Here is a 55,131-nt window from a genome sequence, read left to right as displayed (position 1 = left end):
TCGCCGCGGGCGATCGGCCCGGTCAGAGCCTGCTGAGCGCCGAGGCTCGTCCAGTTCTCGACGGTGCGACCGACGAGCGGGGCGAGAATATCGCGAGCCTCGCCCTCGGGGATGCCGGCGGCCGAAGCGAGCTGCTCGGCCGCATCGAGCACCGTGAGGACGAAGTTCGACGCGAACGACGCGGCCGCGTGATAGCGCGCGCGGTGCTCGTCGTCGACCGCGAACGGACGTGCCCCGAGCGCCCGGGCGAGGGCGTCGGCGACGTCGAACGCCTCGTCGGTGCGGCCGGCGATCGCGGCTCCGATGCCCTGGAACACGTCAGGCGTCTCCGAACCGGTGAAGGTCTGCAGCGGGTGGAGGCTGAAGTCGACGTCGGTCAGCGGGGTCGCACCGGAGACGTGTCCGACGAGGCGCGCGTGCGGTCGGGCGACGAAGGCCACGGCCGGGATCGCCGCGTCGGGGACGCAGAGGAGCGCGATGTCGGCCGTCGGCATCGGCTGCTCGCGTCGAACCGGGCCGAGAACAGCGAACCCCGCGGCACGCAGGGCCCTGGCGAGCACGCGTCCGAGTCGCCCCGCGCCCACGAGAGCGATGGTCGTCTCTGGCGCGAGCGAAGAGGATGTCTGCATGTCGATTCCGGGCCGATCATGGGCGAGCGATGGGGGCGGTGCGGATGCCAGAAGTATCCGCCCCGTGCCGCTTCCGCTCCAAATCTGGGAGCAATCAGGCAAGGCAGAGATCTAGGTAGCTTGGCATAAAGGTATGTTCAGCGCACACGGGGCGCGCATTTCGATCCCCAGCGATTCCGGCGGCCGTGGCCCGGCAACTCCGTGCGCCGACCTCGAACGAGCTGATCGATGGGTGCGCGCCTCACGACGCACACCCACCGATCCCCGTCTCTCAGTCGCGACGCCACACGGCCACGATCGCCGCTCCGAGCAGCGCGAGGCCGGCGGCTCCGATGAAGAGCCATGAGAAGCCGCCGGTCAGCGCTTCAGCGGCCGGGGCGCCGCCTGCGGTGAGGGCCGCCGTGCGCAGTCCTGCGACGGTGCCGAGCACGGCGAGACCGACCGCTCCGCCGATCTGCTGACTCGTGTTGATGAGGCCGCCAGCGAGGCCGGCCTCTGCGCCTTCGACGCCGTCGACCGCGAGCTGGGTGGTCGCCACCACGGCACCTCCGAGTCCGATGCCGATCAGCAGCGTGGGGCCGAGGAGGTGCACGGCGAACACGGCGTCGGAGGGCGCGGCGGCGAGCCAGAGGAGTCCTCCCGTCAGCACCAGCAGCGCACCGATCAGCACGGGCCGGGTGCCGAGTCGGGCGATGAGCGCAGGGGCTCCGCCGGCGACGAGCACGAGCACGCCGGCGAGGGGCAGCTGCGTGAGGCCCGCCGTGAGCGCGTCGTATCCGAGCACCGCCTGCATGTACACCGACAGGGCGAAGAAGAGCGCGACCATGGCGGCGCCGCCGAGCAGCATCACGGTGTTTCCCAGGGCGAGGTTGCGGTTGCGGAACACCGACAGCGGCACGAGGGGCTCGGCGCTGCGACGTTCGATCGCGATGAACGCGACGCCGAGCAGCAGGGCGGCGGCGAGCAGCACGAGGGGCAGCGGGTGCACGAAGCCGACCTGCTCGACCGCGCTGAGAGCGCCGACGAGAGCGACGAGCGCGCCGGTGACGGTCACGGCTCCCGCGGCATCCAGACGACCGGGCGTGCGGATGCCGTCACGCGTGACGAGCAGAGGGATCGCGATGAGCACGAGGGCGCCGACGGGCACGTTCACGAAGAACACCGCCTGCCAGCCGAGGGTGGCGGTGAGGACCCCGCCGAGCAGCACCCCGGCGGCGGATCCGATGCCGGCGACCGCACCCCAGACGCCGAGGGCCTTGGTCCGTTCGGAGTCGTCAGGGAACAGATGGGTCAGCAGCGCGAGGGCGGCGGGGGCGAGGAGCGCCGCCGACACACCCTGCAGAGCGCGGGCTCCGAGCAGCATCTCGCTCGAGACCGACAGCCCGGCGAGGGCGGAGGCCGCGACGAACCCGGCCGTCCCGATGAGGAACACCCGGCGGTGACCGTAACGGTCGGCCAGGCGTCCACCGAGCAGGAGCAGCCCGCCGAACGCGAGCACGTACGCGGTGATGACCCAGGCCAGGGCGGCGGTGTCCATGCCGAGCTGCCGGCCGAGGACGGGGAGGGCGATGTTCACGATCGAGGCATCCAGCACGACCAGGAACTGTGCGAGTGCCAGGACGCTCAGGGCGAGCCAGCGGTGCGTGCTGCGCGGTGCGGTGACCGGGAGAGAGGTGAGGGTGGTCATGAGCTGCTCCATTCGTGGTGTTCGTTGTGGTGGTGGATGAGTGATTACTCACTCACTCTTCAGGACAGAAGGAAGGGCGATGATCCCGCCGCGAGATCAGTCGGGGTGCGTGATGCCCTTGGTCAGCAGAGCGACCCAGTCCCCCGGGCGCCCGTCGAGCTGCGTCGTGACGATCAGGTGGCACAGCTGCCCGTAGGCGATGAAGCGCTGCACGTCGTCGTCGCTCGCGCGCGAACGGGTCTTCGCGAACGTCGTGACACGTTCGAGCCCCGTCCGCAGCGCCTCGCCGACAGCCGGGATCTCGGCGACCGACTGCGCGTGCACCTGCAGCATGAGCAGCTTCCGGTCGGAGATGAGCTGCGCGTACGCGTCGCCCATCGCGTCGAGGGTGCCTTCGGGCGAGGTGTCGCCCGCGGCATCCGCGCCTTCTTCGAGGGCAGCGAGGATCGCGTCGAAGCAGGCCTCGAGCGCGACGACGAACAGCGCCTCCTTGCCCGCGTACAGCTTGAAGACGTAGGCCGGGGAGATCTTGGCTTCGCGGGCGACGTCGGCGACGGTCGTGCCGTGATACCCGCCGCGTGCGAACGCGGCCACGGCCGCCGAGGCGACGAGCGGCCTGCGGGCGTCTGCCGTGGAGAGGATGGAGCTGCGGGTCGAGGACATATGAGTGACTGTACACTCACTCTTCGCGATCGACAAGAGCACGCGGCCATCGCGGGCGTTCAGCCGCGCAGCACCGAGTCGAGCAGTCCAGGGAAGAGCTCATCGAGGTCGTCGCGCCGCAGCGTCAGCATCCGACGCCGTCCATTGGGCTCGTTGCGGATGACGCCGGCTTCGCGCAGCACCTTCATGAAGTGCGACTTGGTCGACTTCGGCAGGTTGGGGTCGGTGGCGTGACAGGAGGCCATGTCGAGCGGACCGTCGGCGAGCTGGCGCGTGATCGCGAGGCGCTCGGGGTCGCTCAGCGCGAAGAGCACGTCCGTGAGCTGGATCTCGGAGCGCTCCGGGTGCGGAAGATCGCCAGGCATGGTTCGATAATAGTTGAACAATGGCCGGATGGCGAGTACGCTCCGATAGTTCGATGATTCTCGAACCTTATGAGGAGGCGCCATGACCACCACCGAGCCGATCGTCCGTCCGGCCCTTCGCCCCACGCCGGCGGCTGAGGGTGGGCAGCGCATCGAAACTCGACCACGCCTGGGCTTCGGACTCGCGGTCGCGGCGCAGATCCTGATGGCGGTCGGGGCGAGCGCGCCGTCGCCGTTCTATCCGGTGCTCGCGCACGAGATCGGCTTCGACGCGATCGTCATCAGCGCGGTGTTCGCGGTCTACGCCGGGTCGCTGCTGCTGACGCTCCTCACCACCGGGTCGCTGTCCGATCACATCGGGCGTCGTCCGGTCGTGGTCGCCGGGTTCGTATTGCTCGCGGGGAGCATGCTCCTGTTCTGGCATGCGGATGCCGTGGCGGTACTGTTCCTCGCACGTATCCTGCAGGGCGTCGCGAGCGGCCTGCTCCTCTCCGCGCTCTCGGCGACGGCACTCGACTTCGCGCCGGGCGGCCGCGCGGGAGTCGCGGCCCTGTGGAACGCCCTCAGCCCGGGAATCGGCCTCGCCCTCGGTGCCCTCGTCTCGGGCGTGATGCTCGACCTCAGCGGCGAAGCCCTGCTCGACGTGTTCGCGCCTCTGAGCGCGGTGTACCTCCTGATCGCGGTGCTGTTCTTCCTCGTGCCGGAGACGGCACCGCGGAGGCCCGGGGTGTGGGCGTCGCTGAGCTTCCGGCTGACGATCCCCTCCGCGATCCGGTCCGACTTCTGGCGCGGGGCTCCGGCCGTGATCGCGGGGTGGGCCACCGGTGGGCTGTTCCTGTCTCTTGGGGCCACGATCGTGCGGGGCGAACTCGGCGGCGAGGCTCACTTCTGGCAGGGGCTCGGCGTCGTGCTGCTCGCCGGCGTCGGAGCCGTGACCGCGTTCACGCTGCGGAACATCGCCGCGCGGTCGATGGTGCTGTTCGGGACGTCGGCACTCGCGGTCGGCACCCTGCTGTCGCTGATCGCGTTGGGGGTCGGATCCCTGCCGTTCTACCTCGTCGCGGCGGCCGTCACCGGCATGGGCTTCGGGACGGCCTTCTCGGGAGTCGTGGCGTCCCTCGCGCCGAGGATCCCCCGACCGAGCGCGCCGACACCTTCGCCGCGATCTACCTCGTCTCGTACCTGGCGTTCGGGGTACCCGCCGTCGTCGCCGGAGCACTGGTCGGGGTGGTCGGACTCGAGGCCGTGTGCGTCGGGTATGGGGTCGTGGTGATCGCGCTCGCGGGTGTCGCTTTCGGCCTGCGGATGCGCGCCGGGCGATAGGCGGCCGGGGGCCGGGGCCTCACGAGCAGAAGTCGTCCGCGAACCGCTGGAACTCCTCGGGACTCACAACGGGGTCATCCGATGAATCGTAGATATCGGACGCGAACATCCCGATCGGCGTGAGCACCTCGCCGGGTCTCACCGCTGCCAGTTCGCTGGCTGCGAAGTGGCCGGATACGGCGTTCTCGCCGTTCTCGCCGAACGCCGTCACGCTGAAGAGCACGTCCTTCCCGAGTGTCTGTTCGCGGAACGGCATCGCCACGTCGCCCGCCCCGATGATTGGCTCCGACAGGGCGAACTCCTTCGCCTTGACGTTCCGCCACCCTTCGGAATCGCCGTCCTGATTCGGAGGGAAGGAGTTGATGGCGCGAAGCTCGAGGCTATCCACCGACCCGTGGCAGAGGCGCACGAGAACCTCGAGTGAACCGTCCCGCTGTCTGAGCAAGCCCAGGGTTCCGGTCACGGCAGGCGTGCACGCCGTCATCGCCAGCATCGGCGCCAAGACCAGGATCGCGACGCCGCGCCAACGTTTCATGACGGAACGCTAACCCGAGGCGCGCATCCGGGGTGTGAACGTATCGGAATCGTGATGGCGGGGCGTCGCCACCCGGCATCCGCTCTACGCGGGAACGTCCGCCTCGTCGCCGAGGCGCCGTGATCGCGGGGTCTGCGAGGGATCCGGGTTCCATGCGATCACGGTACGAACCGCGGCCGGTGGCGGATCGGCGACAGGCGCGAGTCGCCGTGCGGCATTCCGGTGTGCTCGTCCGCGGTGAGGGTCGTAGTCAGTAGGGCTGCACCCGTGGGTCAGGACACGGTCATGGGGGTGACATCGACGTCGATCACCCCGAACGGGAACGGGCTGAAGACCGACCAGGACTCGGAGTTGAACTGCTCGAGCGGGATCATCATCATCCACGCGTGCGAGACGACGATCGCGACGAGCGCGAACAGGCCGACCGCTCGCAGAGCCCATTCCAGGGTGCGCAGCGCCGCACGTTCGTCGGTCGCCTTCATCACGCGACCGATCGCGAGCAGGACGATCAGAGCGATGCCGATGTAGACCAGCGGGCTGGGGCCGAGGGTGAGCTGAACGCACATCGGAGCCTCGTCCACCGAACGGCCCGATGCGTCGATGAACCCGCCGTCGGCATCGACACCGCCTGGGCAGATTCCTTTGCTGCCGTTCATGAAGGCGGGGTAGAGGAACGCGATGATCAGGGACCAGATCAGAACGCGGCGGATTCCCCTGATCACCACGACGCCGGCCAACCCGGGGGCGGCCGAGGTCTCCGACGGGGTCTGCGCGAGCGACATGGCGGTCTCCTTCGAGGTCGGTCGCTTTCATCCTGTCGCACGGTGCGTCCGAGAGGAAGGATGCAGACGTGCCGGCGGCGCTGTATATCGGCCGTACCCTGGAACGTCTGCCTCTTCCTCCGAGGCGCCTTCCCCTGGAGCATCCATGTCTGCAACGACGGTCGACGATCGTTCCCGCTACCGGGCCAACCCCTCGGTGCTCACTGCGCTGAAGAACCCGCGGATGCTGACCCGCGAGGTCCTGGCCGGCCTCGTCGTGGGGCTGGCGCTGATCCCGGAGGCGATCGCGTTCTCGGTGATCGCGGGCGTCGACCCGAAGGTGGGGTTGTTCTCGTCGTTCATCATGGCGGTGTCGATCGCGTTCCTCGGTGGACGTCCGGCGATGGTGACCGCGGCGACCGGAGCCGTGGCGCTCGTGATCGCACCGGTCGCGCCGACGTATGGGCTGGACTATCTGATCGCGACCATCATCCTCGCCGGCATCTTCCAGGTGATCCTCGGGGTGATCGGAGTCGCGAAGCTCATGCGGTTCATCCCCCGCAGCGTCATGGTCGGGTTCGTGAACGCGCTGGCGATCTTCGTGTTCAGCTCGCAGTTCCCGCAGCTGATCGACGTGCCGTGGTTGGTGTATCCGCTGGTGGCGCTCGGCATCGTCGTGATGCTCGTGATGCCGAAGATCACCAAGATCGTGCCGGCGCCTCTCGTGTCGGTGATCATCGTGACCGGGGTCGTGCTCGCCTTCGGGATCACCGTGCCGACCGTCGGCGATCAGGGCGAGCTGCCGCGGAGTCTGCCGGAGCTGTTCATCCCGAACGTTCCGCTCACGTGGGAGACGTTCACGATCATCGCGCCGTTCGCGCTCGGGGTCGCGCTCGTCGGGCTGATGGAGTCGCTGCTCACCGCGAAGCTCGTCGACGAGATCACCGACACTCACTCGAACAAGAGCCGCGAGTCGTGGGGGCAGGGCGTCGCGAACGTGCTGTCGGGCATGTTCGGCGGCATGGGCGGCTGCGCCGTGATCGGTCAGACCATGATCAACGTGAAGGCCTCGGGTGCGCGGACCCGCATCTCGACCTTCTGCGCCGGGATCTTCCTGTTCCTGCTGGTGGTCGTGTTCGGCGACTTCGTCGGGACGATCCCGATGGCCGCGCTGGTGGCCGTGATGATCATGGTCGCGATCGGAGCGTTCGACTGGCACAGCATCCGTCCGTCGACGTTGAAGCGGATGCCGAAGAGCGAGACGTTCGTGATGGTGGCGACGGTGGCGTTGGTGCTGGTGACGCACAACCTGGCGGTCGGGGTCGTGGGTGGGGTGCTGGTCGCGTCGGTGCTGTTCGTGCGACGGGTGGCGCACTTCGTGACGGTTCGTCGGGTTGTGGCTGAGGCGGGCGACGTTGTGACGTACGTCGTGGAGGGGGAGTTGTTCTTCGCGTCGAGCAACGATCTGACGACGTTGTTCTCTTATACGGGGGATCCGTCTCGGGTCGTTGTGGATCTGTCGGGGTCGCATGTGTGGGATGCGTCGACCGTTGCGGCGTTGGATGCGATTGAGACGAAGTATGCGACGTTGGGGAAGACGGTGGAGATCGTCGGGATGAATGAGAGCAGTTCCCGGATCCGCGGGCGGTTGACGGGTGGGTTCGAGTAGAGGTGCAATGACGGACACACCCCGGGCTGGTGACCACATGGTTGTTTCGTGCCATCAGTGTCGTTCGCCTCGCTGGTACCTTCGCATCATGCCGTCGCCGCAGACTCTCGCCGCCCTTCGCGCCTTCGTAGCCGAACGGGACTGGGACCAGTTCCACTCGCCGGAGAACCTCGCGAAGAGCATCTCAATCGAGGCCGGCGAGCTTCTCGAGTGCTTCCAGTGGTCCCCGAAGTTCGACCAAGAACAGGTCGAAGCGGAGCTCGCGGATGTCGTCACGTACTGCATCCATCTCGCGAACAAGATCGGCGTCGACCTCGACGAGATCGTCATGAAGAAGTTGGAGTCGACGAAGGCGAAGTATCCCGTCGAACTGGCCAAGGGCCGTATGACGAAGTACACGAAGCTCTCCGAGGCGCCGGAGTGACCGACTTCAGCATCCAGCGCCTTCCTTTCCGCCGTGACGCTGTTGATACCTGGGCGCATGACGACAGCCGGCACACCAACTGGCCAGTCGTCTATGTGCTCGAAGGAGACGCCCAACGCAGTTCGCCCGGGCTCTACGTCGGTGAAACCGTGAGCGCGGCCACCCGTATGCGTCAGCACCTCGCCGGTTCGAAGAAGAACGAGTCCCTTGAATCGATCCGCGTCGTCGTGGATCACACGTTCAACAAGTCAGTCTGTCTCGACCTTGAATCGCATCTCATTCGCTGGTTCTCGGGCGACGGTCGATACCGCATCCTCAATGGCAACGACGGCCTGACAGATGCGCAGTACTACGACCGCGACCTCTATCGTGAGTCGTTCCGTAACGTGTTCGAGGCGATGCGAGCAGAGGGACTCTTCTCGCGGAGCATCCCGCAAATCGAGAATTCTGACCTGTTCAAGCTCTCGCCCTTCAAAGCTCTGACCGACGACCAGGGCGTCGCGATCATGGACATCCTGGAGGGGTTGCTCGAAGATCTTCAGGACCCTGGCGCTCGATCAACGCTCGTGGTCCAGGGCAACCCGGGAACAGGGAAGACGATCATCGCGATCTTCCTGATGAAGTTGCTGGCCGACATCCGCGACTACGACGGCGTCGAGCCTGACTCGATGTTCTCGGAGTTCTTTGTCCCCGAGAATCGCAAGCTGCTCAAGACCCTTCGTATGGCGCTAGTCATCCCGCAGCAGTCTCTGCGGATGTCGGTGAGGAAGGTCTTCAAGAAGACGCCCAAGCTCGATGCTGCGATGGTGATGTCGCCATTCCAGCTCGGCGAATCCGACGAGGCTTACGACCTCGTTCTCGTCGACGAGACCCACCGCCTCGGGCAGAGAGCCAATCAGGCGTCGGGGGTGCAGAACAAGAAGTTCCGCGAGATCAACGAGGCTCTGTTCGGAAGCGACGACCCTCGTTACACCCAGCTCGACTGGATCAAGGCTCGCAGCAAACATCAGCTCCTGCTCGTCGATGGGGAGCAGAGCGTACGGCCGCATGACCTTTCTCCGGCGGCGCTCCATGCAGAGGTCAGTGAGGCGAAGGATGCGCATCGATTTTTCCGGCTGACGACCCAGATGCGCGTACAGGCGGGCGCAGACTACGTCGAATTCGTCCGCGCCCTTCTGCGGGATGAAGAGCCATCCCTCCCCAGCCTCGGTGAATATGAACTTCGCCTCTTCGACGACCTCCGAGAGATGCGCGATGCCATCCGGCAGAAGGATGCTGAGGTCGGCCTTTCCCGCCTCGTCGCAGGGTACGCGTGGGAATGGGCGTCGAAGAAAAACCCAGACGCATTCGACATCGAGATTGACGGTGAGCGCATGCGGTGGAACGGCACAGATAAAGACTGGATCAACTCGAAAGGGTCGCTCGAAGAGGTCGGCTCGATCCACACCGTTCAGGGGTATGACCTGAACTACGCAGGCGTCATCATCGGGCCCGACCTCCACCTCGACCCGACATCCGGTCGGATCGTCGCTGATCGCGAGAGCTATCGGGACAAGAAGGGCAAGGAGAACACCGGGCACCTGAAGGATGCGTTCGGAGACGATGACCTATTGACGTTCATCCGAAACATCTATGGGGTGCTGCTAACACGCGGGATGCGTGGAACGTACGTCTACGTGTGTGATCCGGCCCTGAGAGAGCGTCTGGCCGCGGCGCTCATGCGCTAGCTCCGCCCCCACCAAACCTCTCCCCCGAGCTCACCTGCTGCGCCACCCGTCGCAGCGCCAACAGCAGCGGCTCCACCAGCACCGACCCCAGCACCACGTACCGCACCGCCGCTTCCGCAGACTCCCCGGCACCCCCGCGATCTCCGCATCCGCGATCCGCCGCGCGCTCGCGAGGTACTCCGCCATCGCCGCATCCGGCACGGTGAAGCCGACACGCTCCAGCCCCTCCAGCGCGCGAGCCACCGCGTGCAGCACGGCCTCGTCGCACATCCCCGGCTTCCACCCGAGTCCGGCCACAAGAGCCTCGGCGTCGGTCAAGTCCAACGAGTCGTCCACCGGCGGAGTGATCGCCGCATGCGCCTCACCCAGCAACTCATGCGCATTCTCCGGCGGATCATCCAAAGCGCCCAGCACGCGCCGCGTCTCGGCGATGCTCACTCCCGCATCGAGCAGCGCCCGGATCACCCGCAGCCGCTCCACGTGCTTCTCGCCGTACGCGGCCTGAGTCGCAGACGACCGCTCGCCCTCGGGAAGCAGCCCCTCGCGCAGGTAGTACTTGATCGTCGTCACGGTCACGCCGGTCTGGGCTGACAGTTCGGAAATTCTCATGGCCACCTCTTGACTTCGATAGTAGCGCTATCCATTATGGATAGTGAAACTATCTAACCAAGGAGTCCTCATGTCGAAAGTCATCACGGGCCGCATGACCCACCGCCACGAGGGCGAGCTCGTCGTGTTCCACATCGGGATGCAGATCAACCGCTGGTGGCGCCCCGACCTGTGGATGCCGGCCTTCTTCGCCATGCCCGGGATGCTGCGCGAACTCAGCACCGATCCCGACTCGGGCATGCTCGGCTACCACCTGCTCTTCGGATCGGGCGGACCCTACGTGGTGCAGTACTGGTCATCCGTCGACAAGCTCTACGCATACGCGTCCAGCCCGGACCAGCAGCACCGCCCCGCGTGGACCGCCTTCAACCGCGCGGCCCGCAAAGCTCCGGGCGCTGTGGGGGTGTGGCACGAGACGTTCCGCGTCGACACCGCCGAGAGCGTGTACGTCTCGACGAAGCCGATGGGCCTGCCGAAGGCCACGGAGCTCGTCGAGGTCGGGAAACGTCAGGACCGGGCGCAGGCGCGGTTCGCGGCGGGGCGGACGGAGGCGAGGGACGAGGCGACGACGACCTGAGCAGTCGCGACGCCCGGATCACCGACGATCGAGGAAGACTCGTTTGCGTCGTCAAATATATTGATAACGTCCTCATACGTGTGTTTCCATGGTGATGGTCGACGATGAGGTCGATCGCGGAGCAGCAGACGAGAGCACAGACCAGAGGCGGGCTGCCCAGGGCTTCGCCATCGGGACGTGACATGAATGCAGCAGGGCGGGCGGCAGTGGCCGCGATCGTACTCAGCGCGATCGCGGCCACTGCCACGTCCTGCACGCCCGACTTCGACAAGAGCACATCCCCGGACTTCGCTCTCACGTCCGCCGAGGTCGTCTTCGCCGCCGGTCACCCCTACCCCGTCAACTTCATCTTCGTCGCGCCGGAGAGCGATGCCATCTGGACCGACTTGACCGGTGTCGAACTACCGGGCGATGCGTCGGTCGGCCCCGGCGAGTTCGATGTCATCCGAGGTGCGGTGGTGGACGGATACCAGCTGGGGAACATCACCTTCGAGATCACCATCCCCGCGGATGGCATCGCTTTCGAGTCGATCGGGCTGGTCTACGCGCACTCGACGGAGCCGGAGTACGTGGACGTCGGGTCATGGACCCTCACCGAGGCACGACCCGAAGAGTTCGCCACGGCAGACGCCAGGGCTGAAGTCACCGCCATGTCGGAGTGCACCCGCGCCGAGCTCCCGGTCCCGCACCCACTGGCCTCGGTCGGCAAGTTCAGAACGGGATCCTCCGCTGTGTCCGCGGAGGATGTGGCTCTCGCGCCAGACCGCGGGGCGATCGACATTGCCCTGTCCTGCACCGACGACGCGGACTTCTACGTCATCAGTCCGACGCTCGACTACACCGACACCGAGGGCACGGAGAAGAGCACTCGCCTCGCTCCCATCGCCATCGGCTACCAAGACATCGACGACGCCGACTTCCGCCGCATACGACAGCGGTGAGGAGGCTGAGCGCTTCGGCCGCGAGGGGCAGACACACTGACTCCGACAGAGTAACATTTTACTTCCGACACACTGATCAAGGAGCAGGGATGCATAGCGACGACGAGCACGTGACTACCGGGAAGCCCCGTGGCACCGCACGTGAGCGCGCATGCATTGCGGCGATGGTCCTCCTCGGAGGCATGCTTCCGGTCGTCGCGAAGCTGCCCCTGTTCCAAGACGCTGTGTGGGTGTTCTGGCTCGCGGCCCTCGCGCTCATGCTCGGCGCGCTCGCACTGGTCGTGCGCGTCACCTGGCGCGAGCGACGCTCCAGCGGACACTAGCCGCGAATCCTCGACTTGCTGCGTCGGGGTGGTCCGCGGTCGGGAGGAGTCCGCGATACGGAGGAGAGAATCGGGAGAAGTGACCTCCGAACGGCGGAACTCCTCCGAAACGAGGAGCGCGTCGCGCGGGGAGCACCGCAGTCGGGAGGAGATCCGCGATACGGAGGAGGGATTCGGGAAGAGAGACCTCCGAACGGCGGAACTCCTCCGAAATGGGCAGGGCTGCCGCGCGAGGGTTCCCACGAGGAGGGGTGCCCAGAGGAGAGGGTCCCGTGCGGACCAGGCCCGCCCGAGGCTTACCCCGCGATGCCCCGGAGCAACCGCACCACGGTGTCTTCCACGCGGTCGGCACTCAGCGGCTGCCCGATCAGCGCGGAGTACGACGCGATCGCGATGAACTCGTCCGCGACGGCGGCAGCATCCACGTCGGCCCGCACATCGCCCGCATCCCGTCCGCGTGACACGCGCTCCGCGACCCACTCCCGGATCGGCGCCGCCAGCCTCTCGTTCAACACCAACCCCAACTCCGGATCAGCCGCCGTCACCTCGATCAGCGCGCGCGCCAGCGACACCCCCTCGGGTCGAGCCAGCCCCGCGGACACGGCCGTGAACCACGCCCGCAGGTCCGCCCCGAGATCCGACGTCATCGGCACCCTCGCGTCGGCGCCCGGCACCGAGCCCTCGAGCAGCGCCTCGCCGAGGATCGCGGCCTTCGACGGCCACCACCGGTAGATGGTCTGCTTCGACACCTCGGCCGCCTCGGCGAGACCCTCGATCGTCACGGACTCGTACCCGTCTGCGGCGAGCGCACGCCGCATCGCCTCCAGCACGGACTGGCGGGCTTTCTCACTGCGAGGACGAGGCACCATTCCACCGTACAGAGGCGTACACTGGAACATAAGTAGACGCACCGTTGCGAAACCCGAGCAAGGAGAAAGAGCATGGCCCTCACCGCACACTCCACCATCGGCGACTGGATGAACGACCCGACCGGCGGCCCGCTCATCCGTGGACTCTTCGAGCAGACGGGCGCCGACCCCGAGCTTCTCACCCCCGTACTCGGCCTGCCCCTGCAGCAGCTCGTCGCCATGAGCCAGGGCCAGCTGCCCCAGTCGGTCGTCGACGACCTCGTGCGCGCCGCGAACAACGGCGAGATCCCCGAGGACGACGCCTCCGAGGGTTGGGCCGAGAAGCCCACCTCCGGCCGCTTCGCCGGCAAGACCGTGATCGTCACGGGCGCCGCTTCCGGCATCGGCAAGGCCACCGCCTCGCGCATCGCCCGCGAAGGCGGACGTGTGATCGCGAGCGACATCGCCGCCGAGAAGCTCGATGCCCTCAAGGCGGAGCTGCCGGATGCCGACATCGTCACGGTCGCGGGCGACCTCACCAAGCAGGACGCGATCGACGCGGTCCTCGCCGCTGCGGGCGACCGCATCGACGGCCTCGCGAACGTCGCCGGCATCAACGACGACTTCTCCCCGCTGGCGAGACCCCGGACGCCGTCTGGGACCGCGTCATCGCGATCAACCTGACCGCTCCGTTCAAGCTCATGCGCGCGGTCATCCCTGTCATGGAGAAGGCCGGTCGGGGTGCGATCCTCAACGTGTCGAGCGAAGCGGGCCTCCGCGGCAACGCCTCGGGCAACGCCTACACGGCCAGCAAGCACGGCATCATCGGCGTCACGAAGTCGGCCGCCTTCATGTACGGACCGAAGGGCATCCGCGTGAACTCCGTCGCCCCGGGCGGCGTGGCCACCGGCATCCCGATGCCCCCGAACATGTCGGAGTACGGCTCCGGCCGCCTCGCCCCGTTCCAGCAGGCGATCCCGACCGTCGCCACAGCCGAGCACCTGGCCGCGTCGATCACGTTCCTGCTGTCGGACGACGCCGTGAACATCAACGGCGCCATCCTCGCCTCGGACGGCGGATGGTCGGTGCAGTAAGCGCCTCATCCCGCGAGACCGACGCCCCCGCCGACCCGAACGGTGGGGGCGTTTCGCGTTTCCACCCTGTTCCGTGCCGGGATCCCGGCACGCGCAGCGTCACGCGCTTCGGGGGCGTCAGCGCTTCGTCGTGAGGACGACCGTTGTGAGGGCTGCCGCCGTCAGACCCAGCGCACCGACTCCGAGCAGCACCAGGCCCGCGGGCCAGACGGCCAGCAGGACGACGTCGTACATGTCATCGCCTGCCGGCATCGATTGGTGGATCGTCCCCGTATTCGTGAGGGCGATCCCCGCGATCAGCGCGATGAACGGAAGCCCCCAGGCGAGCATCCACGACAGACGCCGGATGGTCGTGCGCTGAGTCTCATCGTGCGTCGCCGCGTCCGCAGCATCCTGAGTCGCGTCCATGCCTGCACCCTATCGGGGAGATCGCAGCGCGCCCGGATTCTCTCCGCTCCCGGCCGGATGCAGACGCGGCCAGAGGGCCCGCATCCGCCCGACCGCTGCACGCACCAGCGCCGCGTTGCCGGGGCTGTCGAGCCGTCCGGCAACAGGAGCGTGTCTTCGAGTCCGATGCGCGAGTCCCGCCCGAGCTCCACCGCGAGGTCGAACGCCGGCCACGCGGATCCTTCCTCACCGTGCAGCAGGATCGGAAGGTCGGGCTCCTCGAGCGCGACGTGCGCGATCATCGCCTCGGCATGGTCGCGCACCACCTCCGCGGGTTCATCGGGGAGCTCGATCAGCACACGCAGACACCCGCTGCGCAGCGGTGAGCGCTTCCACACCTCGAGCCCCGCCGCGTCCCACAACCCGGCCTCGACCGCGACCCCGCGACCCACGAGCAGCGCGGCCACCTCTTCGGCGCCCGCCTCGTGCCAGTTGACGGACGCGTGGTCTGGCAGCTCCGTCCAGGCCTCGATCGACGCGAGCCGCCGCCCGACATCGGGTTCCGCCCATGCACCGGTCGTCACGCCGACGGGAACACCGGGCGTCGCGGCCCGCACCGCCCGCACCCAACGGGCGACATCTTCCGCGTCGAGGCTGTCGCGACCGGCGGCGTCCTTCGGGTGCACATGCACCTCTCCCGCTCCGGCCGCGACGGCGCGCGCCGCATCCCCCGCGACCACGGTCTCGTCGGCGCTCAGCCACGGATGCTCCGCGACATCGCGTGCACCGTTGATACATGCCTGCAGCAGCATCATCCGATCAGTTCGCGCGGGTGGAGGCCGTAGACGCTCGCCATCTTGGACGGCCCCTCTTCGGCGCGCACGGTATGGGCGACCTGACGCGCGACCGCCGCACTGCGACCGACTTTCACAGCCTCGGCCTCGTCTTCGAAGCTGCTGCCCAACGTCTGCGATTCACCCTCGATGCGGTTGAACCAGATGCCGTTGCGGTGGAACGTCTCGATGTCGCCGGTGGCCATGGGAATCCTCTCTGTCGGGATCCTTTCTACGCCGGACCACCGACGCGAGGGGAGCCCCTTGACACCCTCGCCGCCGACGTCCGAGATGCAGCTCAGCGGTGGCGGGAGTGCTCTCGCACGGCGGCTCCCATCGCAGCGAAGGCCTCTTCCAGGATCGGGCGAGGCGTCGCGAACACCACCCGCACGAACTTCTCGGCACCCCTCCCCAGCAGCCGCCCCTCCGTGAGCACGACCCCGGCATGGTCCCGGAAGAACGCGGCGGGCGGGTCGGGGATTCCCAGGGCGGCGGTGTCGATCCACCCGATGTACGTCGCCTCCGGCACGCGGTACACGGCACCGGGCAGGTGCTCGTCGACCAGAGTCGCGAGATCGTGTCGAGACCCGTCGAGATACTCGATCACGTCCGACAACCACGGCCTAGCGTGGCGATACGCCGCGGTCGATGCGACGACGCCGAGGGTGGCCGCGCCGTGCTGCACCGCGAACCCGAACCGCTTGTACAGCTTCTGATCCGCCTCGTTCGAGGTGATCAACTGCGCGGTCTTGAGGCCGGGGATGTTCCACGCCTTCGAGGCACTCGTCCCGGTCACGGTGTGCGCCGCCGTGGCCTCCGACACCGAGGCGTAGGGGACGAACGGCGCTCCGCCGTAACGCAGCGGGGCATGGATCTCGTCCGCGAACACCCGCCCGCCATGCCGCTCCACGACCTCGGCGATCGCCTCCAGTTCCGCGCGCCCGGCGATCGTCCCTGTGGGGTTGTGCGGGTTGCAGAGCACGAGCGTCCGGGCGCCGGCGGCGAAGGCCTCGTCGATCCGCTGCAGGTCGTGCTGCCATCGTCCGTCGACTTCGAAACCAGGGACCTCGATCACCGGATGCCCGACCGTCGGCAGATATGTCAGAAACGGCATATATGCCGGAGTCGGCACGATCACGGGTGAGCCGGCCGGCGCATACTCCTGCACCGCCACCCCGAGAGCCGCCATGACATCCGACACCGGATGCACGCGCTCGGGGTCGACGGCCCAGCCGTACTCATCGCGCATCCACTCCGCCGTCGCCACACCCAGATCCGCCGCCTGCGGAGGAGAGAGGTACCCGAGGTTCTCGTCGTCGATCGCGCGGTGCAGCGCGTCCGCGATCTCCGGAGCGACGCCGAAGTCCATCTCCGCAACCCACGCCCCGATGCGCCCAGGATGCAGACTCCACTTGCGGCTCTGCGGGCGGTCGAGGAAGAGGCGCGTGCGGGCATCGAAGGGATGCGTGGAGTGGTCCACGGTCATGATCGGGGTCCCGTCAGCTCAGCCGACGGCGCCGGTACAGGTCGGGCGCGGGGCGCGGATCTCGGACACGGGGAACTCCATTCGCAGCGGGTCCGACCAATCTACGGATGCCTCCTCGCCCTCGCATTCCACGTTTCCATCCATGACGGTCAGGCGCTCCCGCGCGACGTCGGTCACGCGTTCAGGATCCGTATAATGTTACGTGTCATCCTCGATGGGCGTCCGCGGCTCTCTGCACGGTCGTGGCGCTGGGGGCCTGAACTGGAGGAGATGAGATGACTGAGGAAGAGCGCGGCGCGTCGGACGCGGTTCTGATCCTGGAGGCCGTGGCGCGACTCCTGCGCGCATCGCCGAACCACGAGATGAGTGCGGACTGGGTCGCCATGCACGCCGAGCACCTCGAGCACGCGGCGCGGATCACCGCCGAGGAAGCAGGCGTCCCTCCCGAGAACCTGCGGGTCCCCCGCCTCTTCGCGTCGGCGGAATGGGAGCGCGCGCTCGCGCCGATCCTCTTCGCCCCGCGCGAGCTCGAGACCGTGTATCAGAACCTCGGGTACCCTCCGGGGACCGCGACCGCGCCCTCCGAAGGGGCCCGCCGGTCCCGACTGGTGCACGCCCGCCGATCGGGGCGCTCCTGACTCGTCGGCGTCAGGGCATGGCCCCGGCTCCTTTTCGAAGGCACCCGCTGGTAACGTTCCCTTGACCGTCGGCACCACATCTCGGAGGGCAGTGATGAGTGAACGAGCGCGCCGCCCGACCGTCAAGGAGGTCGCGAGCCGAGCCGGTGTGAGCCCCATGACGGTCTCGCGCACGCTCTCGGGTGGCGTGAACGTCAAGCCCGACGTGCAGCAGCGCGTCATGGAAGCGGTCGCCGAGCTCGGCTATCACCGCAACGAGAACGCCCGCAGCATCCGCCCCGGTCAGTCGAGCGGACTGATCGGCGTCGCGATCACGAACATCGCCAACCCGTACTACAGCACCTTCGCGCTCGGCGTCGAGGAGGAGGCCGCCCTCACCGGCCGCCGCATCCTGCTCGGCAACACGTCGGAGGATGCCGCGCGCGAGGCCGACCTCGTCGGGGACTTCCTCGGCCGCCGCGTCGACGGCCTCATCGTCGTCCCCGCCGGCACGAGCTCCGCACATCTCGCGCACTCGCAGGCGCAAGGCGTGCCCGTGGTCCTCGCCTCGCGCCGCATCGACGGACTCGCCGCCGACAGCGTCGTGCTCGCCGACGACGACGGCGCCTACCGCGGCACGACCGCCCTCCTCGACCACGGCCACACCCGCATCGGCTATCTCGGCAACGCGCTGTCGATCTTCACGGGAGAGCGCCGTTACGCCGGGTTCGTGCGCGCCCTGCACGACCGAGGCCTCGCCCCGGACGCCGGTCTCGTCGCCACGAACCAGCAGACCGTCGACCAGGCCCGTACGGCCACGCGCGCTCTCCTCGACGCCGCGCATCCGCCCACGGCGATCTTCTGCGCGAACAACCGCAACGCGATCGGCGCCCTCAAGGAGATCAGCGCCCAGCTCGGCTCCGGCTCGCGACCGGCGAGCACCTTCCCCGAGATCGTGAGCTTCGACGACTTCGAGCTGGCGGAGCTCTCCCCGTGCCGATCAGCGTGATCGACCACGACCCGCGGGAACTCGGCCGCACCGCCGCACGACTCCTCCTCGACCGCCTCGACCGCGGCGAGCGCGACGCCGCACCGCGTGCCGTGGAGCTCCCGGTCTCTCTCCGCGGGGTGCGCTGACTCGGCATCCACATCTCGGCCGGACGATTCTCCGAGTCACGGACACTACCGGACGAAGTCGTGGGGGAACGTCGGGGGATCGTCCACTGTTCGGCGGATCGTCACGGGCTCCCGGTCGGACGATTCCCGGAGACCCGAACGACTCCGGGACCCAGGAGGACGATTCACCGAGACACGGACACTTTCCGGACGAAGTCGTGGGGGAACGTCGGGGGATCGTCCACTGTTCGGCGGATCGTCATGCCGACCGCGGGCGAGAAGCCGTGCGCTCGGCAGTCTCCTGACATCCGGGCCTGACATCCGGGCCTGACATCCGGGCAGGTGTTGACACCCTCACCTCTCATTGATAACGTTACCAACCATCGACGAGGACGTCGGATGAGTCGACGAGGAGGCCGGATGGAGCTGTGCATCGATTTCGGGGGCACCGAGATCAAGCTCGCCCTGATCGACGGCAGCCGCGTCATCGCCTCGGGCCACATCGCCGTGCAGGGCAGCCCCGCCGACCTCACCGCCGCGGCTCTCGAGGCGCGACGACTCCTCACCGAAGCCGATCGGTCCGCCGACGCCGTGGGCATCGCGGTGCCCGGGGTCGTCGAGCCCCGCACCGGACGGATGCTCCACGCCAACGCGAAGTACGACTTCCTCCGAGACCTCGACCTGAAAGCCTGGTCCCTGACCGCGGTCGGCGTCGCAGCGACGGTCGAGAACGACGCCCGTGCCGCCCTGATCGGCGAGGTGTCATCCGGCAGTGCCGCCGGCGAGCGCGACGCGGTGCTCGTCACCCTCGGCACCGGCATCGGCACCGCGGCCCTGATCGACGGCACACCCCTGCGCGGGCGCACCGGCCACGCAGGGATCCTCGGCGGCCACCTCACGGTCGACCTCGATGGACCCGAGTGCCCATGCGGCAATGTCGGATGCGGAGAGGCCATCGCGAGCACGTGGGCTCTCCCCCCGGGCGTCACCATGACCGAGGTCTTCACCACCGACGCCCACCCCGACATCAACGAGCGGTACCTGCACGTGTGGGGCGCCGTCGTCACCTCACTCGTGCACTCCTACGACCCCGCGGTCGTCATCCTCTCGGGCGGCATCCTGCGTGCGGGCGACGCCGTCCGTGCACCCATCGAGGAGTACGTCCGCGCCCACCTGTGGCCTTCGCTCACGCCACCGCTCTTCGTCGTGCCCCCGAACCAGAACTCTCCGTCGCCCGCGGACTCAGCGTCCTCGCCCGCACCGCGACCACCCCCACCGCCACACCGCAGGAGGAACAGTGACCACCCCGATCAGCGACATGCACGAAGGGCACACCACCCGAGGTCGCTACGACACCCAGCCGACCGTGGCCCTGCCGGAGGGGGAGCGCATCCTCCGCGGCGCCGAGGGCTGGACCGCGGCCGCCGAGCTCGCCGAGGCCTGCGCCCGCGTGACCGGCACCACGCCCGTGCTGCTGGTCGACGCCTATCCCGGCGTCGACGTGCCCGCTCACCGCCCAGGTGCGCGCGGCCCTGCCGGACTGGACGCTCCTCGACGTGGAGACCGCCGCCCTGCCGGTGGCCGAGGTCGAGCAGCTGATCGCCCCGAACCTCACCGACGACCGCGTGTTCGGCGTCATGAGCCACTTCGCGCTGACCGACTTCTACGATGCCGTGAAGCTCGACGCCGTCGCCGACAGCATCGCCGGAAGCCCGACCGTGGTGATCGGCTGGGGTGCGGCGCTCCTCTCTCCGCGGCTCCCCGGCCCTGCGGCCACGGTGCTCGTAGACATGGCCCGCTGGGAGATCCAGCTGCGTCAGCGGAAGGGAGCCACGAACTGGCGCGCCGACAACCCCGGCGAAGACAATCTGCGCAAGTACAAGCGCGGCTTCTTCGTCGAGTGGCGCACCGCCGACCGGCACAAGCGCTCCCTGTTCGACACGGTCGACTTCGTGCTCGACGGCAACGCGATCGCCCCGGCGGAACAGCACCCCGACGCGCCGGATGCCGGCATGATCACGGGCGCCGCATTCCGTCAGGCCCTGCAGGACGCCGCGCACCGGCCCTTCCGCGTCGTGCCGTTCTTCGACCCCGGCGTGTGGGGCGGACAGTGGATGAAGAACCTGATCGGTCTCGACCCCTCGAAGGACAACTACGCGTGGTGCTTCGACTGCGTGCCGGAGGAGAACTCTCTCCTGCTGGAGGGCGAAGGCGGCGTGATCGAGATCCCCGCGCTCGACCTCGTCTTCAGCCGTCCTGTCGACCTGCTCGGCGCGAAGACCTTCTCGCGGTTCGGGGCCGAGTTCCCCATCCGCTTCGACTTCCTCGACACCATGGACGGCGGCAACCTGAGCCTTCAGGTGCACCCCCTGACCGACTACATCCAGAACACCTTCGGCATGCACTACACGCAGGACGAGAGCTACTACATGCTCGACGCCGGCGACGACGCCGTGGTGTACCTCGGCACCAAGGAGGGCATCGACCGCGCGGAGATGCTGCAGGACCTGGCGACGGCCCAGGACGGCGAGTATCCGTTCCCCGCCGAGAAGTACATCAACTCCTTCCCGGCCCGCAAGCACGACCACTTCGCGATCCCCGCCGGCACCGTGCACTGCTCCGGCGCGAACTCGATGGTGCTGGAGATCTCGGCGACGCCGTTCATCTTCACATTCAAGCTCTGGGACTGGGGCCGCGTCGGCCTCGACGGCATCCCCCGCCCCGTGCACCTCGATCACGGGACGCGCAACATCCAGTGGGACCGCGACACCGCCTGGGTCGGCGACCAGCTGCTCGACCAGGTCGAGACGATCCGCGCGGACGGCGATGTGATCGAGGAGAGCACGGGCCTGCACGAACTCGAGTTCATCGAGGTGCGCCGGCACTGGTTCGCTCAGGGCGCCGACCACGACACGGAGGGCACCGTCAACGTGCTCAACCTGGTCGAGGGGGATGAGGTGCGAGTGGTCAGCCCGACCGGCGCCTTCGCACCCTTCGTGATCCACTACGCCGAGACGTTCATCGTCCCTGCCGCCGTCGGCGCGTATCGGATCGAACGCACCGAGAACTCGCAGAGCGCCCGCTTCGCGACCGTCAAGGCGTACGTGCGCGGCTCGCGCACGAGCGACAACTGAACACACGCAGGACCCGAATCACAGCAATGACGCACCATCGCGAGGATCCCGACCGGGAATCCCTTGCACCGCACTCATCACCTTGGTAGCGTGAAACCAGATTTCTGGTAACGATACCAAACGAACAAGGGAGTTCTGAATGATTACGCGACGCACGATCGCCGCCGCCGCGGCCGGTCTCCTCCTCGGCACCCTGGCTCTGGCCGGGTGCGCCGGCGACTCCGACTCAGGAGACTCCGGAGAGGTGACCGGCACGCTCGACTTCTACACCGACAAGGCGGCGTGGAAGCCCGACTTCGAGTCGCTCAACGAGGTCAGCGGCGACGCCGTCGACATCACGCTCAAGACCACCGGCTACTCGGACGCGAACCAGTACGACGCCTTCATCAAGCAGTCGTTCCGCACCGACAAGTCGCCCGGCCTGTTCACCTGGCACACCGGCGACTCGCTCAAGCAGCTGGTCGACGAGGGCCTGGTCGCCGAGACCACCGACATCTGGAGCAAGGCCGTCGACGAGGGCTGGGTCAGCGAAGACCTGCGCGACAGCTACACCTTCGACGGCAAGCAGTACTGCGTGCCGATGAACATCGCCTACTGGATCATGTTCTACAACAAGGCCGCCTTCGCCGACAACGGCGTCGAAGTGCCCACCACCTGGGACGAGCTGAACACCGCCGCCGAGACGCTGAAGGATGCCGGGGTCACCCCGTACTACCAGACCAGCGTGCTCTTCACGTTCCAGTGGTTCCAGCACCTGGTCGCCTCGACCGACCCCGACCTGTACGAGGGACTCACCACGGGCGAGGTCAAGTACACCGACCCCGAGATCGTCGACGTCATGAACGTCTGGCTCGAGGAGCAGGAGAACGGCTGGTTCAGCGACGCGGGCAGCACCACCGATCCCGCGGTCGGCCTCAAGCAGGGCGACTACGCCATGATCAACTTCGGCACCTTCTTCGCCGGCAACCTCGAGGGTGCGGGCATGACCTCCGACGACTACGGGATGTTCGCGATCCCGGCGGTGAACGACAGCCTCGACACCACCCCGGTGGCCGTCGAGTCCGGCCCGATCTGCACGGCCGAGAACTCGAAGCAGCGTGACCTCGGGCTCGCCTACGCCGAGTGGTGGATGTCCCCTGACGCGCAGACCGCCTGGAACGACGCGCATGGCGACGTGGCGTTCAACCCGAAGGCCGAGGTCTCCGACCCCGCGCTGGCCGAACTCGGCGAGCAGATCGCCGGCGACGACTACTCGCTGTACGACCGGTTCTTCGAGGCCATGCCGACCGAGATCGTGACCACAGCGATCGAGCAGTTCGGCGCCTTCAACGCCAACCCCGGCGACCCGATGCCGTTCCTGGAGAAGATCCAGGCCACGGCTGACAAGTACTGGGCAGAGCAGGAGTAAGCGGGCGGATGGCGCACCAGAAGACGCCGTACCAGTGGTCCGCCCGGGGCTTCATCGCCCCGGGCGTGATCCTGGTCGCGGTCCTGCTCTACCTCCCCCTGCTGTGGACGGTGTTCCTCAGCTTCACGAAGTACAACGGCCTCGGCAGCCCCGACTGGATCGGACTCGACAACTACGTCGAGATGTTCACCGACGGCGACTTCGTGGGCTCCGCGATGAACACCGTGCTCTGGGTGATCGGCACCCTGATCATCCCGGTCGGCATCGGCCTGGCGATCGCTCTGCTGACCTGGAACCTCGGCGGTGGCATCTGGCTGCGCCTCCCCTTCCTCATCCCCTACGCTCTCTCCGGCATCGGCGTCGGCGTGGTGTGGTCGTTCATCCTCTCCTCCGGCGGTGCACTCGACCAGGCCCTCGCGGCCTTCGGCATCACCGACCCGCCGCGGTGGCTGCTGGATGCCCCGCTCAACACGATCGTCATGATCATCGCCTCGTCGTGGCAGGGCGTCGGCGTGAACGCCCTGCTGTTCACGATCGGCCTGCAGGCCATCCCGAAGGAGCCGCTCGAGGCCGCGCGTATCGACGGCGCCGGCGGCGTGCGCCTGTTCACCAGCATCCTGTGGCCGATGCTCCGCCCGCTCACCGCCGTGGTCGTCGGACTCTCGATCGTCGCGAGCCTGAAGACCTTCGACATCGTCTGGGGCATGACCAAGGGCGGACCCGGCACGGTGTCGGAGACCCTGGCGCTGACCATGTACAAGGAGACGTTCGTGAACAGCGACTACGGACTCGGCTCGGCGATCGCGGTGTTCCTCACCGTCATCACCCTGGTCGCGTCGGTGCTGTACCTGCGTCAGCAGCTCTCCCCGAAGAAGGAGATGTGATGTCGAAGATCATCCGCACCGCCGTCCTCGTCATCCTCGGGATCGTGTGGCTGCTGCCCGCGTACCTGCTCGTCGTCAACGCGATGAAGGACCCGATGACCTTCACCTCGAAGGAGTCCTGGATCCCGACCGACTTCCACCTGTTCGAGAACTTCGCCGACGCGTTCGAGCTCTCCGGCCTCGGCGACAGCATCCTCAGCACCCTCATCTACTCGATCGTGTCGCCCACCATCGCGGTGCTCGTGGGGGCTGCCGCCGGATTCGCGATCGTGGCGCTGCGGCTCAAGCGCGGTTTCCTGTGGTTCGTGGTGATCTTCGGCGGCACGGTGTTCCCGCTGCAGATGGTCCTGCTGCCGCTGTTCGACGCGTACTCGCGCATCGGACTGTTCGACACCCGCGTGGGCATGGTCATCATCTACACCGTCATCTCGATCCCGTTCTCGGCGTTCGTGATGCGCAACTTCTTCACGGGCGTCGCGCACAACGTGTTCGAGGCCGCGGTGCTCGACGGCGCCACCACCTGGCGCATCTTCGTGCGCCTGTACCTGCCGATGGCATCGAGCGCCCTGGTCGCGATCTTCATCCTCCAGGCCACGTTCGTGTGGAACGACCTGCTGCTCGGCCTCACGCTCAGCCAGTCCGACGACATCCGCCCGATCATCACCACCCTGTCCGGCATGCAGAGCACCTACGGCGGCGCGCAGATGTCGGTCGTGCTCGCGGCGGCCGTGCTCGTGTCGCTGCCCACCGTGATCCTGTTCCTGTGCACCCAGCGGTTCTTCGCCAAGGGCCTCGCACTCGGGCAGTACTGACCCGCATCCACCGCCGCCACTCCGCCGCGAAAGGCATCATGCATCCGCTCATCCCCACCGTCGAGGATCTGTCCGCCGATGCGGTCACCCACCACTACGACGACATGATCGCGCCGTCGGGCCTGACGAACATGCTCGGCACCGTGCGGGTCGACCACGACCTCGCGGCCCTCAGCGCCGTGCAGTTCCCACCCGTGTCGCAAGGACTCACCCAGACCGGGGTGCTCTTCATCGACGGCCGGCTGTTCGCGTCGTACGCAGCGCCCGTCACCCACGAGTGGCGGCCGGACCGGGTGGTGCGACGGGCGACCGTGGGAGAGCTCGAGATCGAGACCACGACCGTGTGCGTGCCGGGGAAGACCGCCGTGACGATCGACATCGCGGTGCGGAACACCGGTGCGCGGGAGAGGGAGGTGCGGATCGGCCTGTCGGCCGCGGCCCGCGTCACCCGCTCGGCGGACGCCTGGCTCGACGCGGAGTCGCCGTCGGAGCGCGACACCGTGACGGTCGACGGCGAGCGCCTCGTGTTCGCCTCGGCGGACGAGGCGGCCTGGAGTGTGCAGGGACTCGTCGGAGGCGAAGCGGCCCTGAGCGGAGTCGCCGAACTGCCCGACGCGTTCGACACCGGCATCGGGGGCAACGGTCGCGGCGGAGAGCTCTCGACCACCCTCACCGTGCCGGCCGGCGGGACAGCGCACACCGCGTACGTGCAGGCGGTCGGCATCTCCCGACGCGACGCCTCGCGCACCTACGACCAGGTCACGGCGGAGGTTCCCGCTGCGGTCCGCGCGGCGGAGGAGTTCTGGAACCGCCAGCTGCGCGCCGCGTTCGACCCCGACGACGGCGAGTTCTCGGGCGCGCTGCCGGTGCTCGAGACGGCATCCGCCCCGCTGCGACGCCTCTACTGGTGGGCCGTGCTGGGCGTGATCTGGTTCCGCCGCGACTTCGCCGGCAACGTGCTCGGGCGGTCGTACGACACTCTGATGCCGAACTACTGGGGCACGACCACGTTCATCTGGGACTACAGCCTCAGCTCCCTCAGCCATGCGCTCCTCGACCCCGCCGAGATGCGGAATCAGGTGCGGCACTGGATCTCACTCGACATCCACTCGCACTTCGGCACCTCCTCGCTCACCGGCGGACCCGTCGGGCGCTGGTACTCGGTGAACGACTACGCCATGACGCGACTCGTGCACGACTACGTGCGCTTCACCGGAGACGTCGCCTTCCTCGACGAGATCGTCGGCGATCACACCGTCGCCGCCGCCGTGCGGGAGTGGGCGATGGCGTGGAAGGACTTACGCCGAGACTCGCCCCTCGCCGACTACGGCGAGATCGACAACCTCCTCGAATGCGTGAGCTCGTACACCCATGAGGTCGCCGGTCTCAACGCCGCGAACGTGTGGAGCATGCGCACGGCCGCCGCTCTGGTCGAGCTCCAGGGCGACGAGACGGCATCCGCCGCGCTGCGCGCCGAAGCCGACGCGCTGCTCCCGGCCGTGATCGAGCGCTACCTTCCGGGCACCGGGGTCTTCGCCGCCGGTCAGCCCGACGGCACACGACTGCCGGTGCGGCACTGCTACGACTTCAGCGTGGTCGGCACCACGATCGCGGACGATCTGGCGCCGGGCATCCGCGACGAGATGGTCGGCTTCTTCCAGCGCGAGCTGCAGACCGAGAACTGGATGCGCGCCCTCTCACCGTGGGATCCGGATGCCAGCTACAGCGTGCGCCCCGACCACCAGTGGAACGGCGCCTACCCCGCGTGGCCCGCCGACGCCGGACGTGCGCTCGCCGCCCTCGGCGCTCCCGGCGTGCTGACCGACTGGATCGAAGGGCTGTCGCGCACGGCGAACCAGGGCCCGATGGGGCAGGCGCACTTCGTGGAGGAGGCCGTGTCGGGGATCGGCGGCGGCGCGCGGAAGGCCCCGCCGCAGCTGCCCTACATCATCGACTGGTCGTGCTCGTCGTCCGGCGCCTGGGTCGAGCTCGTGATCGAGGCGCTCTTCGGAGTCTCCGTCGCCGCCGACGGCGCGGTGCGCGCGGCCGGCTGCGTCGCGGCACTCGATCCGCACGCCGTGCTGCGAGGCCTTCGCGTCGGCACCCGCACCTACGACATCGACGCGTCGGGCGGGATCACCGCGACCCCGGCCGATGACGCACCCCAGACGGCGAAGGACCGCACGACCACGCAACACCCCAACGAACACGAAGGAGTGATCGACATGAGAAGACGCATGATCGCGGCCGGTCTGGCCGCCGCATCCCTCTGCGCAGGCGCACTGTTCGCCGCACCGGCGAGCGCGGCGGTTCCCGCCGGAGGAGGGCACGGCGGCGGACACGGTCACGGCCAGTGCTCGCTGGTCGACAAGACGCTCACGGCGACCTCGACCGTGGATCAGGACCTGACCGCGCAGTTCACCACCTACGGGAACACCGGGGGCGAATGGACCGGCGGCGACAGCACCTACTCCCTGCCGCTCGGCAAGGGGAAGACGGGCTGGTTCTTCTCGGACACTTTCCTCGGCACGGTGAACCCCGACGGCTCGCGTCCGACCGACTCCCCGTTCGTGAACAACTCCGTCGTGGTGCAGGACCGTCGCGGCACCCTGACCACCATCACCGGCGGCACCCCCGAGAACCCTGCCGGCATCATCCCCCCGGAGCCGGACGGCAAGTGGTACTGGATCGGCGACCCCACACCCGGGCGTCACGGCACCGTGCAGGTCCCGCTGCTGCAGTTCGCCCGCACCGGCACCGGGCAGTGGGACTTCGCCTGGACCGCGAACCGGCTCGCGACGCTCGACGGCGAGACGCTGCAGCTCGAGGGCATCGTCGACCTCCCCTCGGCGACCGGGATCAACTGGGGATCCTGGACGCTCGAGGAGCGCGGCATCACGTACATCTACGGCATCGCCGACCCGGGTGGCGTCCGGTCGGCCTACGTCGCCAGGGCGCAGGGCGCAGACGGCCTCAAGGGCGCCTGGACGTACTGGAACGGCACGGGGTGGTCGGCCGCCGAGACCGACGCCGTGCCCGTCGTGCCTTATGTCGCGAACGAGTTCAGCGTCGCGCCCTTCCGTGACGGCTACCTGTTGGTGACGCAGGACACGTCGGAGCTGTTCAGCACCCGGATCGTCGCCCGCACCTCCTGCTCGCCGACGGGACCGTTCACCGACCCGGTCGAGTTGTACCGCACACCCGAGACCGGGGCACTGGGCAGCTACGGAGACCCCGATGTGTTCACGTACAACGCGCACGAGCACCCGAACCTGCGTCAGGGCAACCGCCTCATCGTGTCATACAACGTCAACACCTTCGACAACGTGGGCGACGTGTACGACGACGCCTCGATCTACCGTCCGCGGTTCATCGACGTGCAGCTGAAGGTCACCGGATGACGGACGACCGTGCGGCGCTCCGGGGGCTCCTCGCCTCCGGTGCGCCGCTCACCTGGGTGTTCACGGGCGACTCGATCACGCACGGCCTCATCCACACCCGCGGCGCGCGCAACTACGTCGACCACCTCCACGAGCTGATCCGGGGCGATGCCGGACGCGTACAGGATGCCGTGATCAACACCGCGATCACGGGCTGGCGTGCCGACCTGATCCTGGGCGACTTCGACCGCCGCGTCGCGCACTGGCGGCCCGACGTGGTGACGCTCATGATCGGCACGAACGACTGCACCACCGAGTGGCTCGACCCCGTGATCGAGGTGTCGGCGTTCGCGGAGTCGATCGCGGAACTCGTCCGGCGGGTGCGGGCGGTCGGCGCCATTCCCGTGCTGCAGACCCCGCCGACCGTCGATCTGCTGCATGCCCCTGATCGTGCACGGATCGGCGAGTTCGCACAGACGATTCGGGACGTGGCCGCGCACGAGGGTGTGCTGCTCGTGGACCAGCACGCCGCGTTCGCTGAGTTCTCCGCGGGGACCGGTCCCGGCAACGAGGGCACTCCGTGGGGGCTGCTCGACGACGCGTTCCACCCGAGCGCCGCGGGGCATGCCCTGCTCGCGCTCGGGCTCGCCGAGATGCTCGGCTTCGACACCCCCGGCTCCCCCGTGCTCACGGACCTTGCGGCCCGCGTGGCCCTGGCCCGGCATCCGCAGTGGCCGCCCGCCTGAGTCCGTCGAGGTGCGGATCCCGGGGTCAGGGCTGCACGTCGAGGACCCAGGTCACGCCGAAGCGGTCGGTGAGCATCCCGAAGCCGGCAGACCACGCCGAAGCCGCCAGGGGCTCGATCACCGTCGCCCCTCGGCGAGGCCGTCCCAGTAGCCTCGGAGTTCATCGAGGGAGTCCGACCGCAGCGACTGGAAGAACGTGCGGTCGGTGACCGTCGCGCCGTTCTGACGCACGGTCGTCCCCGAGGTCGCCGCGGGGTCGGGGTCGTCCTGCCCCGGGATGTCATAGGCCATCAGGCGCATGCCGCCCGGAGCCTCCAGCTGCCCGAACACCAACTTGTCGAAGCCGGGCGTACCCTCCGGCAGGCCGAACTGCCCGTAGGTGGCGGCGGTGACCGTGCCGCCGAACACCGACCGGTAGAAGTCGAGGGCGTCGCGAGCCGTGCCGCGGAAGTTGAGGTGCGTGGTCGTGGTGAGGGTCATGATCGTCTCCTTGTGCTGCGGTCCGCCGTTCGGGCCGTCGTGAGACAACGATCTCGACAGTAGAGGTCGGTTTCTGTCCTCTCCCTCGGGCACACTGAGGAACATGACCGGAAGCTCGTCACGGATGCTCGTGCTGCTGTCGCTGTTGCAGACGCCGCGGGACTGGCCGGGACGCGTCCTGGCCGAGCGGCTCGAGGTCACCCCGCGCACCGTGCGCCGCGACATCGATCGGCTGCGCGAGCTGGGGTATCGGATCGGCGCGACCAAGGGGCCGGACGGCGGATACCGCCTCGCCGCCGGGTCGGAGCTGCCTCCGCTGCTGTTCGACGACGACCAGGCCGTCGCGATCGCCGTCGCGTTGCAGACCGTCTCATCGAGCGGAGTCGACATCGAGGAGGGCGCGGCGCGGGCACTCGCCACCGTGCGCCAGGTGATGCCCTCGCGGCTGCGGCATCGCGTCGACGGCATCCGCTTCACCGGCGCGTCCGCGGATATCCGCGTCGATCCCTCGACCCTCGAGGCGGCGAGCGCCGCCGTCCGCGACCGGCAGGTGCTGCGCTTCGACTACGGGGACGATCACGATCGTCCCACGCGGCGCACCGAGCCGCACGCGGTCGTCGCCCGCGAGGGGCGCTGGTACCTCCTCGCGTGGGATCTCGAGTCGGACGAGTGGCGCACGTTCCGGCTCGATCGGATGCATCCGCGCATCCCGACCGGGCCCTCGTTCCCCCGCGTCCGCTGCCGGCGGCGGATGCCGCGACGTATCTGGCGGCGCGGGCGAAGGGCTCGACCACCGAGGATCGCTGGCCCTGCGTCGGCACAGTCTTGCTCGCCCTTCCCGCCCGCGAGGTCGCACCGTGGGTCGAGGACGGGACGCTCGAAGAACTCCCCGACGGCTCGTGCCGCGTGACGGTCGGCTCCTGGTCGTGGATCGGTGTGCTCGCGGCGATCGCCCGGTTCGATGCGCCGTTCACGGTCACGGGGCCGGAGGAGCTGCGCGAGGCCGCCGGAGTGTTGGCGACGCGGTTTGCGGCCGCGGGCGCGGCGGACTCTTCCTCCTGATCCAGGATTCCTTGCGACCTTTCCCCCTTCTCTGTGACTGCGCCGCCACGGGGCAAACGTATGGCCGGCTTTGAGGTTCACTGGTGCGATGACAAACTTTGCCATCGGCATTAGCGTGGAGGCATGGCCACGATGAACATCTCGCTTCCTGACGCACTGAAGGACTTCGTCGAAACGCAGGTGGCCGAACGCGGCTACAGCAACAGCAGCGAGTTCATGCGCGAGCTGATCCGCCACGAGCAGGCTCGCGAGCAGCTGCGGTCGTTGGTCATCGACGGGATGACATCTGGACCAGGTTCCGACGTAGACGAGGCGTACTTCGATCGACTCCGAGACCGCGTCCACGCAGACGCCGCCGACGCGTGACCGCAGGGCGGGTCGTCACCACCAGGCGGGCCGATGAGGACATCGACGAAGCGGTCGCCCGCTACCTCGATGAAGCAGGGCCACCGGTCGCGATCGCGTTCATCGACGACCTCCAGCACGCGATGAGCCAGCTCGCTGCGTATCCGGCGTTGGGATCGGCCCGCTTCGAGCTGGTGACGGAGATTCCCGACATCCGCGCCTTCCCTCTTCGAGGCCATCCATACCTCGTCATCTACACCGATGATCCGGACACCGTGCGAGTCCACCGCGTGCTCCACACGAGGAGAGACATCGCTGCAGCCCTTGCGGCCAGACCCAGCGCTCGCGGGAGAGGCGCACCGACCGCGCCGGTAGACTGAAGCTGCCCCGCCGGCCCCTTCCTTTGGAGTGCGCGTGACCACCGCCCCTGCACCTTCCCCCCAGCACGTCCCCGACTCCGTCGAGAACGCGATCGCGACGCCCGAGAAGGAGCAGCCCTACGGCGCCCTCGGACTCAAGCCCGACGAGTACGAGCGCATCAAGGAGATCCTGGGTCGCCGCCCCACCTCGGGCGAGCTGGCCATGTACTCCGTCATGTGGTCGGAGCACTGCTCCTACAAGTCGTCGAAGAACTACCTGCGCCGCTTCGGCCAGAAGGTCTCCGACGAGATGAAGGAACGCCTCATGGTGGGCATGGGGCAGAACGCGGGCGTCGTCGACATCGGCGAGGGCTGGGCCGTCACCTTCAAGGCCGAATCGCACAACCACCCCTCGTTCATCGAGCCCTTCCAGGGCGCGGCCACCGGTGTCGGAGGGATCGTCCGCGACATCATCTCGATGGGCGCTCGTCCCGTCGCGGTCATGGACGCCCTCCGCTTCGGCGCGGTCGACCACCCCGACACCGCCCGCGTCGTGCACGGCGTGACCAGCGGCATCAGCTTCTACGGCAACTGCCTCGGCCTGCCGAACATCGGCGGCGAGACCGTCTTCGACGCGGTGTACCAGGCCAATCCCCTCGTGAACGCGCTCGCCGCCGGCGTGCTCCGTCACGAAGACATCAAGCTCGCGAACGCGACCGGCGTCGGCAACAAGGTCGTGCTCTTCGGCGCCCGCACCGGTGGCGACGGCATCGGCGGCGCCAGCATCCTCGCCTCGGACTCGTTCGATTCCACGGGCCCGACCAAGCGCCCGGCCGTGCAGGTAGGCGACCCGTTCGCCGAGAAGGTGCTCATCGAGTGCTGCCTCGAGCTGTACCGCGACGAGCTCGTCGAGGCGATCCAGGATCTGGGCGCCGCCGGCATCTCGTGCGCGACGAGTGAGCTCGCGGCCAACGGCAACAGCGGCATGAAGGTCTCGCTCGACAACGTGCTGCTGCGCGACCCGTCGCTCACGGCCGAGGAGATCCTCATGTCGGAGTCGCAGGAGCGCATGATGGCGATCGTCGCCCCCGAGAAGCTCGACGCGTTCATGGCCGTCGTCGACAAGTGGGAGGTCGAGACCTCGGTGCTCGGCGAGGTCACCGGCGACGGCCGACTCATCATCGATTGGCAGGGGCAGCGGATCGTCGATGTCGACCCCTCGACGGTCGCGGTCGACGGACCCGTCTACGACCGCCCCGTCGCGTACCCGACGTGGATCGATGCACTGCAGGCGGATGCCGCCGAGAACCTCCCCCGCTCCTCCGACCCTGAGGTGCTGCGCGAGCAGTTCCTGTCTCTCGTCGCCTCACCGAACCTGGCCGACACGAGCTGGATCACCAACCAGTACGACTATTACGTGCTCGGCAACACCGCCCTGAGCTTCCCCGACGACGCCGGCATGATCCGCGTCGACGAGGAGTCCGGCCTCGGCTTCTCCATCGCCACCGACGCCAACGGCCGCTACTGCCAGCTCGACCCGTACGCAGGAGCACAGCTGGCCCTCGCCGAGGCGTACCGCAACGTCGCCGTCACGGGTGCGACCCCGACGGCGATCACCGACTGCCTCAACTTCGGCTCTCCCGAGAACCCCGAGGTCATGTGGCAGTTCGGCCGGACGGTCGACGGCCTGGCTGACGGATGCTACGAACTGGGCACCCCGGTGACGGGTGGCAACGTCTCGTTCTACAACCAGACCGGCGACGTGCCGATCCACCCGACCCCGCTCGTCGGCGTGCTCGGCATCATCGACGACGTCTCGCGGCGCATCCCCTCGATGGCAGGACGAGGGCCAGAACATCTACCTGCTCGGCACCACCGCGACCGAGCTGTCGGGTTCCGCGTGGGCCGACGTGGTGCACCAGCACCTCGGCGGACGCCCGCCGAAGGTCGACCTCGCCGGGGAGAAGCGCCTCGCCGGCCTGCTCGCGGCGGCCCGCGACGAATGGCTCATCTCCTCGGCGCACGACCTGTCGGAGGGCGGCCTGGCCCAGACGCTCGCCGAGGGCGTCATGCGCTTCGGCGTCGGCGCCCGCGTCTGGTTGAACGAGATCATCGAGCGCGACGGTGTGGATGCCGCATCTGCCCTGTTCTCCGAGTCGACCGGCCGCGTGCTCGTGACCGTGCCGCGCGAGGACGACGTCAAGTTCCGCGGCCTCTGCGAGGGACGCGGCTACCCGGTGATGCGCATCGGCGTGACCGACACCGAGGGCGCGAAGCTCGAGGTTCAGGGCGTCTTCACCGTGTCGATCGCCGAACTGCGTGAGCGCTCGCAGGCCACCCTCCCCGTACTTCGGCCCGACCGTCACCGAGCCGGTGGCCTGATGAGCGGCGACGGCCTCAGCGAGGACTACGGCGATCTCGGCGAGAAGCGCAACCGGCGCATCCGCATCATCGCGTGGACCGTCATCGTCGCGCTCATCCTCGGCGGCGGCGGCGCGACCGTGCTGACCCTGCTCCTCGGCTGAGCCCCCGCACGCGGGAGCGCGAGCCGCGAGGGGTCGCGATTCGCCGCATCCGTACCTCCGCACGCGGCGTGTCCTGACCCCTCGCGCGAGGAACGAGTGCGAGGGCGAGCGGGGTCAGCGCGCGAAGAGATACCGCATCAGCGTGATGATCCCCTCAGGACCGCTCGTCTCACGCCCCAGGGACTCCACGATGATCGCCCCGAGGATGGCCCGGCCGATCTGTGCGACCGGTGCGTCGTCGGGCAGCTGACCGTCGCGGATCCCTCCGCGCAACCGCTCCGAGAGATGCTGCTCCACGCCGAGACTCGCCCCGAGGTGTGCACCGACCGCGGCGTCTTCGGCCGCGGCCGCGACGAGCGACTGCAGCAGTGCCTGCCCCTGCGCCGTCGCGAGGATCGCGAACACCGACTGCACCCACGTCTCGACGTCGGCGAACAGGTCTCCCGTATCCGGCACGACGAAGTCGACCGGGATGAGGCGTCCGTCCACCAGACAGTCGGCGATGAGGGCTCCGCGCGACGACCACCATCGGTAGATCGTCTGCTTGCCGACGCCGGCTTCCTTCGCGATGCCCTCGATCGTGAGCCGGTCGTACCCCTGCGCGTGGAAGAGACGGGATGTCGCATCGAGGATCGCCTCGCGGGCCGCCGTGCTGCGCACAGGCCCGCTCCGATGCTCGTTCACCATGCGTTCAGGATAGCCACAGATCCCTAGACGAGACGTACCGTATGCTCTTTGAGTCTGAAGGAGACCACTGTGGCATCACTGCTGTACCGTCTGGGTTCATTCGCCGCGCGCAAGGCGTGGACGGTGATCGTGTCGTGGGTGCTCATCCTCGGCCTCGGTGTCGGCGCCTTCCTCACCCTCGGCGGCACGCTGAGCAACAGCTTCGACATCCCCGGCACCGCCTCGGGCGAAGTGACCGACGCACTTGCCGACAAGCTGCCGGACACGGCCGGCGGCACGGGCACGGTCGTGTACCGCACGGAAGACGGCGAACCCTTCACGGATGCGCAGAAGGAGGAGATCTCCGCCCTCGCGGCGAGCGCGGAGGATCTCGACGGCGTCGCCGGTGTGATCGATCCGTTCGATGCGCAGCAGCAGCAGGCGGATCAGGCGCAGCAGCTCGCCGACGGTCAGACCCAGATCGCCGAGGGCCGTACCCAGGTGGATGCCGCACAGGCGCAGATCGATGCCGGCAGGGCACAGCTCGAGTCAGGGCTCACCCAGCTCACGGCCGCCCGCACCCAGGCCGAGCAGGCCGGCGCGGGCCCCGAGCAGCTCGCCGAGCTCGACGCGCAGCTGGCGGCGTTGAACGCCCAGTCGGCCGACCTCGAGGCGCAGAACGCGAAGCTCGACCAGTCCCGCATCACCCTCGACGACAACGCCGACCAGGTGGCGCTGGGCTCGACGCTGCTCGAGCTCGCCGACGGCATCGGCGTGGTCTCGGAAGACGGATCCACCGCGATCGTCAACATCTCGTTCACCGACCCGCGCCTCGAGCTCTCGGAAGAGGTCAAGCAGGGCGCGATCGAGCACTTCGAATCCGCTCCGATCGACGGCGTCGAGGTCGACTTCGGCACCGACATCGCTCAGGGCGTTCCCGAGATCTTCGGCGTCGGCGAAGCGGTGGGACTCGCTTTCGCCGCGATCGTCCTCATCGTGATGCTCGGCTCCCTCATCGCCGCCGCTCTCCCGATCGTGACCGCGATCGTCGGGGTCGGCGTCGGCGTCACGGCGTCCCTCGCCTTCTCGGGCGTCGTCGACATGGCCTCGGTGACCCCGGTGCTGGGCGTCATGCTCGGCCTCGCGGTGGGTATCGACTACTCGCTGTTCATCGTGAACCGGCATCGCAAGCAACTGCTCGCCGGGGTCCCTGTGCGCGAATCGATCGGCCTCGCCACCGGCACCTCCGGCACGGCCGTGGTGTTCGCCGGCACGACCGTGATCGTGGCGCTGCTCGCCCTCAACGTGACCGGTGTGCCGTTCCTCGGACTCATGGGCACGGTCGGCGCGGTGTGCGTCGCGGTGGCCGTGCTCGTCGCGATCACCCTCGCCCCGGCCATCCTCGGGCTCGTCGGTCCCCGCCTGCTCAGCCGCCGCGCGCGCGACGATCGGTCAGGAGCATGCCGCCGGAAAGCCCGTGAAGCGGATGTCGACCCTGCGTGCGGTCGTCACCGCGGTCGTGAGCGTCGTCGCGCTGCTGATCATCGCGATCCCGGCGATGTCGATGCGCCTCGGACTGCCCGACGGCTCGAGCGAGCCGAGCGACTCCACCAGCTACCGCGCGTTCCAGACCGTCGACGAGCAGTTCGGCGAGGGCGCGAACGGTCTGCTGCTCGTCACGGCGACCCTCGACGACGCGGTGAGCGACGACGACCTGCTGTCGACGCAGGTCACGATCGCGCAGGCCATCGCCGACCAGGACGACGTCGTGGCGGTCGCGCCGATCGCGGCATCCGACGACAACACCCTCCTCGCATTCCAGGTGGTCCCGAAGGAGGGGCCCAACAGCGCCTCCACCGAGAAGCTCGTGCAGGACCTGCGCTCGATGCCCGACATCGCCGACGGGATCACGCTCGGGGTCGCGGGCCAGGCGGCCATCAACATCGACATCTCCGAGGCGCTGGCCGGGGTGCTGCCGCTGTACCTCGTGGTCGTGGTCGGACTCTCGCTGCTGATCATGATCGTCGTGTTCCGCTCCCTGCTCGTGCCGATCATCGCGACCGGCGGGTTCGTGCTCTCGCTGTTCGCGACGTACGGCCTGATCGTGGCCGTGTTCCAGTTCGGCTGGGGTGCCGAGATCATCGGGCTGCACAGCACGGGGCCGATCCTGAGCTTCCTGCCCGTGATCCTCGTCGGCATCCTGTTCGGGCTCGCGATGGACTACCAGCTGTTCCTCGCCTCCGGCATGCGCGAGGCCTACGTGCACGGCGCTTCGGCGCGGGATGCCGTGGCGCAGGGCTTCCGCGCCGGGCGCTCGGTCGTCATCGCCGCGGCGCTGATCATGGTGTCGGTGTTCGGCGGGTTCATCTTCTCGGAGTCGACGATCATCCGGTCGATCGGCTTCGGCCTCGCGTTCGGTGTGCTGCTCGACGCCTTCGTGGTGCGGATGCTGCTGATGCCCGCGCTCATGCACCTCCTCGGGCGTTCGGCCTGGTGGCTGCCGCGCTGGCTCGACCGCATCCTGCCGAACGTCGACATGGAGGGCGCCGCCCTCGAGCGCGACCACCCTGGGATGAAGGCCGTGGCCGTTCCGACCACGACCGACTCGGTCCCGACCTCCCGCGGCTGAGGCGGCCGCGGCGGCGCAGATCCGCAGCCGGGTCGCAGTGTTCCTGCGACCCGGCGCGAATCTGCGACCTCACCGCGTGAGGGAATCCGCTCCGTGGTGGGGACGGGGGGGCAGTTGTCTCAGTTCAGAGAAGCTGGAAGCTGTTCCAGACGGTAGCACCAACCACGAGCACAAGAGCCAGTGCTGCGAGGAGCCCCCACCCGACAATGAGCATTGCTCGGCGTCTCGAGTTCGTCTTTGGCACGCCGACATACGCGGTCAGGAGCCCGAGCACGATACATACGAAACTCACCACCGGGATCCAGATGAACACGACGCCCGCACCGAGTAACACCCATACCGTCCCGGGAATCCAACTGGTGGTGCTTGTTTCTACGGTCTTCTCCATGTCCCGCCTCCTTTCTCATATGTGAATGCTCTATTCAGGGCTAGATATTCTGGAGGCTCCGTGAGACCACGCCCGGTCCATTGACGACCAGACTCTGAATCTTGTCAATCTGGATTCCGGAGCCTTTGTAGGCGATGTAGCCCCTCCAGACGATGTCGCACTCGGCCATTCCGCCGGCGAGCATGTAATGGCTCACTGAGCTACTCAGCACGACGGTGAAGTTGTAATTCAACGCTGCAGCAGTGCAACTTGACGTTCTGAGAACGACACCGCTCCCCGTCACGTACTTGAAAGTCTGGGACAGCTTCGTAATGAGCACGCCCAGGATGCGCTGTTCCACGACGTAGCTCGCGGTCACGTTGTATTCGATGCTGGCCGTAGATTGCGCACTCAGCCCACTACCCGCGGAGGCCCCCGTATTAGTCGGTGTGCTCACGGTGTTCACGTCGAAGCTCGTCTTCACATCTCCGTTCTCGACGCTCACGCTCTCGCCGGTCTGCGCGGTGTGCTCGAAAGCAGCGCTCACCTCAGGATCCATGAGATAGTCCATCAACTTCTGCTGGTCGGAGGGGGATAACTCTTCGAACTTCCTCAGATCGGTTGCCGCCTCAGACGATGATGCTGCTTCGGCTTCGAGTCGATCGTGAAAAGATTCCACGGTGATAGGTGGGTCATCGGCCACCGCATTAGACGGCGCGGTTCCGAACGTGACCATGAGCGCAACGACTGCGCCCACAGCGCCCAGGCCCTGTGACTTGTGAGTGTACATAGAAGGTACTCATTTCCCCCCGCCCCCATGGAGCCAGCGAATGCTGCCTTCGGGAGGAGGCTAGGCGTCAAAGCACCGCCTGTCTGTCCCCATTTTGGAGGACATGAAGCCACCTCTCAGACCCTGTCAGACGTGGATTCCTCCGGGTTTGCGGGAGAATTCGCGAAAGGCGAGTCGACGTGCCGGCACCGCGCCTGGGCGATCGTGTTCCGGAATTCTGCAACTGCGACCGTGAACTGAGGTCCACGCCCTCAACTCGAGCGGTTTCGAGGCTTACCAGAGAAGCGGAACCAGGATCGCGGTAGAGCCCGTGTCCTCGGTCGTGCATAGAGTGGGGCGCATGAGTTCCGACCTGCGCGCACTGCTGGAGCAGCGGCGCGCGCAGGCCGAGGAACGTGTGCGCACGACGGCCGCGACCCTCGGACAGCTCATGCACGACCGCGAGGGCTCGAACGACGACGACGAGCACGACCCCGAAGGCGTCACCCTCTCGTCGGAGTGGTCGCGCCTGACCGGGCTCGCCGACGCCGCGGCCGCCGAACTCCGGCAGGTCGACGAGGCGCTGGCGCGGATGGATGCCGGCACCTACGGGTTCTGCGCGAACTGCGGCCGCCCGATCCCCGTCGGCCGCTTGGAGGTGCGACCGTTCGCGGAGTACTGCGTCGACTGCGCGGAGAAGCTCGGACGGTGACCCCTGACGCGAGCGGCGATCGCGAGTAGCATCCCCCCATGCCCATCGCACTCGAGAACGTCGGAATCGCCGTCCGCGACCTGGAAGCCACCATCGCCTTCTTCACCGACCTGGGCCTCACCGTGCTCGGCCGCGACGAGGTGAGTGGGGACTGGGCGTCGACGGCGGTCGGACTCGACGGCAACCACGCGAAGATCGCGGTGCTGCAGACGCCCGACGGACGCGGCCAGATCGAGCTGTTCGAATACATCCATCCGGACGCGATCGAGACGGAGCCGACACTGCCGAACGAGATCGGGATGCACCGCATCGCCTTCTCGGTCGACGACATCGATGAGTCCCTCGCGATCGCCGCCCGTCACGGCTACCACCCGTTGCGCGGCGTCGCGAACTACCAGGACGTGTACAAGCTCACCTACCTGCGCGGCCCGAGCGGCATCCTCGTGATGTTCGCCCAGGACCTCACGAAGAACTGAGCCGGGCAGGACGCGTCAGAGATCGCCGTACACGTCCCGGCGGTGCGCGACCCGGAAGACGGTCACCAGCACGACGTCGTCGACGACCTCGTACAACACGCGATGATCGCCGATACGGACGCGCCAGGCGTTGTCGAACCCGGTCAGCTTCCGGACTCCGTTCGGACGCGGCTCCTTCTCCAGCGCCCTGGACGCCGAAAGCGGGGCAGCCCCGAAGAGGACTGCCCCGCCACGAGAGCGACCTAGGGCAGCGCCGGCCCCCCGGGTCCTGCACCCGGGACCGGGTAGTACACGGGCGGGGTGTCGTCCCACGCCGAGGGCAGCATCAACAGGTCGTCGTAGTGGTGCATGGCGATGCCGCCGAACGAGGCGTCGTCCTGGAACGCGGTGTAGGTCTTGTCGAGTTCGCCCTCCAGGTAGGTGCGCCCCTCCTCCCAGAAGGTCACCGTCTCAGGGTCGCCCGTTCCGGAGAGATCTTTGGTCTCGATGCCGACCACGACCGAGTTCGGCTTGCCGATCTGGTTCGCGTAGTCGATCTCGTGCTGTGCCTGCGCGATGATGCCGGCGCTGCCGTCTGCCGTGTCGCGGTAGTCCATGATCGCGATGTAGTCGGTCATGTCCTGGATGTGGTCGCTGAGCGGCTTGGTCTGCCCGTTCCACGTGATCGCGGTGCAGCATGTCGAGGAGTCCAGCCACCGCGGGATCGCCGGCCCGACGAGTGTCGGGAGTCCGGACGCGTCGCGGCGGTCGATGAGGGTGTCGAGTATCTCCAGCCAGCGGTTCGGCAGCCCGCCGTTGCCCGGTTCCTTCCATTCGCTGAGGATGTACGGTTCGATGTCGACGTTGATGCCGTCGAAGCGCGCAGACGCGGGCACGCTCAGGTTGTAGTCGAGGACCTTCTCGAACTCGTCGATCGCGAAATGCTCGAACTGCTCGAGCGCCCCCAGGTACGGCGGACGTGTACCGCCGGCAACCGTCGCCTGCACGTGGTAGCCGCGGGCCCGCGCCCACTCCACGAATGCCGCGACCTCGGCGCGCGAGTCGCGCAGCATGTCGGTCGTGCCGTACCTGTCGACGCCGAGGTAGATCGTTCGGATCGGGTCGGATCCGAAGGTCGTGGTGTCGTCCATCACGTCGCCGAGCCGGTCTCGCGCATCCCCGTCGAACACGGCTTCATAAGAGGCGCGCTCCCAGATCCACATCGCGCGATCCTGGTCGTAGACGACGGGCGTCTCGGCGGTGGCCCCGCCGAGCGCGACGTAGGTGGTCGGTGCGTCGGCGCTCAGGCCCTTGACGTCGGTCGCGCGTGCCTCGATGCTCGCGAACTCGGCCCCGGAGACGGGGAAAGATGCCGCGTACGCGCCCCCGCCCTGGGCGACGGCAGCCTGCCAGGCGCCTCCGTTCACACGGACCTCCACGGCCGACAGGGCTCGGTGAGCGTCCACATCGACCACCACGTCCAGCGACGATCCTGCATAGGCGCCTTCCGCGGGGGAGACGATCGTGACCACCGGGCGCGCCGCAGCGGGGCGGTGCACGTTCACGGCGAGGAACTCCGACCAGGTCGTGTAGAGCGTGGTGAGGTCGCGTCCCCGGACGGCGAGGTCGAGGCGGCCGTCGATGTCCGAGACATCGAGGTCGACGCTCCACGTCCCCGCGGTTCCGGTCACGGGGATGGGCACGAATTCCTGCGCTCCGACGACGAGAACGAGTTCGGAGGCGTTCGCGAACGTCCCCTCGACCGTGAGCGTCGAACCGCTCACGGTGTCGCCGTCACTCGGCGAGGTGATCGTGAGGTCGGTCGTGACGGTCTGCGCGGATGCGGCACCGCCGGCGGCGACCATCCCTCCCGCGACAAGGGTGGCGGCGACCAGCGCCGACAGCCAGCGTGTGCGTCTCATCGGTGTCTCCTTCCGCTCCGCCGGGCGCGGAGTCGTCGTGTCTGCCACGGTGGCGGGTGCCGACTCCGACGGTCAACGGAAGGGCGGAGAAGGGGAATGAGTGGAGGAAGGAATCGGGCGCTCACGAGTCCCGGACACCGGGTCTCGCCTATCGCCCCCTCTTGTTCCCACGGCACGGAATGAATACGGTTGCACGAACGATCATCGAGCCGAGGAGGGCGTGATGGGAGCGTTCCCGAACACGCAGCCGCTCTTTGTGAGCCTCGCGCAGCAGCTCCGCGAGCGGATCGATTCCGGCGAGTGGGCAGCCGGCGAGCGCCTGCCCACCGAGGCCGCCCTGGCGTCGGCGTATGCGGTCGGGATCAACACCGTGCGGCGGGCGGTCGGGCGCCTCGTCGACGAGGGGGTCGTGGTGCGCCGTCAGGGCTCAGGAACGTATGTGTCGGTGCGGGCGTCCCGGCGCGCGAGCCCCTGATCGGCGTGATCGTCCCCTCACGCACCTACTACTTCCCCACTGTCGTCGAGGGGATCGCGGAGGTGGCCGGGGCGGCGGGCGCGACGCTGCGCATCGCCTCGAGCGAGTACGACGACGCCCTCGAGATCCGCCGCATCCGGGAGCTCCTCGCCGCCGGGTGCGCCGGCCTCCTGATCACGCCCACCCTGCACCTGGCCGACCCCACGGCGCGCCTCGACCTGCTGCGCGCCCTGCCGACGCCGGTGGTGCTGATGGAACGGATGCCGACGGATTCGCCGCCGGATGACGGGCTCTCGGCGGTATGCACCGATGTCGTCGCCGGCGGGTACGCGGCCGTGCGGCACCTGGCACGACGGGGCCGTCGGCGCCTCGGATTCCTCGGGCGCCGTGACACCGCGACGGCCGACGCCGCACTGCGTGGTTACCGTCGCGCGATCGACGACCTGACCCTCGTCGACCTCCCTGGCGCGGTGGCGCGTCGGGACTCGTGGGACGACGTGGCGCTCGCGGACTACGCGCACCGGGCGCACTCTGCGGGGCTCGACGGCGTCGTCTGCCTCGGCGACCGTGAGGCGACGGCACTCCTGCCTCACCTGGCAGGGGCGGGGTTCTCCCTTCCCGACGACCTCGCCCTCGTCGCCTTCGACGATGAGGAGGCCGCGAATGCCCCGCTCCCGCTCACGGCCGTGTCACCGCCGAAGCGCGAGATCGGACGCCTCGCGGCGACCACGCTGCTGCGGATGCTGGGGCGCGGGGGCGACCGCGCGCCGGTACGGATGCTGCTGCAGCCCGTCGTGCGGGAGCGGGCGTCGACGACAACGCGTCTGCTGCGCGCGAGGATGAGTTAACGAAAGAAAGTGGAGAACGGCCCTCAGGCGGTTCTCCACTTTTAGTCTTTCGGCGTTGAACGCCTGCCTGTAGTTTACGACATCATCGGAGCATGAGCAACGCCGCAGCCGCCCCGGGCACAAGCACAACTCCGGCCCAGGAGTCCTTCGGTTCATCGACATACGCAGACCTCGTCGGCGCTCGTCTCCTCGACTTCTTCCAGGCGACATCGCCATGGCAACGCCGCCTGTGGGATGTCGGGACATGCCTCGTGTTGGACGAGGTGATCGAAGCTGCGCAATGGCGTAGCCGAAAGGTCCTCAGCGACGGCGCAGTGGCCTGGCTCGCGAAAGACGCGGAACGTATCGCTGGGCGGGATCCCGCTCTCGGCGAGGCCGCGCTGCGCAAGCACCTCACCGAGACGCTTCGCAGTCCTCTCCAGGATGGTAGCCGTCATGTGCGTCGCCTCCGCGAGCTCTCAGAGATGGCAGCCGATGGTTATATCGATCGCTGGCTCGAGCTGTTGCGCGGCGGAAGAAGGCCCTCGATTGAGCGCTTCGCTCGCGCCGTCGGATCGCACCTTCTCGACTTGGGATACAGCCTGCCGTACCTGCGGCGATGGGCGCAGGAACACATCCGGGCTCAGTCGACTCTTGAAGAGTTGCTTGTTTCCGCGGGAATCCTCGCCACCAAGCCCGAGGCGGACTACAGCGTCATCGTTCCGTTCCGTTCCGTTCCGAGGGCGACGACGTCGCAGACCAGCATGGAACCGACCTGGCGTTCCGGGGCGCTCGTGCGGCAATGGCTCCTGGGCAACGGCAGCAGCACCTCCGGGGTTCGCCAGGTGGGCGGATTCGAATACCACGTGCGTGCACGCGATCCGCTGGGCGCCGCGCTTCTCGCCACCGAGCGTGTTGACCGCCTGATATCGCGCGCGACGCTCGCCCGTGGGCGGGGAGAAGCTCCCGAGCCGCAAGGGTCCATCTGGGTGTCGGGATCGACACGCCCATTCAAGCTCGAGCGGACGAGCCGTGGAGCGTTCGTCCTTTCTCTCGTCGCCGAATCTCGGCTCTATGACGTGAGTGACCGGACCGACCTCGATGACGCTCTTGAGCTCGCCTCTGTGCTCAACCTGGGTTCTCCCGGCCCTGCGATCGCGTCTGGATGGGCTGCGGTCGAGGCGCTCCTCGTGTCGTCGCAAGACCCGGAGGATTCGAAACTCGGACGCGGAGCGGTCGCAGCCGACCGGATGGCGTCACTCGTTGCGTGCTCCTGGCCCCGCGCCGATCTCACCGCACTGTCGTATCAGCACTCCCCCGCTGTGCCGGATGCCATCAGCATCCGCCTGGCCGCAGCGTCGTCCAATCAGGAGCGAAGCGCGATCGTCGCCTCCGCCCTGGCGAGCGGGCAGTCGCTAAGGCTCCGAGCATCCTCCGATCGGGCAGCGGAATCTCGCATGACTCGTCTGATGACAGCCAAGCGCCACACCCTTCACGATGTGGAGGCACACGTGCGTGGTGCTATGCGACGGCTCTACCGGCAACGCAACATCGTGATGCACGGCGGTTCGACTGACACGCTCGCCCGCGATGCGACGCTGAGAACCTGCGCGCCCCTCGTCGGCGCAGGGCTTGACCGGATCACGCACGCGCGCATCGCGCATTCAGAGAGCGCGCTCCAGCTCGCCGAGCGCGCTCAGCTGAGTCTTGCCCTGGTCGGAGCGCCCGGAGGCCCTGAGGTCGCCAACCTCCTCGAGTAAGAAAGGGCGCCGCCCTGCTCGCGACGGCTGATTCGCCGACCCCAGCAGTGCAACCGCTTGCATGATGGTTGTCCGCATCATAGGTTGAATGCAGGCCCTCCGCCGGGTCGACGATCCAGCCGAGGAGCCCCGTGCACGACAGTCCCCACCGCACCGCCCCTCGCGCGCCCGTCCGCATCGTGCACCTCGGACTCGGCGCCTTCCACCGCGCCCACCAGGCCTGGTACACCGCACACGCGGACGCCCGGCGGGAGTGGGGCATCGCCGCGTTCACCGGGCGCTCACCCGAAGCGGCCCAGACCCTCGAGCGGCAGGACGACGTCTACACGCTGCTCACCCGCGGCCCGGACGGCGATCGGCTCGAGACCGTCGAGAGCATCGTCGCCGCGCACGACGGCGGCGACACAGACGCGCTGCGCGACTACCTCACGCGCCCGGAGGTCGCGGTCGTGACGCTCACGGTCACCGAGAAGGGCTATCGCCGCCGGACGGACGGCCGCCTCGACATCGCCGACCCCGACGTCACGGCCGACATCTGCGCACTGGCGGGAGCCCTCGCCGATCACCACGACGACGTGCCGGGAGCCGTCGAGAACGGCGTCCTGCGGTCCATGCCCGCTCGGCTGCTCTGGGCGCTCGACGCCCGACGGCGCGCTCTCCCCGACAGCACGATCACCCTGATCCCGTGCGACAACCTCGACGACAACGGCACCGCGCTGCGGACGGCCCTCGCCGACCTCGCCTCGCTGACGTCACCGCTGCTCGGCGCCTGGATCGACGCGCACGTCGACGTCGTGACCACCTCGGTCGACCGCATCACGCCCCGCACCGCCCCCGCCGACGTCGACGCCATCGCGACGCGCACCGGCGTCCACGACGAGGCGCTGGTGGTCACCGAGCCCTTCCACAGCTGGATCCTGAGCGGACGCATCCGCGCCGAACGCCCGCGCTGGGAGGATGCCGGGGCCTCGTTCGTGTCGGACATCGAGCCCTTCGAACAGCGCAAGCTCTGGATGCTCAACGGCGCGCACTCGCTCCTCGCCTACGACGGTGCCCTGCGCGGACACGAGACCGTGGCCGAGGCCATCGCCGACCCCGAATGCGCCGCTCTCGTGAACGACCTGTGGGATCTCGCCCAGCGGCGCCTCGAGCCGTCCGCGCACCGGACCGGCGTCGACCTCGCCCTCCCCGACTACCGCGAGGCCCTGCTCACCCGCTTCGCGAACCCGCGCATCGCACACCACCTGCGCCAGATCGCCGCAGACGGCAGTCTGAAGCTGCGAGCCCGCATCGTCGAACCGGTCCGCCGCGCGCGCCGAGGGCGAGACGGGAGAGGCGGGCATCGTCGCGATCGCCGCCTGGACGCAGTTCGTCGTCGCCGAGGTCGTCGCCGGACGCCCGCTCGACGACGCGGCCGCGACCGACCTGGCGACGCGGGCATCCTGCGACGACCCGCACCACGCGCTGCTCGACCTGCTGGCCCCCGACCTCGCCGCCGACCCCGAGGTGCGCCGGATGCTCGACGACCACGTCGACTGATCGCGCCGCACGCGAGAGCGCCGGCCCCGCAGGACCGGCGCTCTTCCCCCTCCGGCGTCAGCCTTTCACAGCACCGGCCATCATGCCTGCGCCGAGGCGACCCTGCACGAACAGGAACAGGATGACGACCGGTACCGAGATCAGCGTGGCGCCCGCCATGATGCCCGCCCAGTCCGTGGCCGACAGCTCGCTGCTGAAGGTCTGCAGCCAGAGCGGCAGAGTGGCATTGCCCGGCTTCGTCATCACGACGAGGGCGAGCGTGTATTCGTTCCACGCCTGGAGGAACGCGAAGACGGATGCCGTCACGATTCCGGGTCCGAGAAGGGGCAGGGTCACCCGCATGAACGCCCCGAACCGACTGCACCCGTCGACCATCGCGGCCTCTTCGAGCTCGGCGGGGATGCCGTGGATGAACCCGCGCAGCAGCCACACCGTGAACGGGACGACCGTGCCGATGTAGAGCAGCGACAGGCCGCCCACCGTGTTGAGCAGGTGCCACCCGTCGAGCATGCGGAACTGCGAGATGAACAGTGCCTCGGTGGGGATCATCTGCACGATCAGCACGAGCAGGATGATGAGTCCGCCGCCCTTGAAGCGGAACCGGCTCACGGCGATGGCCGCGAAGAATCCGAACAGCACCGCGACGATGACCACGACCACGGTGACCGCGGCGCTCATGCCGAGCGCCGACCAGAAGCCGCTGTCAGCGAGGATCCCCGCGAAGCTGTCGAAGCTGAGCGGGAACGGGAAGAACCGCGGCGTGCGCGAGAAGAGCTCCTCGTTGTCGGAGAGGGCGGTGTTCACCATCCAGTAGATGGGGAACACCAGGAGGAACGCGGCGGCGACCGCGACGCCGTTCCAGGTGCGCCGCCGCACGTCGTTGCGGCTGCCGATGGTGCGGCGTGAGCGCGGGGGCACGACCGCGGGGATGTCGGTCGTACGGGTCATGATCGGGACGCTCATTCCGCGGCCTCCTTCTGCTGGGCGAACATCTTCGCGATGTACTTCCAGGTGAGCAGCAGGGTCAGGATCAGCACGATCGTCGCCAGTGCCGACGCATCGCCGTACTCGCCCTGGCCGATGCCGATCCGGTAGATGTAGGTGCCGAGGAGGTTGGTCTCCTCGATCGAGACGCCCGCCTGCTGCAGCACGTAGATCTGCGTGAACACGCGCAGGTCCCACACGATCTGCAGGAGTCCGACGATCATGACCGCCGGTGTGATGAGCGGCATCGTGACGTGCCGGAAGCGCGTCCACGGCCCCGCGCCGTCGAGTTCGGCGGCCTCCAGCACCTCGGTGGGCACCTGGGTCAACGCGGAGTAGATCATGAAGACGATCAACGGCAGGCTGCCCCAGATCACGGTGATCGCGGCGATCGTGAACACACCCATCGGTGTCGAGGTCCACGGGAACCCGGCCATGTCGGGGAAGCCGATGCGCGCGAGGATCCAGTTCACCAGCCCGTAGCGGGCGTCGAACAGCCACTGCCAGATGACCATGGTCACGAGCGCGGGTGTGGCCCACACGAGCAGCAGCGTCACCTGCAGGGCGATGCGCGCCCAGCTGCTCACCTTGGTCAGCAGCAGCGCGATCAGCATCCCGATCACCATCGACAGCGAGGCGCACACGGCGCAGAAGAGCACGGAGCGGAAGAACACGACCCACATGTTCGGGTCGGTCAGGATCTTGCCGTAGTTGGCGAGTCCGACCCATTCCGGCTCCGCACCGAACTGCTGCGCGAGCCCGAACTTCTGCAGCGACATCAGGAACTGCTGCAGCAGCGGCCAGCCGAGAGCGATCAGCACCGCCACGAGGAGCGGGGTGATCAGCAGGTACGGGAGCAGTGCCCCCCGCACGCGACGCGGGCGCGTGCGGGGAGCGGGCTGCTGCGGGGTCGCCTCGGGGGCGGCCTCGACATCGATCACGGGAGTGGACATCATCAGTCGGCGTTGAGGGTCTCTTCGATCTTCGCGCCGATGCGCGTGACCACGTCGTCGATGTCCTCGCCCTTGGCGATCGCCGAGTAGAGATCGACCGGGATGTTGTTGCCTTCGACGATCGCCCAGTTCGGGGCGGCAGGGGTGAGGGCGCTCGTGTCGGCGATCTGCTGCTGCAGCTCGGCGTCGACGATGCCGTCGGGGATGGCGGACGCGTACTGCGTGTTGCCCGGTACCCATCCGGAGTCCTCGGCGAGCTGACTCATGAAGTCTTCGCTGAGGATGAGCTTCATGGCCTTCTTCGCGAGTTCCTGCTTCGAGGAGTTCGCCGCGATGCCCACGTTGGACCCGCCGAGGAACTGGTGGCTCTCCCCGCCCGCTTCGACGGGAGGCAGCGCCATCACGCCGGTGACCCCAGCGAGATCTTCCGAGATGCTGTCCTGCGCGAACACGCGGTACGAGAACATCGCGACCTCGCCGTTGTTGTACGGCACCCAGGGGTTGCCAGCGGTCTCCTTGGCGTCGAGCGCACCGAGCGCCGAGTTCTGCCAGAGCGTCTGCATCTGCTCGAGCGCGGACTTGGCCTCCGGGGTGTCGAGGCCGCTGACCCAGGCGCCGTCCTTCTCCTCGGCGTAGTTCGCACCGTGCGAGAACAGCCAGCCCTCCAGACCGTGCACATCGACGACCGGGAAGTAGATGCCCTTGAAGCCCTCGACGCCGTCGGGGTTCGCCTGCTGCACCGTCGCGGCTGCCGCGACGAGATCGTCGAGCGTCTCGGGTGCGGCGATGCCCGCCTTCTCGAGGAGGTCGGTGCGGTAGAACACGACGCTGGTTCCGGCATACAGCGGGTAGGCGTAGGTCTTGCCGTCGAGTGTCGCCTGGTCGACGAAGCTCGGGATCAGGTCGTCGCCGCCGACCTCGTCGTACAGGTCGGAGATGTCGGCGAGCGCCCCGACGTTCGCGAAGGTCGCGGTCTTCGTGTTGCCGATCTCGACGATGTCCGGCGTCTCGGACTTGCTGGCGAGCGAGGTCTGGAGCCGGGAGACGATGTCGTCCCATGGCTGCATCTCGACGGTCAGCGTGGAGCCGGGGTTCTGGGCGGCGAACTCGTCTTCGAGCCACGCGACCGCATCGTCGGACACGGAATCCTGCATGAGCCACACGCGGAGGTCTCCGCTCTCGGCGTCGCCTTCTCCGTCGTTCCCGGCGCCGGAGCTGCAGCCGGTGACGGCCAGCACCGCGGCCAGTGAAGCGGCCGCCGCGATCAAGGTGCGTCTTGCCATTCTCGTTCCTCCATGGTCTTCCTCGACGGGCCCCGAAAGGCGCCCGATGAACGGGTGTTTCAACCGATTCTCACGCTAACGTGCAAACGGTTGCATTACAATAGCTTCTTCATTGAAGAGGGTGTAACGGTTGTGTTTCTGTTTGATTACCAGGGCTAAATCGGGGAGTGTGAGACGCCTGGTGCCGGGATCCGCTGCCACAAGAGCGCGTTCGCTGCACCGCGTTGCACGGCTCAGACGGCGACTGCTGCGCCCTCGCGCGCCACCGTCTCGAGGACCGCGATCGGAGCGAGCAGCTGGGCGGTCGGGATCGGTGCGGCGCCGGTCGCGAGCATCCGCGCGAACGCATCGACCCCGGGTTGCACGTAGTCGGCGCCGAGCACGATGTCACGGCTGACGACCCCGTGACCGCCGACCGCGGTCGCACGGAAGGGAACCTGGCCGTCGCCGTCCGGGCGGATGAACTCGAGCGTCACGAGCACGCCGCCCACCCGGTAGCGGGCCACGACTCCGCTGGGGAGACGCTGCAGGTCGATGGCTTCGGGGTCGCCGGGCACCAGCCGCTGCGCGACGTCGGCGACGTGGATGCCGTAGAAGAAGATGCCGCTGTACGGACTCGCCGCATCCGCCGGACCTGTCACGGTGACGGCCTGCAGCTCGCCGATCGACGTCAGCCCCTCGGCGATCGCGTCGGTGTCGGCCACCCAGCGCAGAGCCGACGACGAGGTGAGCACCGTGCCGCCCCGCTCGGCCGCGGCGACGATCGCCTGCGCATCCGCGACACTCGCGGCGAGCGGCTTGTCGACCCAGACGGGCGTACCCGCCTCGAGGAACGGCACGGCGTGCGCGCGGTGGAGGGCGCCGTCGCGCGAGGTGACGATCAGCGCGTCGACGCTGCCGAGCAGGTCACTCGACTCCGCGACGATCCGCTCGATGCCGCCGAGCTCCGCGAGCTCACGCGTGCGGTCCGGTTCTCCGGCGACGAGCGCCACGACACGCACCGGCACCCCGGCCGGACGCTCGACATTGAGGTAGCGGATGATCTCCTCGGCGTGGCTGTTCTCGATGCCGACGATCGCGACGTTCTTCGTTTCCATGTCTCTCATCCTCTTTCACTCGTGGAGGTCGACCGGACGACCGATGCGGGCCGACTCGTACACGGCGAGCACGACCTGCAGTGCCCGGCGTCCGTCGTCGGTGGTGATCGCGGGCCGGCCGCCCGAGCGGATCGCCCCCACCACGTCGACGTACTGCCGACGATGCGCCACGTCGACGTCGAGCCAGCCTTCCGGCACATCGCGCTCGAGCAGCGAATCGGGCTCGGGCTGCGGCGCGGAGGCCGAGGCGAAGAAGGCCAGCCCCTCGTTCTCCATGACGGCCGTCCCGTGCGAGCCGTGCACCGCCAGGCGCACCGGGAGCCCGGGGTATGCGGCGGTGCTCGCGAGCAGCAGGCCGATCGCGCCGCTCTCGAACTCGATCGTGGCCCCGGCGACGTCTTCCACCTCGATGCCCTCGTGGGCGAGACGACCCGTCTTGGCGCTGACCGACACCGGCCTGCCGAGCATCCACAGCAGCAGATCCAGGGCGTGGATGCCCTGATTCATGAGGGCGCCGCCGCCGTCGATGGCAGCCGTCCCGCGCCAGTCGCCCGACTCGTAGTACTCCTGAGCGCGGAAGAACGCGGACTCGACGACGCCGGACGTCACACGCCCGAGCGCACCCTCGTCGATCGAGCGACGGATGAACGAGGCCACGGGCTGGAAGCGGCGCTGGCTGATGACCGACACCGTACGGCCGGTGGCCCGCTCGGCGGCCTGCACACGGTCGGCGGCATCGAGCGTCACGTCGATCGGCTTCTCGACGATCACGTGCACGCCCGCTTCGAGGGCCTCGATCACCGCCGCCGCGTGGAACGCACTGGGAAGGCAGATCGCCGCGATGTCGATCTTCTCGGTGCGGTACGCCTCCGCCGCGGAGACATGGAACGGCACGCCGTACTGTTCGGCGAGCGCACGACCGCGGGACTCCTCCACGTCGACGACCGCGGCGAGCACGCCGTCTTCGCCGAGGGTCGCGACCAGTCGTGCATGCACAGCGCCGATCACACCCGCTCCGACGATCGCGATGCGCAGCGGTTCGGTCATGGTGTCTCCTGTCGTGGGGGGTGAGTGCCGGAAGTGTCGGCTAGTCGGCGTCGCGCGACCAGGCGAGGGCCTCGCCGCCACGGTCGGCCGATGCCTGGGCGAGCAGGGCCAGCCTGGTCACCGCGACCGACTCGCGGGTGCCGACCTCGGGAGTGCGTCCGGCGGCGAAGGCGTCGAGCGCTTCTTCGGCAGGGCGCCGGCCTTCCGGCAGATCGAGGACACGCATCGGCCGGTCGCTTGTCGTCACCTCGACGCGTCCGCGCGCCCAGAAGATCTCGGCGGTACCGCACGTGCCGACCAGGCGCAGACGGTAGTCGCCGTGCACATCGGATGCCTGGGGGTGAGCCAGCTCACCTCGCTCGAGACCACCGCGGTCGGCGTGGTGAGCGTGGCGACGCCGTAGCGCGCGAACCCCGGCGTCGCATCGAGCGGTGCGGACACGGCGCCGCGGATGACCCCTCGTCGGCCGGCGCGAACAGCAGCGCGGCATCGAGGTCATGCACCGCCAAGTCTGTCAGGATGCCGCCGTACTGCGCGGGGTCGAAGAACCATGCGGGGCGCTGAGCGCGGTTGAGCTTGTGCGGCCCTGACGAGGTGATGCCGACGATGTCGCCGAGCTCCCCCGCCTCGACCACGGCGAGCGCGGCGAGGGTCTCGGGGTAGCCGCGCTTCTCGAGCAGCAGGCTCACCGTGCGGTCGGCCTCCGCCGCGGCGGCCTCGATCTCGTCGAGCTCGGCCTGGGAGGTGCACAGCGGCTTGTCGGCGAGCACGTGGGCTCCCGCATGCAGCGCGGCGACGACGTCGGAGCCTCGCGCTCCGTAGACCCCGGCGATCACCGCGATGTCGATGTCCTCGGCCAGGAGGTCGTCGGCGCGGCCGAACGCCGGCACACCGAAGCGCGCGGCGTGTTGCTCGGCGACCGCAGGGTCGGGGTCGTGCACCCCGACGAGCACGAACCCGTCGCGGTCGGAGCGCGTCAGCTCGTCTGGCACATAGTCCACGTGCGGATGGGCGGCGCCGATGATCGCGATCCGAAGCATGGGCGACAGTGAATCATGCGACCGGTTGCACTGTCAACCGCCGGTCAGGCTCCCGACGTGCGGGCGGCCTCTGTCGTGGCCCGGATCACCAGGTGCGTGGCGATCGTCACACGGGCGTCTGAGCGCTCGCCGCTGGAGAGGATGCCGAGCAGGAGTTCCGCCGCCGCATCGCCCGCCGCCGCGGATGCCGCGGAGATCGTCGTGAGCGCCGGATGCGTGCCGGAGGCGAGCGTGTCGTCGCATCCGATCACGCTGATGTCGTGCGGGACGTCGATCCCCCGCAGCGCCAGCCCTGCCATCACGCCCTGGGCGACCACGTCGTCGAAGGCGATCACGGCGGTGGCCCCTGAGGCGAGGATGCCACCGACGGCGTCGCGCCCGCCGGCCGAGCTGGGGCGGCCGAGCTCCTGCACGATGACGTCGAGCCCCGCCCGCTCGGCAGCCCTGGCCAGCGCCGCCCTGCGCTGCTGATCCGACCACGACTCCCGCGGTCCCGAGAGGTACACCACGCGCGTGTGGCCGAGGCGGTGCAGATGCGCGACCGCCTCGTCGAGCCCGCCGCTCGGATCTATCAGCACCCGGGCGAGGCCGTCGATGTCGCGGTTCACGAGCACGACCGGCCGAGCCGCATCGAGCTCGCGGATGCGCTCCTCGTCGAGTCGAGGAGAGGCCAGCACGAAGCCCTCGACCTGAGCGCTGAGGCGCGAGGTGAGGTTGGCCTCGCGGTCGGCGATCTCGTCGGAGTCGCCGAGGAACACGGCGTACCCCGCCGCGTCCGCCAGCGTCTGCACCCGTCGCACGAGCGGAGGGAAGAACGGGTTGGCGATGTCGGGCACGACGACGGCGACGTTGCCGAAGCGCCCGGTCGACAGCGCCCTGGCCGCATGGTTCACGACATACCCGAGTTCGTCGGCTGCGACCTTGACCCGTCGCACGGTCTCGGGATTGAGCAGTTCCGGTCGGCTGAACGCGCGAGACACCGTCGATCGCGAGACCCCGGCCACGCGCGCGATGTCGCCGATCGTCACCGACGTCGACGTCGTCTTCCTGTTGTTGCCTGTCACGTCACACACACTAAGCCCGCGCACCGTGGCTGCGCGCGACCGGGGCGCGTGCGCACACCCGACGCCCCGCCGGCACCCGGCGGGTGAATCCGGATCGGAGGCTTGACTTTGCAAGCGGTTGCATTACTCTTGCGAATCATGAGCACGACGACGTTCGCCCTGCACGCCCATCCCGACCGCACCGCGATGGGCGCCGCCGCCGCGCGATCGGCGGCGCGAACGCTGCGCGAAGCCGTGGCCGCCCGCGGCTCCGCACGGATGATCGCGGCAGCCGCCCCGAGCCAGCTCGACGTGTACCGCGCCCTCGCCGCGGAACCGGATGTGCCCTGGGACCGCGTCACGATCCTGCACATGGACGAGTACCTCGATCTGGACCCCGCGGCGCCGCAGCGCTTCGGCACCTGGCTCCGCACGCACCTGGTCGACATCGTGCACCCCGCCGCCTTCCACCCCATCCGCACCGAGCTCGGCACGCGGGCCGCGACCGACGAGTACACCGCCCTGCTCGAAGAAGGACCCATCGACCTCGTGAGCCTCGGTATCGGCGTCAACGGCCACATCGCATTCAACGACCCGCCCGATGCCGACCTGAGCGACCCGTGCCCGGTGCGCACGGTGCAGCTCGACCTCGCCAGCCGTGTGCAGCAGGTCGACGACGAGTGCTTCGATACGCTCGACGCCGTGCCCACCCACGCGCTGACGCTGACGATCCCGGCACTCATGAGCGGAGCCCACCTCGTGTGCGCCGTTCCGGATGCCCGAAAGGCCGAGGCGGTACGGGCGCTGGTCGAAGAGCCGATCAGTTCGCACTGGCCGTGCACCGTGCTGCGGCGTCACCCGCGTTGCGAGGTGCACGTCGACCGCGACGCGGCATCGCTGCTGCATCCGCTCCCCGCGACCGCGCAGGCGGCGCGATGACGGCCCAGACGCTGCAGGGGCGGAACGCGCTCGGCGCCGGAGGGCTGGAGGTCGTCGTCGAGCACGGCCGGATCAGCGCGCTCACGGCGATCCCCGATCCCGGTGACGGGTCGCCGTGGATCGGCCCTGGACTCGTGGATCTGCAGGTCAACGGACACCTCGACGGCGACGCCAACGCCGCGGATCCTTCGCCCGAGCACGTCGCCGCGATGGCGCGCTCGCTCGCAGAGCACGGCGTCACCCGGTTCCTCCCGACCGTGATCACCGCATCTCCCGCCGACATGATCGCGCGAATCCGGGCGATCGACGAGGCCGTGCGGGCGTCGACCGCGACCTCACGAGCCGTCGCCGGCATCCACGTCGAAGGGCCGAGCCTGTCGGACCAGGACGGGCCTCGCGGCGTGCACCCGCTCGCGCACATCCGCCCACCGGAGATCGCCGAGCTGCAGTCCTGGCTCGACGCCGCACCGGGGCTCCTGCGCGTGGTGACCCTCTCCCCCCACCACCCCGGCTCCGCCGAGGCCACACGCTTCCTCGTCGCGCACGGCGTACGGGTCGCGGTCGGACACACGCACGCGACGGATGCCGAGATCGCCGCGGTGGTCGACGCCGGCGCCACGCTCTCCACGCACCTCGGCAACGGCGCGCACGCCGTGCTCCCCGGCACCCGAACTATCTCTGGGCGCAGCTCGCGGAGCCCCGGCTCGCGGCCGGGGTCATCGCCGACGGCCATCATCTGCCCGACAGCACGCTCGCGACCATGATCGCCGCGAAGCGCGACCACGGCATCTTCCTCGTCAGCGACGCCGTCGCCACTCCTGCGGCCCTGACCGAGGGCGGGCTGTCGACGGTCGGCGGAGGCGTGCACCTCGCCG

The 55,131-nt window shown here is 68.5% G+C and carries 56 protein-coding genes and 5 pseudogenes (2 of these 61 cut by a window edge); 34 read left to right on the top strand and 27 right to left on the bottom strand.

Annotation, left to right across the window (positions count from 1 at the left end; genetic code table 11):
• From K1X59_RS01425 to K1X59_RS01410, 4 genes are all read right to left on the bottom strand, one after another.
• Positions 1–629 carry the 5' portion of a Rossmann-like and DUF2520 domain-containing protein gene (locus K1X59_RS01425; protein WP_183151581.1) on the bottom strand. It extends 226 nt beyond the left edge of the window, so 629 of the gene's 855 nt are visible here — the first part of the coding sequence; the start codon lies at positions 627–629; its stop codon lies off the left edge, out of view.
• Between the two features lie 271 nt (positions 630–900).
• Positions 901–2,316, bottom strand: coding sequence for an MFS transporter (locus K1X59_RS01420; protein WP_183151580.1), 1,416 nt, complete (start codon positions 2,314–2,316; stop codon positions 901–903).
• A gap of 96 nt (positions 2,317–2,412) precedes the next feature.
• On the bottom strand, positions 2,413–2,979 hold the full coding sequence (locus tag K1X59_RS01415) for a TetR/AcrR family transcriptional regulator (protein ID WP_183151579.1): 567 nt from the start codon (positions 2,977–2,979) through the stop codon (positions 2,413–2,415).
• Between the two features lie 59 nt (positions 2,980–3,038).
• Positions 3,039–3,344 (bottom strand): helix-turn-helix transcriptional regulator, encoded by a 306-nt coding sequence (locus K1X59_RS01410; RefSeq protein WP_183151578.1) that lies wholly within the window; start codon positions 3,342–3,344, stop codon positions 3,039–3,041.
• An 82-nt stretch (positions 3,345–3,426) separates the two neighbouring features.
• Here K1X59_RS01410 and K1X59_RS01405 point away from each other — a divergent pair, with 82 nt between their 5' ends.
• Positions 3,427–4,617: an MFS transporter gene (locus tag K1X59_RS01405; protein ID WP_244632315.1), complete on the top strand. Its 1,191-nt coding sequence runs from the start codon at positions 3,427–3,429 to the stop codon at positions 4,615–4,617.
• Between the two features lie 69 nt (positions 4,618–4,686).
• Here K1X59_RS01405 and K1X59_RS01400 read toward each other — a convergent pair whose 3' ends face one another.
• Both K1X59_RS01400 and K1X59_RS01395 read right to left on the bottom strand, forming a co-directional pair.
• Positions 4,687–5,130 carry a hypothetical protein gene (locus K1X59_RS01400; protein WP_210274223.1) on the bottom strand — a complete coding sequence of 148 codons (444 nt, stop codon included), beginning with the start codon at positions 5,128–5,130 and terminating at the stop codon, positions 4,687–4,689.
• 344 nt (positions 5,131–5,474) lie between these two features.
• Entirely contained in the window at positions 5,475–5,984 is a 510-nt protein-coding gene (locus K1X59_RS01395) for a hypothetical protein (RefSeq protein ID WP_183151576.1), read from the bottom strand.
• Between the two features lie 145 nt (positions 5,985–6,129).
• Between K1X59_RS01395 and K1X59_RS01390 the strand changes: the two genes are divergently transcribed.
• The 3 genes from K1X59_RS01390 (at position 6,130) to K1X59_RS01380 (ending at position 9,783) form a co-directional block, all read left to right on the top strand.
• Entirely contained in the window at positions 6,130–7,632 is a 1,503-nt protein-coding gene (locus K1X59_RS01390; protein ID WP_183151575.1) for a SulP family inorganic anion transporter, read from the top strand.
• An 88-nt stretch (positions 7,633–7,720) separates the two neighbouring features.
• The gene (locus K1X59_RS01385; RefSeq protein ID WP_183151574.1) at positions 7,721–8,056 is read left to right on the top strand and encodes a nucleotide pyrophosphohydrolase; all 336 of its coding nucleotides are present in this window, start codon (positions 7,721–7,723) and stop codon (positions 8,054–8,056) included.
• Positions 8,053–9,783 carry a DUF2075 domain-containing protein gene (locus K1X59_RS01380; RefSeq protein ID WP_183151573.1) on the top strand — a complete coding sequence of 577 codons (1,731 nt, stop codon included), beginning with the start codon at positions 8,053–8,055 and terminating at the stop codon, positions 9,781–9,783. The genes K1X59_RS01385 and K1X59_RS01380 overlap by 4 nt, the downstream gene beginning before the upstream one ends.
• Positions 9,784–9,813: 30 nt before the next feature.
• Here the strand turns inward: K1X59_RS01380 and K1X59_RS01375 are convergent, their stop codons facing one another.
• On the bottom strand, positions 9,814–10,392 hold the full coding sequence (locus tag K1X59_RS01375) for a MerR family transcriptional regulator (protein ID WP_244632314.1): 579 nt from the start codon (positions 10,390–10,392) through the stop codon (positions 9,814–9,816).
• A gap of 70 nt (positions 10,393–10,462) precedes the next feature.
• On the opposite strand from K1X59_RS01375, the gene K1X59_RS01370 reads away from it, so the two are divergent.
• From K1X59_RS01370 to K1X59_RS01360, 3 genes are all read left to right on the top strand, one after another.
• The gene (locus tag K1X59_RS01370) at positions 10,463–10,969 is read left to right on the top strand and encodes a DUF4188 domain-containing protein (protein WP_183151572.1); all 507 of its coding nucleotides are present in this window, start codon (positions 10,463–10,465) and stop codon (positions 10,967–10,969) included.
• 206 nt (positions 10,970–11,175) lie between these two features.
• Positions 11,176–11,910 (top strand): hypothetical protein, encoded by a 735-nt coding sequence (locus tag K1X59_RS01365; protein WP_210274222.1) that lies wholly within the window; start codon positions 11,176–11,178, stop codon positions 11,908–11,910.
• 164 nt (positions 11,911–12,074) lie between these two features.
• Positions 12,075–12,233 (top strand): hypothetical protein, encoded by a 159-nt coding sequence (locus K1X59_RS01360; RefSeq protein ID WP_183151570.1) that lies wholly within the window; start codon positions 12,075–12,077, stop codon positions 12,231–12,233.
• A gap of 296 nt (positions 12,234–12,529) precedes the next feature.
• Here K1X59_RS01360 and K1X59_RS01355 read toward each other — a convergent pair whose 3' ends face one another.
• Positions 12,530–13,102, bottom strand: coding sequence for a TetR/AcrR family transcriptional regulator (locus K1X59_RS01355; RefSeq protein WP_258567011.1), 573 nt, complete (start codon positions 13,100–13,102; stop codon positions 12,530–12,532).
• Positions 13,103–13,174: 72 nt separating this feature from the next.
• On the opposite strand from K1X59_RS01355, the pseudogene K1X59_RS01350 reads away from it, so the two are divergent.
• Positions 13,175–14,175: pseudogene (locus K1X59_RS01350) on the top strand (SDR family NAD(P)-dependent oxidoreductase).
• 117 nt (positions 14,176–14,292) lie between these two features.
• Here K1X59_RS01350 and K1X59_RS01345 read toward each other — a convergent pair.
• The 5 genes from K1X59_RS01345 to K1X59_RS01325 form a co-directional block, all read right to left on the bottom strand.
• Entirely contained in the window at positions 14,293–14,505 is a 213-nt protein-coding gene (locus K1X59_RS01345) for a hypothetical protein (protein WP_258567010.1), read from the bottom strand.
• The gene (locus tag K1X59_RS01340) at positions 14,472–15,377 is read right to left on the bottom strand and encodes a 3-keto-5-aminohexanoate cleavage protein (protein WP_258567009.1); all 906 of its coding nucleotides are present in this window, start codon (positions 15,375–15,377) and stop codon (positions 14,472–14,474) included. Before K1X59_RS01340 ends, K1X59_RS01345 begins: the two co-directional genes overlap by 34 nt.
• Complete coding sequence (locus K1X59_RS01335) at positions 15,374–15,601, bottom strand: hypothetical protein (RefSeq protein WP_183151568.1); 228 nt, start codon at positions 15,599–15,601, stop codon at positions 15,374–15,376. Before K1X59_RS01335 ends, K1X59_RS01340 begins: the two co-directional genes overlap by 4 nt.
• A gap of 92 nt (positions 15,602–15,693) precedes the next feature.
• Positions 15,694–16,881, bottom strand: a complete 1,188-nt coding sequence (locus K1X59_RS01330; RefSeq protein ID WP_183151567.1) for a MalY/PatB family protein — start codon at positions 16,879–16,881, stop codon at positions 15,694–15,696.
• 18 nt (positions 16,882–16,899) lie between these two features.
• Positions 16,900–17,058, bottom strand: coding sequence for a hypothetical protein (locus K1X59_RS01325; RefSeq protein ID WP_183151566.1), 159 nt, complete (start codon positions 17,056–17,058; stop codon positions 16,900–16,902).
• Between the two features lie 98 nt (positions 17,059–17,156).
• On the opposite strand from K1X59_RS01325, the gene K1X59_RS01320 reads away from it, so the two are divergent.
• The 10 genes from K1X59_RS01320 (at position 17,157) to K1X59_RS01275 (ending at position 28,978) form a co-directional block, all read left to right on the top strand.
• Complete coding sequence (locus K1X59_RS01320) at positions 17,157–17,519, top strand: hypothetical protein (protein ID WP_183151565.1); 363 nt, start codon at positions 17,157–17,159, stop codon at positions 17,517–17,519.
• 94 nt (positions 17,520–17,613) lie between these two features.
• On the top strand, positions 17,614–18,507 hold the full coding sequence (locus K1X59_RS01315; protein WP_202045496.1) for a LacI family DNA-binding transcriptional regulator: 894 nt from the start codon (positions 17,614–17,616) through the stop codon (positions 18,505–18,507).
• Positions 18,492–18,635: a substrate-binding domain-containing protein gene (locus tag K1X59_RS01310; protein ID WP_202045495.1), complete on the top strand. Its 144-nt coding sequence runs from the start codon at positions 18,492–18,494 to the stop codon at positions 18,633–18,635. Before K1X59_RS01315 ends, K1X59_RS01310 begins: the two co-directional genes overlap by 16 nt.
• 399 nt (positions 18,636–19,034) lie before the next feature.
• The gene (locus tag K1X59_RS01305) at positions 19,035–20,213 is read left to right on the top strand and encodes an ROK family protein (RefSeq protein ID WP_258567008.1); all 1,179 of its coding nucleotides are present in this window, start codon (positions 19,035–19,037) and stop codon (positions 20,211–20,213) included.
• Entirely contained in the window at positions 20,171–21,748 is a 1,578-nt protein-coding gene (locus tag K1X59_RS01300) for a class I mannose-6-phosphate isomerase (protein WP_258567007.1), read from the top strand. Before K1X59_RS01305 ends, K1X59_RS01300 begins: the two co-directional genes overlap by 43 nt.
• 139 nt (positions 21,749–21,887) lie before the next feature.
• Positions 21,888–23,156 (top strand): ABC transporter substrate-binding protein, encoded by a 1,269-nt coding sequence (locus K1X59_RS01295; RefSeq protein WP_183151564.1) that lies wholly within the window; start codon positions 21,888–21,890, stop codon positions 23,154–23,156.
• An 8-nt stretch (positions 23,157–23,164) separates the two neighbouring features.
• Positions 23,165–24,040, top strand: a complete 876-nt coding sequence (locus tag K1X59_RS01290; protein WP_183151563.1) for a carbohydrate ABC transporter permease — start codon at positions 23,165–23,167, stop codon at positions 24,038–24,040.
• Positions 24,040–24,852, top strand: a complete 813-nt coding sequence (locus tag K1X59_RS01285; protein WP_183151562.1) for a carbohydrate ABC transporter permease — start codon at positions 24,040–24,042, stop codon at positions 24,850–24,852. The genes K1X59_RS01290 and K1X59_RS01285 overlap by 1 nt, the downstream gene beginning before the upstream one ends.
• 38 nt (positions 24,853–24,890) lie before the next feature.
• Positions 24,891–28,253 carry a DUF4185 domain-containing protein gene (locus tag K1X59_RS20590; RefSeq protein WP_258567006.1) on the top strand — a complete coding sequence of 1,121 codons (3,363 nt, stop codon included), beginning with the start codon at positions 24,891–24,893 and terminating at the stop codon, positions 28,251–28,253.
• On the top strand, positions 28,250–28,978 hold the full coding sequence (locus K1X59_RS01275; RefSeq protein WP_220173855.1) for an SGNH/GDSL hydrolase family protein: 729 nt from the start codon (positions 28,250–28,252) through the stop codon (positions 28,976–28,978). Before K1X59_RS20590 ends, K1X59_RS01275 begins: the two co-directional genes overlap by 4 nt.
• A 25-nt stretch (positions 28,979–29,003) precedes the next feature.
• Here the strand turns inward: K1X59_RS01275 and K1X59_RS01270 are convergent.
• A pseudogene (locus tag K1X59_RS01270) lies at positions 29,004–29,458 on the bottom strand (VOC family protein).
• A 103-nt stretch (positions 29,459–29,561) separates the two neighbouring features.
• On the opposite strand from K1X59_RS01270, the pseudogene K1X59_RS01265 reads away from it, so the two are divergent.
• The 5 genes and pseudogenes from K1X59_RS01265 to K1X59_RS01245 all read left to right on the top strand — a co-directional run bounded on the left by K1X59_RS01265 (position 29,562) and on the right by K1X59_RS01245 (position 33,749).
• Positions 29,562–30,520: pseudogene (locus K1X59_RS01265) on the top strand (helix-turn-helix transcriptional regulator).
• Between the two features lie 123 nt (positions 30,521–30,643).
• Positions 30,644–30,886 carry a ribbon-helix-helix protein, CopG family gene (locus K1X59_RS01260; protein WP_183151560.1) on the top strand — a complete coding sequence of 81 codons (243 nt, stop codon included), beginning with the start codon at positions 30,644–30,646 and terminating at the stop codon, positions 30,884–30,886.
• On the top strand, positions 30,883–31,245 hold the full coding sequence (locus tag K1X59_RS01255) for a type II toxin-antitoxin system RelE/ParE family toxin (RefSeq protein ID WP_183151559.1): 363 nt from the start codon (positions 30,883–30,885) through the stop codon (positions 31,243–31,245). The genes K1X59_RS01260 and K1X59_RS01255 overlap by 4 nt, the downstream gene beginning before the upstream one ends.
• 34 nt (positions 31,246–31,279) lie before the next feature.
• Positions 31,280–33,606, top strand: a pseudogene (purL, locus tag K1X59_RS01250) (phosphoribosylformylglycinamidine synthase subunit PurL).
• Positions 33,606–33,749, top strand: a complete 144-nt coding sequence (locus K1X59_RS01245) for a hypothetical protein (RefSeq protein WP_017202962.1) — start codon at positions 33,606–33,608, stop codon at positions 33,747–33,749. Before purL ends, K1X59_RS01245 begins: the two are co-directional and overlap by 1 nt.
• 114 nt (positions 33,750–33,863) lie before the next feature.
• Here the strand turns inward: K1X59_RS01245 and K1X59_RS01240 are convergent, their stop codons facing one another.
• Positions 33,864–34,436, bottom strand: coding sequence for a TetR/AcrR family transcriptional regulator (locus tag K1X59_RS01240; protein ID WP_183151558.1), 573 nt, complete (start codon positions 34,434–34,436; stop codon positions 33,864–33,866).
• Positions 34,437–34,505: 69 nt separating this feature from the next.
• Here K1X59_RS01240 and K1X59_RS22255 point away from each other — a divergent pair.
• Both K1X59_RS22255 and K1X59_RS20580 read left to right on the top strand, forming a co-directional pair.
• Positions 34,506–35,816, top strand: a pseudogene (locus K1X59_RS22255) (MMPL family transporter); the annotation flags it as partial.
• Between the two features lie 85 nt (positions 35,817–35,901).
• The gene (locus K1X59_RS20580) at positions 35,902–37,044 is read left to right on the top strand and encodes an MMPL family transporter (protein WP_244632309.1); all 1,143 of its coding nucleotides are present in this window, start codon (positions 35,902–35,904) and stop codon (positions 37,042–37,044) included.
• A gap of 124 nt (positions 37,045–37,168) precedes the next feature.
• Here K1X59_RS20580 and K1X59_RS01230 read toward each other — a convergent pair whose 3' ends face one another.
• Together K1X59_RS01230 and K1X59_RS01225 are read right to left on the bottom strand one after the other, a co-directional pair.
• Positions 37,169–37,432 (bottom strand): hypothetical protein, encoded by a 264-nt coding sequence (locus K1X59_RS01230; RefSeq protein WP_183151557.1) that lies wholly within the window; start codon positions 37,430–37,432, stop codon positions 37,169–37,171.
• 40 nt (positions 37,433–37,472) lie between these two features.
• On the bottom strand, positions 37,473–38,201 hold the full coding sequence (locus tag K1X59_RS01225; RefSeq protein WP_183151556.1) for a hypothetical protein: 729 nt from the start codon (positions 38,199–38,201) through the stop codon (positions 37,473–37,475).
• Positions 38,202–38,541: 340 nt separating this feature from the next.
• On the opposite strand from K1X59_RS01225, the gene K1X59_RS01220 reads away from it, so the two are divergent.
• Both K1X59_RS01220 and K1X59_RS01215 read left to right on the top strand, forming a co-directional pair.
• Positions 38,542–38,892, top strand: coding sequence for a TraR/DksA C4-type zinc finger protein (locus K1X59_RS01220; protein WP_183151555.1), 351 nt, complete (start codon positions 38,542–38,544; stop codon positions 38,890–38,892).
• A gap of 38 nt (positions 38,893–38,930) precedes the next feature.
• A complete protein-coding gene (locus K1X59_RS01215; protein WP_183151554.1) occupies positions 38,931–39,368 on the top strand; it encodes a VOC family protein in 438 nt (145 codons plus the stop codon).
• A 15-nt stretch (positions 39,369–39,383) separates the two neighbouring features.
• Here the strand turns inward: K1X59_RS01215 and K1X59_RS20575 are convergent, their stop codons facing one another.
• Positions 39,384–39,680, bottom strand: coding sequence for a type II toxin-antitoxin system RelE/ParE family toxin (locus K1X59_RS20575; protein WP_244632308.1), 297 nt, complete (start codon positions 39,678–39,680; stop codon positions 39,384–39,386).
• A complete protein-coding gene (locus K1X59_RS01205; RefSeq protein WP_220173854.1) occupies positions 39,611–41,269 on the bottom strand; it encodes a hypothetical protein in 1,659 nt (552 codons plus the stop codon). Before K1X59_RS01205 ends, K1X59_RS20575 begins: the two co-directional genes overlap by 70 nt.
• Before the next feature lie 223 nt (positions 41,270–41,492).
• Between K1X59_RS01205 and K1X59_RS01200 the strand changes: the two genes are divergently transcribed.
• The 4 genes from K1X59_RS01200 (at position 41,493) to K1X59_RS01185 (ending at position 45,995) form a co-directional block, all read left to right on the top strand.
• Complete coding sequence (locus K1X59_RS01200) at positions 41,493–41,744, top strand: GntR family transcriptional regulator (RefSeq protein ID WP_220173853.1); 252 nt, start codon at positions 41,493–41,495, stop codon at positions 41,742–41,744.
• Positions 41,745–41,749: 5 nt separating this feature from the next.
• Positions 41,750–42,592 (top strand): substrate-binding domain-containing protein, encoded by an 843-nt coding sequence (locus K1X59_RS01195; protein ID WP_183151551.1) that lies wholly within the window; start codon positions 41,750–41,752, stop codon positions 42,590–42,592.
• 92 nt (positions 42,593–42,684) lie between these two features.
• The gene (locus tag K1X59_RS01190; protein WP_183151550.1) at positions 42,685–44,331 is read left to right on the top strand and encodes an integrase; all 1,647 of its coding nucleotides are present in this window, start codon (positions 42,685–42,687) and stop codon (positions 44,329–44,331) included.
• 131 nt (positions 44,332–44,462) lie between these two features.
• Positions 44,463–45,995 carry a mannitol dehydrogenase family protein gene (locus tag K1X59_RS01185; RefSeq protein WP_220173852.1) on the top strand — a complete coding sequence of 511 codons (1,533 nt, stop codon included), beginning with the start codon at positions 44,463–44,465 and terminating at the stop codon, positions 45,993–45,995.
• On the opposite strand, the gene K1X59_RS01180 is transcribed toward K1X59_RS01185, so the two are convergent.
• The 8 genes from K1X59_RS01180 to K1X59_RS01145 all read right to left on the bottom strand — a co-directional run bounded on the left by K1X59_RS01180 (position 45,928) and on the right by K1X59_RS01145 (position 53,338).
• Positions 45,928–46,833, bottom strand: a complete 906-nt coding sequence (locus K1X59_RS01180; protein WP_244632307.1) for a carbohydrate ABC transporter permease — start codon at positions 46,831–46,833, stop codon at positions 45,928–45,930. The two genes, K1X59_RS01185 and K1X59_RS01180, sit on opposite strands and share 68 nt — an antisense overlap.
• Complete coding sequence (locus tag K1X59_RS01175; RefSeq protein WP_244632306.1) at positions 46,830–47,810, bottom strand: carbohydrate ABC transporter permease; 981 nt, start codon at positions 47,808–47,810, stop codon at positions 46,830–46,832. The genes K1X59_RS01180 and K1X59_RS01175 overlap by 4 nt, the downstream gene beginning before the upstream one ends.
• Positions 47,810–49,090, bottom strand: coding sequence for an extracellular solute-binding protein (locus K1X59_RS01170; protein WP_183151549.1), 1,281 nt, complete (start codon positions 49,088–49,090; stop codon positions 47,810–47,812). The genes K1X59_RS01175 and K1X59_RS01170 overlap by 1 nt, the downstream gene beginning before the upstream one ends.
• A 233-nt stretch (positions 49,091–49,323) precedes the next feature.
• Positions 49,324–50,187 (bottom strand): Gfo/Idh/MocA family oxidoreductase, encoded by an 864-nt coding sequence (locus K1X59_RS01165; RefSeq protein WP_183151548.1) that lies wholly within the window; start codon positions 50,185–50,187, stop codon positions 49,324–49,326.
• A gap of 15 nt (positions 50,188–50,202) precedes the next feature.
• Positions 50,203–51,234 (bottom strand): Gfo/Idh/MocA family protein, encoded by a 1,032-nt coding sequence (locus tag K1X59_RS01160; protein WP_220173851.1) that lies wholly within the window; start codon positions 51,232–51,234, stop codon positions 50,203–50,205.
• A 40-nt stretch (positions 51,235–51,274) separates the two neighbouring features.
• On the bottom strand, positions 51,275–51,559 hold the full coding sequence (locus tag K1X59_RS01155; RefSeq protein ID WP_183151546.1) for a hypothetical protein: 285 nt from the start codon (positions 51,557–51,559) through the stop codon (positions 51,275–51,277).
• A gap of 25 nt (positions 51,560–51,584) precedes the next feature.
• Positions 51,585–52,274, bottom strand: coding sequence for a Gfo/Idh/MocA family protein (locus K1X59_RS01150; protein WP_183151545.1), 690 nt, complete (start codon positions 52,272–52,274; stop codon positions 51,585–51,587).
• A 44-nt stretch (positions 52,275–52,318) separates the two neighbouring features.
• A complete protein-coding gene (locus tag K1X59_RS01145) occupies positions 52,319–53,338 on the bottom strand; it encodes a LacI family DNA-binding transcriptional regulator (RefSeq protein WP_202045477.1) in 1,020 nt (339 codons plus the stop codon).
• Positions 53,339–53,476: 138 nt separating this feature from the next.
• Here K1X59_RS01145 and K1X59_RS01140 point away from each other — a divergent pair, with 138 nt between their 5' ends.
• The 3 genes in view from K1X59_RS01140 to K1X59_RS01130 are tightly spaced (each overlapping or abutting the next) and all read left to right on the top strand, a layout consistent with a single transcriptional unit that may run on beyond the window.
• Positions 53,477–54,256: a 6-phosphogluconolactonase gene (locus tag K1X59_RS01140; protein ID WP_220173850.1), complete on the top strand. Its 780-nt coding sequence runs from the start codon at positions 53,477–53,479 to the stop codon at positions 54,254–54,256.
• Positions 54,253–55,020: a hypothetical protein gene (locus K1X59_RS01135; protein WP_220173849.1), complete on the top strand. Its 768-nt coding sequence runs from the start codon at positions 54,253–54,255 to the stop codon at positions 55,018–55,020. The genes K1X59_RS01140 and K1X59_RS01135 overlap by 4 nt, the downstream gene beginning before the upstream one ends.
• On the top strand, positions 55,017–55,131 hold the start of the coding sequence (locus tag K1X59_RS01130; protein WP_220173848.1) for a hypothetical protein. 311 nt of this gene lie beyond the right edge of the window; only the first 115 of its 426 coding nucleotides appear in the window; the start codon lies at positions 55,017–55,019; its stop codon lies off the right edge, out of view. Before K1X59_RS01135 ends, K1X59_RS01130 begins: the two co-directional genes overlap by 4 nt.

Source organism: Microbacterium sp. Se5.02b (genome assembly GCF_019464375.1).
In the GTDB taxonomy this organism is placed as follows: domain Bacteria; phylum Actinomycetota; class Actinomycetes; order Actinomycetales; family Microbacteriaceae; genus Microbacterium.
Note: the sequence above shows the minus strand (reverse complement) of the source record. Positions and strands in the feature narration are given on the sequence as shown.

Coding starts and splice junctions, on each gene's coding strand:
- K1X59_RS01205 (WP_220173854.1), bottom strand. CDS start 41,269: ATGAGACGCACACGCTGGCTGTCGGCGCTGGTCGCCGCCACCCTTGTC.
- K1X59_RS01215 (WP_183151554.1), top strand. CDS start 38,931: ATGCCCATCGCACTCGAGAACGTCGGAATCGCCGTCCGCGACCTGGAA.
- K1X59_RS01175 (WP_244632306.1), bottom strand. CDS start 47,810: ATGATGTCCACTCCCGTGATCGATGTCGAGGCCGCCCCCGAGGCGACC.
- K1X59_RS01225 (WP_183151556.1), bottom strand. CDS start 38,201: ATGTACACTCACAAGTCACAGGGCCTGGGCGCTGTGGGCGCAGTCGTT.
- K1X59_RS01190 (WP_183151550.1), top strand. CDS start 42,685: ATGAGCAACGCCGCAGCCGCCCCGGGCACAAGCACAACTCCGGCCCAG.
- K1X59_RS01140 (WP_220173850.1), top strand. CDS start 53,477: ATGAGCACGACGACGTTCGCCCTGCACGCCCATCCCGACCGCACCGCG.
- K1X59_RS01200 (WP_220173853.1), top strand. CDS start 41,493: ATGGGAGCGTTCCCGAACACGCAGCCGCTCTTTGTGAGCCTCGCGCAG.
- K1X59_RS20580 (WP_244632309.1), top strand. CDS start 35,902: ATGTCGACCCTGCGTGCGGTCGTCACCGCGGTCGTGAGCGTCGTCGCG.
- K1X59_RS01320 (WP_183151565.1), top strand. CDS start 17,157: ATGACTGAGGAAGAGCGCGGCGCGTCGGACGCGGTTCTGATCCTGGAG.
- K1X59_RS01275 (WP_220173855.1), top strand. CDS start 28,250: ATGACGGACGACCGTGCGGCGCTCCGGGGGCTCCTCGCCTCCGGTGCG.
- K1X59_RS01295 (WP_183151564.1), top strand. CDS start 21,888: ATGATTACGCGACGCACGATCGCCGCCGCCGCGGCCGGTCTCCTCCTC.
- K1X59_RS01135 (WP_220173849.1), top strand. CDS start 54,253: ATGACGGCCCAGACGCTGCAGGGGCGGAACGCGCTCGGCGCCGGAGGG.
- K1X59_RS01330 (WP_183151567.1), bottom strand. CDS start 16,881: ATGACCGTGGACCACTCCACGCATCCCTTCGATGCCCGCACGCGCCTC.
- K1X59_RS01315 (WP_202045496.1), top strand. CDS start 17,614: ATGAGTGAACGAGCGCGCCGCCCGACCGTCAAGGAGGTCGCGAGCCGA.
- K1X59_RS01285 (WP_183151562.1), top strand. CDS start 24,040: ATGTCGAAGATCATCCGCACCGCCGTCCTCGTCATCCTCGGGATCGTG.
- K1X59_RS01260 (WP_183151560.1), top strand. CDS start 30,644: ATGGCCACGATGAACATCTCGCTTCCTGACGCACTGAAGGACTTCGTC.
- K1X59_RS01150 (WP_183151545.1), bottom strand. CDS start 52,274: ATGCTTCGGATCGCGATCATCGGCGCCGCCCATCCGCACGTGGACTAT.
- K1X59_RS01220 (WP_183151555.1), top strand. CDS start 38,542: ATGAGTTCCGACCTGCGCGCACTGCTGGAGCAGCGGCGCGCGCAGGCC.
- K1X59_RS20590 (WP_258567006.1), top strand. CDS start 24,891: ATGCATCCGCTCATCCCCACCGTCGAGGATCTGTCCGCCGATGCGGTC.
- K1X59_RS01335 (WP_183151568.1), bottom strand. CDS start 15,601: ATGGCCACCGGCGACATCGAGACGTTCCACCGCAACGGCATCTGGTTC.
- K1X59_RS01180 (WP_244632307.1), bottom strand. CDS start 46,833: ATGAGCGTCCCGATCATGACCCGTACGACCGACATCCCCGCGGTCGTG.
- K1X59_RS01390 (WP_183151575.1), top strand. CDS start 6,130: ATGTCTGCAACGACGGTCGACGATCGTTCCCGCTACCGGGCCAACCCC.
- K1X59_RS01370 (WP_183151572.1), top strand. CDS start 10,463: ATGTCGAAAGTCATCACGGGCCGCATGACCCACCGCCACGAGGGCGAG.
- K1X59_RS01345 (WP_258567010.1), bottom strand. CDS start 14,505: ATGCTCGCCTGGGGGCTTCCGTTCATCGCGCTGATCGCGGGGATCGCC.
- K1X59_RS01385 (WP_183151574.1), top strand. CDS start 7,721: ATGCCGTCGCCGCAGACTCTCGCCGCCCTTCGCGCCTTCGTAGCCGAA.
- K1X59_RS01420 (WP_183151580.1), bottom strand. CDS start 2,316: ATGACCACCCTCACCTCTCTCCCGGTCACCGCACCGCGCAGCACGCAC.
- K1X59_RS01395 (WP_183151576.1), bottom strand. CDS start 5,984: ATGTCGCTCGCGCAGACCCCGTCGGAGACCTCGGCCGCCCCCGGGTTG.
- K1X59_RS01360 (WP_183151570.1), top strand. CDS start 12,075: ATGGTCCTCCTCGGAGGCATGCTTCCGGTCGTCGCGAAGCTGCCCCTG.
- K1X59_RS01290 (WP_183151563.1), top strand. CDS start 23,165: ATGGCGCACCAGAAGACGCCGTACCAGTGGTCCGCCCGGGGCTTCATC.
- K1X59_RS01245 (WP_017202962.1), top strand. CDS start 33,606: ATGAGCGGCGACGGCCTCAGCGAGGACTACGGCGATCTCGGCGAGAAG.
- K1X59_RS01165 (WP_183151548.1), bottom strand. CDS start 50,187: ATGGAAACGAAGAACGTCGCGATCGTCGGCATCGAGAACAGCCACGCC.
- K1X59_RS01305 (WP_258567008.1), top strand. CDS start 19,035: ATGGAGCTGTGCATCGATTTCGGGGGCACCGAGATCAAGCTCGCCCTG.
- K1X59_RS01375 (WP_244632314.1), bottom strand. CDS start 10,392: ATGAGAATTTCCGAACTGTCAGCCCAGACCGGCGTGACCGTGACGACG.
- K1X59_RS01340 (WP_258567009.1), bottom strand. CDS start 15,377: ATGATGCTGCTGCAGGCATGTATCAACGGTGCACGCGATGTCGCGGAG.
- K1X59_RS01230 (WP_183151557.1), bottom strand. CDS start 37,432: ATGGAGAAGACCGTAGAAACAAGCACCACCAGTTGGATTCCCGGGACG.
- K1X59_RS01160 (WP_220173851.1), bottom strand. CDS start 51,234: ATGACCGAACCGCTGCGCATCGCGATCGTCGGAGCGGGTGTGATCGGC.
- K1X59_RS01410 (WP_183151578.1), bottom strand. CDS start 3,344: ATGCCTGGCGATCTTCCGCACCCGGAGCGCTCCGAGATCCAGCTCACG.
- K1X59_RS01355 (WP_258567011.1), bottom strand. CDS start 13,102: ATGGTGCCTCGTCCTCGCAGTGAGAAAGCCCGCCAGTCCGTGCTGGAG.
- K1X59_RS01405 (WP_244632315.1), top strand. CDS start 3,427: ATGACCACCACCGAGCCGATCGTCCGTCCGGCCCTTCGCCCCACGCCG.
- K1X59_RS01170 (WP_183151549.1), bottom strand. CDS start 49,090: ATGGCAAGACGCACCTTGATCGCGGCGGCCGCTTCACTGGCCGCGGTG.
- K1X59_RS01415 (WP_183151579.1), bottom strand. CDS start 2,979: ATGTCCTCGACCCGCAGCTCCATCCTCTCCACGGCAGACGCCCGCAGG.
- K1X59_RS01240 (WP_183151558.1), bottom strand. CDS start 34,436: ATGGTGAACGAGCATCGGAGCGGGCCTGTGCGCAGCACGGCGGCCCGC.